Below are 44000 nucleotides of genomic sequence, written 5' to 3'. Positions count from 1 at the left end.
CGCGGAGATAACATTACGCAAAGAAAGAAACACAATTCTCCGTCCCCTCTGCGAAACCTTTGCGTCCTCTGCCTGGAACCACTGATTAGACCCGTGGAGATAACATTACGCAAAGAAAGAAACATGATTCTCCGTCCCCTCTGCGAAACCTTTGCGTCCTCTGCGTGAAACCATTGATTAAACCGGCGGTGGCAGAGAATTTTCAATGTACTCCAGCGTCAGAAATAAACACAAATAGTGAATCATCTGATCCAGGCCGATCATCACAAAGAACCAGTGTTTCGATTCTAACTTATACAATCTGGATGTGGCCTTGCTGGTGAAGAAATCGGTGATGAAATGAAGCCCGCCGTTCATTCCAATAAACAGTAAAATATTCCCCCACCCCGCTGCCTGCATGAATATGGTGGAAGATACTCCCAAAACAGCCGTATACGTTAATACATGCAGGGAAAGCCATTTCAGGGAATGGCTCTTGTTCAGCGCCATCTTATCTGTCTGGCAGAGAAAGTCCGCCACAAAATGTGTGATAACAATAAAAAGAACCGATTCTATCATTATTGTATCCTGTACATAATGGGAATGACATAACGGGTCCGTACTGCAACTCCTCCTTTGAAGCCCGGCTTCCAGTTGGGCATTTCCTTGATGACCGTGATCGCCCGGCTGTGCATTTCTTCCACTGCCACAGTGTACTCTTTTTGTTTGGTTGAATCCTTGGCAGTTGCATTTATCCCTTTAAGCAAAGAAACATTACCAATGGTTCCATCCGGGTTGACAAAAAAACTTATATATACACGCCCCTGAATCCCGAGTGCGCGGGCTTCATTAGGGTATTTTAGCTTTTTCCCAATGTACTGATACATAGCTGTAGTGCCCCCTTCAAATTCCGGATCCTGATCCGTACATTCCATAAGGTAGGCGGTATCTGAGCCGGCTGTTACTATACAAGGATCTTTCACTGGCTTCTTTACAACTATCACTTTCTGGGAATCCGATTGGATACTGTCGGGCTGCACCACATCCTGAGCAAAAAAATCTACACAGAAAAAGATCAGTCCTATAAGAGTTGCTATTTTCATGCTAATCGGGAAACATTTTACCCGGGTTTAAAATATGATTTGGATCAAACACTTTCTTTAACTGCTTCTGCAATTCCAATGCCTTCTCTGAAAAGGCGATATCCATATAATTCTTCTGCACAAGCCCTATGCCATGTTCACCGGAAATAGTGCCTTTTAGTCGAACGCACAGTTCAAATATTTCGCGGATACCTTTCGGAACCTCTGTATTCCATCGTTCATCGCTCATATCCTCTTTCAAGATATTCACATGCATATTTCCGTCACCTGCATGGCCGAAGCACACCGAACGGAACCCATATTTCCTTCCTATCTCCTTCACGCCGGTAAGAAGCGCCGGAAGTTCGGCACGGGGCACCACGGTATCCTCTTCCTTAAAAACGCTGTGAGATTTCACCGCCTCCCCTACCCTTCGCCGGAGTTTCCAGAGGTTGTTTTTCTGCTCCTCCGAATCTGCGAACAAAATCTCCCCGCAATCAAAACGCTGCACAACCATTGCAATCCTTTCCGCTTCTTTCATCAGCACATCATCCGCATTCCCATCCAGCTCTATCAGCAGATGAGCCATTACATTCTTCTCAACAGGCACCTGTACGCCGTCAATGAATTTCATTGTCCAGTCAATCGCATCCCGCTCCATGAATTCCATGCAACTCGGGGTTATCCCCTCCCGGAAAACGGCCGCAACAGCCTCACACGCCCTTTCCGGTGAAGTAAAGGGCACGAGCATTACCACATTTTTCTTGGGCAAAGGAATAAGACGGAATACAATTTTAGTAACAACCCCCAGTGTTCCCTCGCTTCCCACCATCAGCTGAGTAAGGTTGTAGCCGGTGGAATTCTTTAATGTATTGGCCCCGGTCCAGATGATTTCCCCGGTAGGAAGCACTACTTCGAGATTGAGTACATAATCCTTCGTAACCCCGTATTTGACCGCCCTCGGTCCGCCGGAGTTTTCTGCAATATTTCCCCCTATAAAACAACTTCCTCTGCTGGCCGGATCGGGCGGATAGAACAGGCCTTTTGCCGCCACCGTATCCTGGAAAACCTGCGTGATAACACCCGGCTCCACAGTGGCCTGCAGATTGCGCTCATCTATTTCCAGGATGGAATTGAACCGCTCCATTGAAAGCAGAATGCCTCCGTTCACCGGCAGAGCCCCCCCGCTTAATCCTGTGCCCGCTCCGCGAGGGGTTACAGGAATTCTATGATTGTTCGCCAATTTGATTATCCGGGAAACTTCCTCCCGGGTGCGAGGTTTCACCACTACAACCGGCATAAAAGAAAGATCCTCGGTTTCGTCATGTGCGTAATTTTCAAGTACTGCTCTGGCAGTAAACACATGCTCTTTCCCGAGGATCTTCTCTAGTTCTTCGATCACTCGCTACGGGACAGTTGAATCTTTTTCACTTCCCAGTATAAAATAAACCCCCAGCATAAAAGATCCTGATGCCGTATTGGTTTTCTGGTAGGAATCATAATTGTTGAAGAAGAGCGGATTGTTTCCGTAAGGAAAATGATCTTTGGAAAGATCCCTTCCAAAACCATCTACACCTACCAGATCCGATAAGCCATATTCAAAACGGAAGCCGGTCCGGAGTCCGATCCGGTCGGTGAATTTGATCTGGATGCCCAGCCCGAACACCAGCGACAAGTTGGAGGATGAATAACTGGTGTCCACAGCCATTGAAGAATCGCTCTGCAGGATCGTACTGTTCGGCAGGGTCATATTAAAATCATAGCTGTACTTTGCGGAACTGATACTGGAATATTGCACACCAAACTCCAGAAATCCTCCCTGTTCCGTTTTAAGCTTCAGCATTAACGGAATATCAATGGTTTTCAGGCGTACATTGGATGTATAGTCAACCGAATCAAATTCCCCCGAATAAGCACCGGTGTGGGTATTCATAAGAAAATCTATTCCCAGCCCGACCGTTTTGTTAAAATACATGGAAGCGCCCAAACCGTAGTGATTTCCCCATCCTGCGGCATAATCCTGTTCGTTGCCGTCGTCGGACACATTCTTATTCAGAAGCCAGGTGGATTTGTAACCCCCTTTAGCTTCCAGAAAAAGCGTTTGGGAAAAAACCGTTGCCGGAGCAAGCAGAACGGTCAGTATAAATAAGATTCGTTTCATGTCATCAGGTTTTTATCCAACTAAAGGTATAAAAATCATTGCTTATACGGGTTTCGACGAGTGGAGAGTTTTTAAACACCAAGCCTTAAAAAAGTCCGACTGGCAAGCGGCCTTGTAAAATGCCTCCGGCTTTAGTACTTTTAGGTATTCTGCTAAATCGTTCCTCCATGAAACAATTCTACCTCACCGGCCTTTTCCTGATGAATTTAAGCTATCTGGTTCAAGCCCAGCAATGGCAGGATGTGGGAGGCGGCCTGAACAACTCAAGCCATTGCATGACCACCTGGAATGGAATGCTTGTTGACGGTGGAAGTTTTGGTTCGCCCTGCGGAAGAATCGCAGCCTGGAACGGCACCACCTGGAGCTGCTTTAGTACGGGGGTTGGGCTTGTAGCGAGAGACGCGGTGGTATATAATGGTGACCTGATAGTTGTCGGCGACTTCTGGAATGTTCAGCAACCCTGCGTGGGCTGTAATGGTGTTGCGCGTTGGGATGGAAACGCCTGGCAGCCCCTGGGTAGCGGATTTAATAATGATGTTTTATGCCTTACCGTTTGGAATGGTAATCTGATTGCCGGTGGTGATTTCACCACTGCCGACGGAAACACATGTTATCGGGTGGCCATGTGGAATGGAAGCAACTGGTCAGCTATCGGAGGCAGAGATACTGCCTTTAATAATGATGTTCGCGCCATGACGGTTTATAATGGAGAATTGTGGGTAGGAGGTGATTTTTCAAATGTAGACGGCTGCAGCCCCTGCGACCGCGTTGTGAAGTGGGATGGCCTGGCCTGGGTGGGAGGAAACTCCGGAGTAGATATACCGGGCGGGCTCGACAGCACGGTACGTGTACTTTATGTGAATCAATCGCAGAATAAACTATACATGGGGGGGCATTTTTTAGAAGTTGGCGGCGACTTCAATTGTTCCCGTGTGGCCGTGTATGACGGAAACGCATGGGCACCCCTTGGAACAGGAGTTGACGATTACGTTCGGGGAATAATGTTTTACAACGGGAATATGATCATTGGTGGAAATTTCCTGAATGCAGGTGGAAACCCGGCAAGTAAAATTGCCAAATGGAATTATAACACGGGCACCTGGTCTGCCATGGGTTCAGGGATGAACGATTATGTAAAAGCCATGGAAGTGTGGAACGGAACATTTTATGCAGGTGGGCCGTTCACTACGGCAGATGGTTTGCCCCGCAGTTGCATTGCCAGCTGGTACGAAACTCCCAATGTACCACCGGTATCTATGTTTACGATGAGCGCTTCTGCAATATGCCTTGGACAATGCATTTCATTCACGGATCAGAGTTCGAACACACCAACCAGTTGGACATGGACCTTTTCCGGAGGCTCTCCATCTTCCTCCACGTCTCAAACTCCTCCCCAGGTTTGTTACAGCACACCGGGAGTATATACGGTTACTCTTACCGCCTGCAACCCCAGTGGGTGTAATACTTCTACGCAAACGGTCACCGTATCTTCAACTTCTGTACCTACGGTAAATCTCAATGCAAATCCGAACCCGGTTTGCCAGGGCGGGAATACAATTCTCTCTGCTTCAGGTGCAAATGCCTACACCTGGTCGCCCTCTACGTTTCTAAATGCCACCACCGGGTCTTCGGTAACCTGTACGCCTACCGTTTCCACAACGTATACGGTTACCGGAACTACCAACGGATGTACCGGAACCAATACGCTTACTGTTAACATCACTCCAGGACCTACTGTAACCATCAGTCCGCCCAGCAGCACCCTCTGTTCCGGCTCACAGAATCTTACCGCTTCCGGTGCGAATACCTACAGCTGGTCGCCGGCAACATATCTGAATGCTACCACCGGATCTACGGTAGTTTCAACCCCTCTCTCCAGCGTAACCTATACTGTATCAGGTACCGATGTCAACGGCTGTGTATCCACGGGAACCGCCGTGATCACCGTTCCCGGTTTAAATCCACTACCTCTGGTGGAGGGATTTGAAACACCACCCTTCCTGCCGGCAGACTGGGCAATGATCGACGCAGGTTCGGACGGTAATATTTGGCAACTGAATACTTCCGTGGGAGGATTTTCAACCAGCGCACAGTGCATCTGGTACAATAATCATGGTATCAACGCTCCCGGCACACGCGATGAATTTCGTTTGAAATCGTTGGATTTCTCCTCACTCACCGCAGCACAGATGACCTTTGATGTAGCCTATTGCAGAAAAAACAACAGCAGCTTCAGCGATACATTATCCGTTTGGATTTCCACTGATTGTGGACAAACATTTACACAAGTTTACCTGAAAGGAGGAACCACCCTTGCTACCGCTCCGAACTCCAACTCTGCTTTTACTCCCGGCTCCTCCCAGTGGAGAACTGAAACGGTGGGGTTGAATTCTTATATTGGAAACGCACGCGTAATCATTGCGTTCAGAAACCATAACCGGAATGGTAATAATCTTTACATCGATAATATTAACATCACGGGAACGGTGGGAACGCCTCCTGTAACCCAATTTACCCAAAGCCAAAGCACGTTATGCGTAAATGGCTGCATTAATTATACAGACCTCAGCACCGGAACACCAACCACATGGACATGGACCTTCAACGGAGGAAGTCCGTTGTCTTCTTCCCAGCAGAATCCTTCCAACATTTGTTATAACAGCCCGGGCACCTATACCACTACGCTTACTGCATGCAACTCTATCGGGTGCTCCACTGCCACACAAGTGATTACCGTGAATACCTGCGTGGGAATGGATGAATTAAATCAGGGGACACTGGTAGTGGCACCTAATCCCTTTTCAGATCAGACAACATTTCTCTTTAACGGCTTTGTGCCGGAGAAAGGTGTGATTGTGATCCGCGATGCAATAGGGAGAACGATTCGGAGTCTTCCGGTAATAGACGGCAGCCTCGAAATGCATATGGAAAGAGGAAATCTGCCTTCCGGCGTTTATTATTTCTATTACACCGAACCGTCCGGAAAGTGCACTAATGGAAAGCTGCTTATTCAATAGGGCCGAAAAAATCGGGGCTTAAACTTAACGATTGAACCAGTGCAGGTAGATCTTGTTTTCGTTTGAATCCTCTACTAAAAGAATACACCCGGAAGCGGCGCTGGAGATCTCCAGAAGGGAATAATTTTTGAGTTTTTTGGGATCCAGATTTTCGGCAAATCCGTTCAAGCCGGCCGGTGCGCCGGGATTGGCGAACACACAATAAGCTGCTTGCATTTCCTCGTATTTTTTTATATCTGATGTTTTCAGCTTACCCTTGTCTTCCAGCGTCCAGCAGAAAATATCTGTCCCGTACGGAACCTGCAAAGTGTTTGTTCCGTCTCCGTTATCCACCAGATCATAGGAATGCAGTGCCGAAGGCAGATCAGCTTTAAATTCCTTGCTCTCTTTCAGTTTGCCAGTAAAAGCCATCTGATAGTTCCACTCCTTCCTTCCCATATCATCATAGGTGCGCACGAAAAGACCCTCCCAGGTATCCTTCACTCCCTTGCTGGGCTTAGAGGACCAGAAGCCTGAAACCAGAAATTTGCCATTTGAATAGCAAACATCTCCGAATGAGGAAACTGTTTCTGTATAGCTGACCGCCTGGGTATTAGCATCTACCTTTTCCTGAAATTCCTGCACTTCACCAACTGATCCCTTACGGTGTCGGAGCACTTTTCCTGCCTGAATAAACTTCTTACTCTCCGGTGAACCCTCCAGAATAAAAGTCCGGGTAACTTTTCCGTCAGGGCCTACCTCTGCCACTTCATGAGAAGCAGTTCCCAGTTTTTCATCTACCTTAGTTGAATATAAAAACACGCGACCATTCTCACATCCGGCAAAGAGCCATTTAGACTCATTCGCCTTCTTCTGAGGAAGTTCCAGTCGCATTTTCTGATAAGAAAGATCAGAAGCGGAAACAATGACCATATTCGCATATTGCTGACCCTGGATAGGATTGGTTGCCGTGAGAATATAAAATCGCTCGTCATCGCAAAATGCGGCTACCAACTCTTCGTTATAGAGCTGGGAGGAACCGAATTCTTTCATGATAAAATCACCCTGTTCGTTGAAACGAATGAGGTTGAAAGAAGAAAATCCCTTGATGGCATCCCATTCTGTTCCATCCATTACAAAGACCATTTTTCCGCTTGAAGAGGCTACCACCTTAGGCTGAGAATTCGCTTTGTTGGATTTAATATCCTGTATCCAGCGGGTAGAAAAATCGGCGGCTACATTTTTCACGGTGTATGACAGTCCCTGTTTTGTCTTTCCCACGTACGCATGAACCAATACGATGCCTCCATTTCCGATGCACTGATAATCCAGCACACCGGCCTTTTTAGTACGCTCGATCGTTTCGGTTTTGTCCTGTGAAAAAATTAACAACGGTAACAGCAGTAAAACTGCAACAAGTGTCCTGTTCATAACGTGCTTTTGGTATGCAAAGATACAAAAAGCATGCCTTATCAGGAGAGTAGCCTCAAAAGAGTGTTTCGGATTCTGTTTTCCGAGGGTAAAAGCGACACCTGTATTCTGCGTGCATAGCGGATACTTTCCAGTATCTCCTTTTGCTTTTCCTCGAGTTCCCTCTTCTGAACTTCGATTACCCTGCTCTTTCTTTGCGATGCACGTATACTTCGGAATATCAGTACCACGAGCACCAGGGTGACTAACAGACCTGCCGAAGTGATGATCAATATCTTTTGCTGCTTCTCTTTGTCAAGCTCCGCCAGAAAATCACTCTTTTCACGCTCCTGCCTCTCCATCGTTGCCTTCTTATCAAAATCATACTGCAGCTGTGCCTCAATCAGCCTCCGCGTATTTTGTTCATTCAGAACACTGTCGCGCGCAATGGCATATAAATGCATATGCCGCATGGCCAAGCGAAAATCTCCCCGGGCACTGTCGATTCGTGCCAGCAACCGGTACTGCTGGAAAACGATTTCCTTATTGCCTGCCGCGGTGCTGACCTTCAAAGCGCTGTCAGCAAACGTCTGAGCCAGCTCTATCCGTCTTTCCAAAAGATAAACCGTAGCGATATTTCCATAGCAGGCTGCTATCATGTTCTTCTCTCCCAACTTTCTCTTGATCTCGAGCGAAGCTTTGTACGACAACAGCGCCTCTTTGTTCCATCCCAACATTGAATAAACACTTCCCAGATTATTCAGGGCATAGGCCATCCCAAAATCATCCTTCAGTTCTTTTCCCAGCACCAAAGATTTCCCGTACTCCTCCAGGGCAGGCTCATACATTCCCATATCGGCCAGAACCATGCCCCGGTTATTGTGTACAGCAACCAGTCCCTTTTTATCCTGAATCTGGTTTTTTATTGCATAACTGGAGTCCAGGTACCGAAGTGCTTCTCTATATTTCATCATCCCGTGATAGGCCAGCCCTATATTGGTGTAGGCTGCACTTTTACCCTGCAAGTCACCCAGTTCCTCTCTGACTGCGAGTGCTTTCAGCTGCCATTCGAGCGAAGAAGAATAATTCCCCATTTGGAAATCCGCTGTACCTACCGCCCCATAGCCCAACCCAAGCCCTCTTTTCCACCCTATCATTTCCGCTGTTTTCAAGGCCTCCAGCGCCACATCGAATGAGCGTTTTAACTCACCCGATTTCCTCAACTGCGTAGAAATCCTTACCAGCTTATGAACCTTCAGCGTATCGCTTTTCGCTCTCAGCCAGAACTCAAGTGAGTCTAAATCACCGGCAAAAGCCTGCATAACGGCAAGCATCGCTGCGAGAGATATGACCATAAGCTTTCTCACCCCTTATTAAGTCTTTTAAATGAGCGCTCGATGTATTGCATTGCGGGTAATTGTGCCTGCTGTATCCTCCTGGCGTACTGAATACTGCTTACTATATCCGCCTGTTTCTCCTCCAGGGAGATTTTCTGATTTTCGATCAACCGGTTTTTCCTTCTGTTTCGTGCCAGATAAACGAGTAGCAATATGGAAAGCACCAGCGTTAATCCAATACTGGAAGCAATAAATAAAATGATAGTTTCCCGCGTGCGGTGTTCTTGCTGCGCCAATACTTCCTTTCTTTCCTGTTTCGCACGGAGTGCGGCAGCCTTCATTTCAAAATCATATTGCATCTGCTGCTGTATGGACTTTTCCATGTTCTCCTCATTCAGGATACTGTCCTTATACACCAGATATTGTTTAAAATACCCGTACGCTTCGCTGTACAGGCCGGCACTGTCGTAAGCTACAGATGCAGCCTTGTAACATTCCATAAATATTCTCCGGCTGTTTAGTTCTTTTCCTAAAGCCAGCGACTTCCCGGATAGCCCGAGAGCATCCCGAACGCGTCCGGTCATTGAATAAAGTTGAATTAGATTATTCATAGATCCCACAATCCCGGCTTTGTCACCATACTCGTTCCTTAATTCCAGAGCCGCGGTAAAATCCATCAATGCGCTGTCCATGATACCCAGGTTCTGGTAGCAGGATCCCCTGTTGGTAAAAGAGTTGGACAGTCCGAGCTTATCCTTCAGCTTTTGCTTGATCCGTATGGAAACATTGAGATTACCAATCGCCTCCCTCAATTTACCTTGATCATGCAGTACATTTGCGATATTGTTGTAGGTATTGGCAATCCCCCGTTCATCTTTCATCAGCTTTTTCACCATTAGCGACCGGTGCAGGTAATCCAATGCGGTTTCATGGTCTCCCATATACCAATAAATGATCCCGAGTGCATTGGTGGTGGCGCCTAACAGCAGTCGATCACCCAACTTTTCGGCAATACGAAGGGAAAGCAGATAACAATTCTGCGCCTCAGGATTATTGCCTTTCCCCTGATGCACGAGCCCAACAGTATAGAGTGAATGGCCCTCTCCTGAGACATATTTCAGCCTCCTGGACAAATCCAGTCCTGCTCCGGCATAATACATGGCTGTATCGTAGTCTCCCTTGGCACGCAATCGCCTGGAAATCGTATAGCAGGCTATGACTTTGTTTGTATCGTTCGCCGGACCATGAATAACTGCCATCAGGGAATCGTTGCTATTTTGACTACCGGAACCGGCAAACAAGGGGAAGTAGAAGGTGAGGAAAAATATCAGCAGGGCAAAGGCACGGAACATTGCTCTAAAGATACAGAATCCTTACTTTAGCTTCCTTTAACATCACCCTATGAGACACTTTGTTTTTCTATTGCTGCTGATACCTCCTTTTTTACATGCTCAATTTGACAGTAAAGACTTTGAGAATCTGAAATTCCGCAACATTGGCCCGGCCGGGATGAGTGGCCGGATCACAGCCATTGACGCAGACCTGAACAATCCGTCGCGGATATTTGTGGGATCTGCTTCAGGCGGTGTTTGGTATACCGAAAACGGAGGCGCCACCTGGACTCCCGTCTTTGATGAACAAAGTACCCAGGCCATCGGCTCCATCAGGATTCACCCCAACAATCCTTCCGAGATCTGGGTGGGAACAGGAGAAGGAAATCCCCGCAATTCCATGAATATGGGAAACGGCATTTACTGCAGCAAAGACGGGGGGAAAACCTGGAAATGCATGGGACTTGAAAAAACAAAGACCATTCATCGCATTATCATTCACCGTGATGAACCGAACACCATCTTCGCCGCTGTAACAGGATCACCATGGGGCCCGCAGGAAGAAAGAGGAGTTTTCAAGACCACTGACGGGGGAAAAACATGGAGGAAAATCCTGTATGTTAATAACCTTACCGGTGCCGCCGACATGATCAGCGACCCTCAGAATCCGAATAAGCTCATTGTAGCAATGTGGGAACATAAACGTGAACCCTGGTTCTTCCGAAGCGGAGGCAAAGGCTCAGGTATTCATATTTCGTATGATTCCGGCGAATCATGGTCACGAGTGAGTGAGGAAGACGGGCTTCCAAAAGGAGACCTGGGCCGGATAGGGCTTGCCGTAGCGCCCTCAAGTCCGAACATAATTTATGCACTGGTAGAGGCCAAAGAGAATGGCTTATATAAGAGTACTGATGGTGGTAAAAAATGGACACTTGTTTCAACCAAAAACATTGGAAACCGCCCTTTTTATTATGCGGAACTATATGTTGATCCATCCAATGAGAATCGTCTTTATAATGTGTACACTTATTTATCACTTAGTGAAGACGGGGGCAGATCTTTCCGGATTATTCCCGACAACAACACTATTCATCCCGACCATCATGCCCTCTGGATCCACCCCAATGACCCTCAGTATATCATTAACGGAAACGACGGCGGTCTGAATATCTCCCGTGACCGGGGCTTGACCTGGAGTTTTGCCGGAAATATTCCTGTTGGGCAGTTTTACCATGTGAACGTAGATTATGATTTTCCCTATCATGTCTACGGAGGGTTACAGGATAACGGCTCCTGGGTTGGCCCCTCCTCTGTTTTACGTGAGGGAGGCATCAGTAATCATGATTTCTCAGAAGTCTTCTTCGGTGACGGATTTGATGTGGTACCCTATTCCAAGGACAACCGGTACGGTTATGCCATGTCACAGGGAGGCAATCTGGCGTATTACGACCGTAAAACAGGACGGTTTATCGCACTCAAACCTGCAGTTCCTCCCGATAACACCCCCCTTCGCTTCAACTGGAACGCCGGAATTGCAGCTGATCCGTTCAACAGTGAAGGGATTTATTTCGGGTCCCAGTTCCTGCATTATTCTGACAACAAGGGGTTGGGATGGACCATCCTTTCTCCGGATCTTACAACCAATGACACTTCTAAACAAAACGCACATAAGAGCGGTGGATTAACGCTGGATGCCACCAACGCAGAAAACTACTGCACTATATTATGCATCGCGCCAAGTCCTGCCGACAGGAACGTGATCTGGGTGGGAACCGACGACGGAAACCTGCAGCTCACGACCGACAGAGGAAAGACCTGGAAAAATCTTGCGAAGATTCTTCCGGGAGCCCCTCCCGGTGCATGGATCCCTCAGATCGAAGTCTCAGCAAAAAACCCGAATGAAGCATTTGTGGTATTGAACAACTACAGAAAAAACGACTTCTCTGCCTACTGTTACCATACGACCGATCAGGGAAAGACATGGAAACGCATTGCTGACCCGAAAGATATAGGCAGTTTCGTTCTAAGTATTGTGCAGGATCCCGTTGAGCCGAACCTTCTCTTTCTGGGAACCGACTGCGGATTATATGTCTCATTTAACAAGGGTGCTACATGGAAGCACTGGAACAAGGGATTTCCACAGGTGCAGGTGAACGACATGAAGATCCATGCGAGAGAGGGCGATCTGGTGATTGCCACTTTTGGCCGTGCGCTTTGGATACTCGACGACCTTGGTCCGCTGCGAAAAATTGCAGGAGAAGGTGAACAGATTCTGCAAAAGGATATTCTTGTGATGGGATATTCGGATGCGCATCTCGTAAACTATAATGATTTTTCCTTCGGGATCAGATTTACTGCGAACAACAATTTTTCTGGAGAGAACCACCGACTCAACCAGGTGCATGCATTCGTCTGGAAAAAGAAGACTGATCCGAAGAATATGCGGGACAAAAAAAGCCCGGAACAATTAAAGGATGACAAGAATGCGGATAAAAAATTGAAGGTCAACATTTACGACCTGCAGGGAAAGCTGGTTCGTAACTTTTCCAGGGAACTAAAGGACGGAATAAATCAGATCTCCTGGAGTTGCGACATAAATAGTGAGCGGTTCCCTTCGCGCCAGGAATCAAAGCCAGATGAAGATCCGCGGGGTGTATTTTCGGTTCTTCCTGGAAAATACAAAATGGTATTTGTGAAAGATAAATGGAGAGATTCCGTAACGGTTGAGGTAAAAGAGGATCCATTCACCACTGTATCCACCGAAGAGCGAATGAAAACGCAGGAGCTTTTTAAAAAACAGATGTCCTATATTAGGACCGCGGCAGAAAGTTTTTCAAAACTCCGGAAAGCGAGGGAAAGCATTGCGCTTGTAGAAAAACTCCTTTCACAGCGGAAAGACACGTTAGGCAAGGAAGTGGAGAAAATGCACAACGTGCTGACAAAACAGCTGGACAGCCTGGAGGCCCTTTTCCTCCCTAAAGAAGACATCAAGGGCATACAACGCAATCCAAAAGAACTGAATGCCATTCTCGGAACCGCCGGGTATTACCTGGATGCCTCCTGGGGAATTCCGGGCCCCAACGCAATGATTGCTATCGAGAATGCGGGAATTAAAACCACCGAGATTACCGCGAAAGTGGATCTGTGGCTGAAAACCGACTGGCATGCCTACAGAAAAAAGGTAGAGGGTTTGAAGCTAAGCGTATTTTCAGACTGAAATCTATCAGTTGCTGAATTGACTTCAGTCAGCAGACGTGCATTCACAGGGATCTAATTTTGGCACAAAGAAAATGTGCTATGTTCCTTGAAAAGAAATTGGTGTTACTCGTACTGGTGTCGTGTCTGGTTGGGGTAACTCATGCTCAGGTTCCCACCTGCGGAACCAATGTCCCGTTCTATCAGGTAAATCTCACGGGGAATCCTGCGGGAATATGGGAATCTCCCGGACATTCCCGCGACGGCAATTGCTGTGGTACTATAGCACCGGACAGGTGTACCTCTTTCGAGGTTATATTGGATACCGGAGCGGCCATGATTAACCTGACCATTGCTTCCGGCGCTATTCCTACGGGGAGTATGTTCTACCAGATTAGTTGCGGGCCTCTCATTCCTGTTGGCCAGCCTATTTGCGTTACCGGACCCGGCCCACACCATATTACCTTCTGCAAGCCCGGAAATAATCAGAACACGTATCAGATCACGTCAATTCCAAAGCCTACTTTTCCACCCGATCAATATGTGCGTGTGGGATGTACTCAGAATATCACAGTACTGGGATTTGACACAGGTTCTGTAACGTGGAACTCCATCTATCCGGGCAACCCGGGTGATTATAATTCCTATCTAAGTTGTACAAGCGCATGTACTAATCCTGTTTATACTCCTTCATCCAATCCACCTCCTTATATTGATTACAGGGTTTGTGGGTTTCCAACCGCTGACGAGTGCGGGTACATAGCCATGTGCGACACCATCCGTATTTGCAATGTACCCGCCTTAGGCGGATCAGTCACGCCACTCAATGCCACCTTCTGTGCGAACGGTCCCGGCGTGCTTCTCACAGCTAATGCCAGCGGTGGCGATGGGAATTACTCTTTCATTTGGAGAGACCAGAATGGAAATATAGTATCTACAGTTTCTGCCTACCAGGCCAGTACCGCACAGATTTTTACCGTGGAGATCAGGGATGGCTTGTATGACGCGGTGACCTGTCCCGCCCTTTTACTTTCAGTACCTGTCACCGTTACTCTTCCACCCGTGGTCAGTGCCGGAAATGATCAGGTGGTTTGTCGCTCAGCGCCGACTGCCATCATCTCAGGAAGCGTGGTAAATGCAACGGGTGGTATCTGGTCCGGAGGAGGAGGAACCTATAATCCTTCAAATACCAGTCTCATTATTTCTTACACGCCCACAGCAGGTGAGTTAACCGCGGGCTATGCCACATTAATCCTCACATCCACAGGCGCCGGTGGCGGATGCACGAACAGCACCGATACAATTCGTATTTATTATCCCACCTTGCTAACGGCTAACCTGGGCAATGTTAATCTTCCCTGTAATGCATCACAAGTAACACTCACCCCCGGCGTAAATGGTGGTATCACTCCCTATCAGTATCAGTGGAGTACAGGAGCTACTTCAAATTCTATTACAACAGGACAGGGATCCTATTGCGTAACCATTACCGATAACATCGGGTGTACCACCACTGTATGCGCAACGGTGGGGGTTCCTTCCCCTCTGAATTTAACCATGAGTACTACAGATGTTACAACCAACGGCGGTAACGATGGAACCGCTACTGCTACTCCATCCGGCGGAACTTCTCCTTATACCTACGTTTGGTCAAATGCACAAACAACGCAAACTGCCACAGGATTAGTTTACGGCGTTTATACAGTTACCATTACGGATGCCAACGGGTGTACAATTGTTTCATCCGTGGTGGTGAATGAGCCACGCTGTCTTTCGTTCACTGCAAGTGCTACTTCGTCCAGCCTTTCATGCTTTGGCGATGCCAATGGTACGTCCATCGTTATTGCGAGCGGTGGAACAGCCCCCTATACCTATTTGTGGACTCCCGGCGGACAAACTACCGCCACGGCTACCGGCTTATCCGCCGGAGTCTATGTGGTTGCCGTCACCGACGCAGGCGGATGCATTGATTTAACCCCTGTAACGATCACTGAGCCTCCTCAGGTGGTCAACAACGTTACCTCCTCCAACGCCACAACGATTGGTGGCACTGAAGGCAGTGCAACGGCCAATCCTACGGGTGGAACTCCCGGCTACACTTACCTGTGGAGCACAGGCGCCACCACTCAAAGTATCACTGGTCTAAGTACCGGAACGTATACAATTACTGTAACCGATGCCAATGGTTGTACGGTGGTGAACACCCTCTTCATCGCCGAGCCGCCATGCAACAACCTGATTCTTGGCACAGTGAATACCCCGCTCACATGTAACGGATCAGGAAATGGTACTGCTACCGCCTTTGCTGTGTTTGGTAACGCGCCCTATTCGTTCTTATGGAATACCGGTGCCACAACGCTTACAATAACCGGACTTTCCGCCGGAACCTATACAGTGGTTGTCACTGACGCCATCAATTGTACGCAAATGCAAAATGTGACCATTACACAGCCTTCTCCTCTCAGCTTGGCACTAACCCCAACCGATATCAGTTGCTCCGATCTGAACAACGGAAGCATTGAACTCACCGTATCCGGTGGAACGTTTCCGTTTGCCTATGCCTGGTCGAACAACATCTTTGTGGAAGACCAATATAATCTTGGTGATGGAACTTACTCTGTGATTGTGACAGATAATAACGGATGTACGGGTTCGGCCTCTGTAAACATTGACCGGCCAGATACACTTGAAGTGCTCGCCGTTAAAACCGACGTCACCTGTAATGGCGGGACCAACGGAACCATCACCACTACCATAAGCGGAGGACTTGCGCCCTATACTTTTCTTTGGAACAACGGGGCAACAACACAGAACCTGACCGGGATCAGTGCCGGGCAATACATTCTTACTGTAACGGACGCTAACGGCTGCAACAACCTTCAGCAGTTAAGTGTGCTTATAGATGAGCCTCTGCGAGTAACCGTAGACAGCTTCTTTGTTGAATGTCCTGTTCCAGGATCTGGTATCGCCAACCTCATTGTTTGGGTGTCCGGAGGAAACGGAAGTCCTTATACTATATCAACTGATAGTGGAAGCACCTACCTGATGGCCGGTGTGGATACCATCCCACTACCCGTAGACAGCACATATTATTTGTTTGCGATGGATCCTTTGGGCTGCATTACTCCGCTGAGTTTATCAGCCTATATTAACCCCGAGGTGACCGCCTCCGTGAATTATGCGCTTTGTTATCCATTAAACACCAGTTTTACGCCGGTGACTGTTATTCCAGCCGGGGGAGCAGGTGGAAGTTATCAGGTTTCCTTCGATGGTGGGAATACCTATAATTCCTTTGGAGACTACTCGGATAGTTTAACTGTGGGAACAACCCATACAATTGTTGTACGCGACTCACTGGGATGCATCTCGGTCAATTACGCTATTAATCTGCCCGATGTGCTTTTGGCGGGAGCCGGTAACGACTCGGCTATTTGTACCGGCAACAGCATCTTGCTCACCGCTTCAGCAACAGGTGGAGTTGGTACCTACAGCTATCAGTGGAGTCCAGGTGGGCCTGGAATGAGTATCAGCGTTAATCCTACAGTTACAACCCAATATGTGGTTATGGTTACGGATGCCAACGGTTGTACACGCTCTGATAGTGTGATCATAAGCGTTAATCCACTACCATTAGTCACTTTTTCGGTCAGCGACCCGGATGGCTGTGAGCCTCACTGCGTAAGTTTTACCTCCACCACCGTCGGCGTGACTTATTTCTGGGATTTCGGATCCACAACTTCCAGTATGCAGAACCCGGTGATGTGTTACAATCAGGCCGGTTCATACACCGTCATTCACCAGGTTACCGACGCGAACGGATGTACAAACTCTGACACACTTGTGAACCTCATTACGATTTATCCATTGCCGGTAGCGTCCTTTACTGCTTCACCGCAGCCAACGAACATGAACAATCCTACAATCCAGTTCACCAACACATCCTCAGGAGCCGAATTATATCTCTGGAATTTTGGAGACAATTATACAGAGACTATGATGAATCCGTCCCATACATATGGGGCTCCCGGCACCTATCTTGTTTGGCTGGTTGTTGCGAATCAATGGGGTTGCTTGGACAGTATTCAACTAACAGTGGAAATCAGTGACTTTCCTCCCCTTGAGATGCCAGAAGGCATTTCACCGAACGGGGATAACCTTAATGATGCGTTCGTGATCCATGGACTTGGAAAATATCCTGTGAATCACCTGGAGATATTTAATCGCTGGGGAAACCTGATCTACAAGACCGACAACTATAAGAATAATTGGATGGGAGAGAACATGAATGGTGAAAACGTACCTGAAGGAACTTACTTCGTTATCCTCACCATTCCCGACGCGGATATAGTGCGGAAGGGGTACGTGGAGGTCAGGTATGTAAAATGATTTGAGATGAACTGTGCAAAAAAACAAGGAATGAGAAGATTGTTAATAATCGTACTGGCCTCGGTATACGGGTGTTTGTACGGACAGCAAGAAGGACTACTTAGTCAATTCATGTATAATGGTGCTTTACTGAATCCCGCGGCAGCGGGAAGTCAGCCCTATTGGACCGCATCCGCTACTTACCGTAAGCAATGGCTTAATTTCGACGGGACCCCTTCGACCCAATTCCTCAGCGTAGAAGGACCCTGGAAGGGAAAGAAAATTGGGTTAGGCGGATCGGTGATCAATGATGTGATTGGGGTATCCAGGCGTACCGATGTGGATGCATTCTACTCCTATCATCTGCTCATTGGGAAAGGGTATCTCAGTATGGGATTACGCGGCGGGATCAGTCATTACAGCAGTCGCCTGACCGAATTGACCGTCTGGGATGCCGGTGATGCCAACTTCGGTGCTGATGTACGGGGAAAAATCATTCCGAACGCCGGCACCGGGGTTTACTTTTATTTGGACAATTTTACGGCAGGGTTTTCGGTTCCAAACCTGCTCTCGCACAAAAGCGGAACACCCATATCCATTGCATTGAGCAATATTCCCCAATACCAGCGACACTATTATCTCCACAGCACAGGAAAGATTAAAGCAGGGGAGAAATTTTTTGTAAAACCTGCGCTTGTCTTCCGTTATGTAGATGGCGCACCTGCTCAGTGTGAGGTGCATATAGCCGGGTCATACAGAGATCTGGCCGACCTTGGGGTGAGTTACAGGACCGGCGATGGTCTGATTTTCATTACGCAAATGAATATCATGAAAAAACTGAGATTGGGATATTCGTTCGACCTCCCCCTCTCCGGTTTGTCGGGATATACCAACGGAACCCATGAGGTGCGCCTGGCCTGGCTGTTCGGAGAGGCAGCCGACAAGTTGGGGGTGCCGAGTTTTATGGGAAATTAAAAGGCGTTTTTAGGGTGCTCCACGCACAGATTATCTAACTTTTTCTTAGATTTACGAGGTGCGGACCCCTGCCATTGGTTTACTTATTGGAATATGTCTTTATTGTCTGGCCTTGCGTGCGAACGCTCAAGGTTGCAGCGATGGGGGCGTATGCTCCGTTGGCAGCCTGAGTATCCTTGGATTTGATTATCAGGAGATCCCCAGCGATAAAACCACATTGAATAAACTGGAACTCGAAGACGCCTATGTTGGCATTGGCCCCGATGGGAAGCCGGATTCCTCAATGCATGTGCTGACAAAGATTCAGACCGGAACGGGTTATGAGAATGGTCCTTCCGCCGATACGACGAAAATTGTTTACCGTGTGGTGAGCCGGTTTCCCCGGTACCAGCTGGTATTTGGTGTGCACTATGGATCGGGTGAAAGAAACACCTCCATTCTTACTTTTCAACTGGAAGGAACCGTACGTTTATATAAGCAGAAAATGTTCGCTCAGCTCAAAATTCCCTATTCCTTTGTGAATGGTAATTTGGGAAGCCTGCAGGCGCCCGGCGATCTGACACTCAGCCTGAGTTATTACCTGATAGAAAAGCGCAAGAAAAATCTGGTGTTAACCCTTGGAGGCAAGTTTCCGACCAACGATGCTAACCTGTTGGTGAACAACAGACCTCTGCCCATGCCTTACCAGACCAGCCTCGGCAGTTACGACCTTCTGACAGGAATCAAGTTCGCATACAAGAGTTGGGAGATCACGGCGGGTTATCAGCACGCCTTTACAGAAACAAATAACATGTACCTCCACCAGCCCTTTGCGAAAGATGCAGAGGTGTATAACAATTTCTTCGAGTCGAACCAGATGAAGCGGGCAGATGACGCCATTTTTCGAATCAGTCGTTCCTTCAGAATAAAGAAAGCGACGCTTAACGCCGGAGCCCTTGGCATTTATCACCTGCAGGAAGACACGTACATAGACACTTCCGGGATACGAATTTCCGCCACAGGTTCTTCCGGTCTGACATTGAATTTAAATGCCAGCGCGGTGTTCAAATTGAACAAAACCAGCGATCTGACATTTCTTGTTGCTGGTCCTGTGGTTAACCGAAAGACCCGTACCGATGGGCTTACCCGGCAGTTCGTAGTGCAATTAGCCTGGAGGAAGAATATCTATTGATGCACAGCAGCATTATTTAAAACACTCCCATTGAGCCTTCCGTCAGTCAAATGCTGCTAAACGTTCAGCAATAGCTCCGACACACCGCAACGAATGGTGTTTTACTTATGATTTTAATCGCTCCATTGCCCGCTTGATGTACTGCCGTGTGGGCAACAATGTATGCTGGATTCCGCGCGCGTATTGAATACTGTTGAACATTGCTTCCTTTTTATCGCAGACTATGGCAATAATACTAAATCCGGATGAATACTGCCATAAGCAAAAGCGCAGCGCAGCCTGGGATTACATGACCGAAAGTCGGGACAAATCAGTAAGTTTGATTGGTGAAACCTTACCTGCTTCCACTCGTCCCGCTACTGGCCTTGTTCCCCTCTTTCCATGCAAAGGCAGATACCCTCCTTGACTCCCTGCGCAGGGAACTCCGGAATGCACATCACGACACATCAAGGGTTCGGCTATATGTAAGCATGGCCTATCGTTACGGATGGAATTCTTCCGACAGCAGTATCTTTTATGCAAACCGCGCACTGGATCTTTCTAAAAAGCTTAGTTATTCGCATGGTTTGTACCACGGGCATCATCTGTTGGCAAATGCCTGCTTCATTACCGGTGAATTTGCCAAGGGAATGACGGAGGAGAAAAAAGCACTCGCCGTTGCCCGGCTGGTAAAAAATGACGAATGGGAATACCGATCTATCAACAGCCTGGGCCTGCTTTACCTTCAGGCTGACAAATTCAAGGACGCCATTCCGCTTTTTTATGAACTGATCGGAAGGGCGGAGAAAAATTCGGATGGCCGTTCTCTTGGATCCGCATATAACAATCTGGCCAATTGTTATCTTAAGCTCGGGAATTACGATGAGTCGCTCAAATGGCGGAAAAAAGCCATCACCATTCGCCTGAAAAGAAATGTCCCCAATGAACTGGCCGATTCATACAACGATCTTGGGGAAACCTACCTGCAGTTGGATCTTCCGGACAGTGCAGTCTTCTACTTTAAGAAGTGCCTGGAAATAAAAGAAAACATTGGCGATGAAGAAATGTGTGCCCTTTCAACCCTCAATCTGGGTGCAACATATCTGAAACTCGGAGATTACAGGAAAGCAAAAGATTACCTGGCGCGAAGCATGCACTGGACCAACAGGATTAATTCGAACCTTTACCGGATCGAGATCCTCAAATATCAGGCTGAGATTGCAGGAAAAGAAAATGACCATGCGCAGGAAGCAGGAATATTAAAACAACTCCTTCTTTTTAAAGACAGTGTGTACAATGAGGAAAACCGAAGGCAGATGAATCAGCTGCACGCTGAATTTGAATCAGAAAGGAAAGAATTGCAAATCAAAGCCCTGGAAACCGAAAAATATGCGGAGGAAAGCCGTGGAAGGATCATTCTCACCGTTTCTGTAGCCGGCCTGGTGCTGCTGAGTGTGTTTTTACTCATTGTATTTAACCGCTTCCGTGTCACACGAAGGCAAAAATCAGAAATTGAAAATCAAAAAATACTGGTAGAAGAAAAACAAAAAGAGATCCTGGATTCCATTCACTATGCCAAACGCATCCAGAATAGTCTGATGCCAACGGAGAAGTACATCCATTCGAAAATCCCATCAAAAAAATGAAAATAGGCTTGCTTCTTCTCATGCTCACTTCTTACTGTTCCCTGACCAGTGGTCCTGCAGACTCCCTTCTCCGCATCATCAGGGCAGGTAAAAAAGACACCGGAACGGTTATTGCATGCACGCAGTACGCCCGTCATCTGGCCATCAAGGGTAAATTTGATTCTGCGCTTTATTACGGAACCCTTGCCGCGAACCTGTCGAGAAGTCTGAAGTATATGCGGGGGCTTGCCGGTGCTCTGAATAACCGGGGCGTTGTTTACTGGTATAAAGGAGAATATCCTAAGGCACTGAATGAACTAAAAGCTTCGCTCATCATCCGGAAAAAACTCAGAGATCTAAAAAATTGCGGAGCCGTTTATAACAATATTGCTATGGTTATGCAAGACATGGGCAATTATCCTGATGCACTTGAGAATCATTTAATTGGTTTACGCTATCGTGAAAAATGCGCAGATACAGCAGGAATGGCTTTTTCTCATAATAATATCAGCCTGATTTATCAGGCACAGAAAGAATACTCCAATGCGATCGCAGAGCTGGAAAAAGCTGAAAACCTATTCCGGAAGACGAATGACCTGAACGGATTGGCAAATGTATACAACAATCTGGGCGTCATTTACAAAATGCTGGAAAAATATGAAGATGCTCTTCGCATGTATAAACTCTCACTGAAACTGGTAGAGGAGACAGGAAACAGAAAAGAACAGGGAAACACCATGAATAATATCGGAACATTATACATGGGGTGGGCCGGGAAAGACAGCATCCAAAAGAAAATGCACTACACGCTGGCCGAAATGCATCTGAAATCATCTCTGCGTATCCGCGAGGGAACGGGTGACCAAAACGGAATTGCTTCTTCCCATTACAACATCGGCAACCTGCTGATTAAAATGGGTAAGTATGCAGATGCCAGGTCACATATTGAAAAAGGACTTGAAATTGGTCTGAACATCTCCTCCAAAATGGTGATCAGGGAGTCTTACTCAGGTCTGGCGTTTCTGGATAGTCTGCAGGGTAATTACCGCTCTGCACTTCGGAATTATATGCTTTTTATTGCTTTTCGTGACAGCATGAATAATGAAGAAAACACAAGAAAGCAGGTACAGCAGGAGATGCGTTATGATTTTGAAAAAGAACAGCAAGCTGATAGTATACGTCAGGCCGCCGAGGTAGCCAAACGCGAAATGTCGCATCAGCAGGAGCTAAAGCAGCAACGTTGGTACATTTACGGAGGCATTACAGGCTTTCTTCTGATGCTTTCGGTGGCCGCTATTTCCTTCCGGGCTTACCGACAAAAGCAACGCGATAACCGAATTATTGCCAAACAGAAGGAACTGGTAGAAGAAAAACAAAAAGAGATCCTGGATTCCATTCACTATGCGCGGCGTATACAGCGCAGCTTACTTCCGAGTGAAAAATACATTCAGTCACGAATGAAAAAATAAAAGATCAGAAGATTACTAATCTGAGCGGAACTGTACCCCGCGCACCACCCATCCGCAGCAGATAAACGCCCGGACGAATGCCTGAAACCGGAATTTGTATTTTCTGTTCACCGGCTTGAACTTTGGCAAACTCCCTTACACATTGCCCTGTCAGATCAAACAGTTGCGGAATCATTTCCTCATTAAGTCCGTCCGGGTAAATAATCGTTACCCCATCGTGAGCCGGGTTGGGGTACAACTTAAGTAAGGCAGGGTTCCCTTCTGAAGAAGTACCAAGATAGCAACCGTAAGCAGCCAGTTGTGAGGTCAGTGTATCTCTCCTGGCCCCAATAAAAGGCTTCAGCCCGGGGTAATTTTTATTATCAGCAGCCACCACTATCGTACGGTTATCTTCAAACTGCTGATTGGTGTATGTGTAATTCGGATCGGAATATACATCATTACGGATCCGATCCGAAAGACTATCTATCCGCGGATCCAGCGCAGTGTTGCTAAACTGGTCCTCCTGAAGAAATACACAGAACCAGTAGCTCAGCTCCTGCAATGTTAGGGGATCCTGCATCAAACGCCAGGCCAGGGGACGATCCTGCGGCGGAGTGCCCAGATAGGTCATGCTCAATCCTTCCATTTGTGCCACACTCATGCTTTGGTTGAACACCCCGAAACAGGAGTTAATATCCCAGAACACCCATCGAAAACGATCCGTAATTGAATCATGATAGACAAAATAATTATGGCGGCTACCGATATATGAATCCAAGCTAACGAAAATATCACAAAGAGCTTCGTACTTCAAAAATCCGGGAACATCCATGTACCGGTCCAGTGTATCCCGGATACCGCTGAGCGAATAATTATTGATCTTGTCAAGATATTCTACCAAATCTGACCAGTCGTTTTGCGTTTCATTGGTGTGCAGTTCGTACTTGTTGTAGTAAGAAGAAGGACTGCTGTTGATCCATTTGAGATCGCCGCTGGGATCTCCCTTAAACAGATTTCCTCTCTTGTCGTTGAACCAGCCGTCGAGAAAATCCTTATTGACTTCCTCCACCAGTGTGTACAATCCCCAGTAAACATTATTATAATACACCTTGGCATAGGTTACCCTGGGTCCGGGGAGCTGATTCCGGTTGAGAAAATCTGCCATTAGTTTTTCCCGCAGGCAGGTAGGGTCATGATATAGATTATTCAGGTTGAATTTGTTCAAGTCGTCAAGGTCCTGGGAAGGGATAATGTAATCCAGATCCACCTTCATAGACTTTTTCTGACTGAGGATATTAAAGGAGGAATTTCCTTTGAATTTTACTCCTACAGTCGGGAAAGTCACCCCGTCGAATACCATGTCGCACACATAATAGGTGTCGGTGGTATGGGATAGCATAAGAGAATCATAATAAGCAGGATGATAAAAATTAAAGCGAATCTCATGAATAAAGGAAGATGCGAACAATGTGTCGCCGTCGTTATTATAGGGCTGGGAAAAAAGAATTCCCGTTATCAACAGGCCAAAGAACAGGGAGATCGTTTTCATTCTTCAAATTTAGGCAATTAAAGGAATATCCGGAACACAGGGGCGGCATCCGTCTGATGTTCCGCTGAAATCCGTAAATTTGCAATGCAAACGGACCCCCTTGCACACTTCAGACGCTATAAAATCCGGCATACCTGCAGGACATGCCGACACCCCGGCTTCGCCGTTATTACTTTCTCCTGCCGGAAACTTTGAATGCCTGACTGCCGCACTGCAGGCCGGAGCCGACGCTGTCTATTTCGGAGTGGATCAACTCAATATGCGTGCCGGTGCCGTTGATGGTTTTGAGATCAGCGATCTTCCACCTATTGCAGATCAATGCCATAAAAAAAATGTTTCCGCCTGTCTTACACTCAACACCATCATGTATGAGCACGATCTCCGATACATGCGTACGATCGTAGATGCCGCCAAAAGTGCCGGCATTGACGCCGTAATCTGCTCTGATATTGCAGCCATTTCCTATGCGCATCAAAAAGGTCTGCCGGTACATATTTCCACCCAATGCAATATCACGAATCTTGAGACCGTTGCCTTCTACGCGAAATTCGCTGAAGTAATGGTATTATCCAGGGAGCTTACCTTGCAGCAAGTGGAAGCGATTGTAAAGGGGATACATGAAAAAAATATTCTTGCACCGTCGGGAAAACCAGTTCGTATCGAGATTTTTGCACATGGAGCTCTTTGTATGGCTGTTTCCGGAAAATGTCACCTGAGCTTGCACTCGCACAATGCTTCTGCCAACCGCGGCGCCTGTGTTCAAAACTGCCGGAGAGAGTATATAGTAACAGACAAAGAAACGGGAATGGAACTGGAGGTAGACGGAGAATACATTATGTCGGCGAAGGATCTATGCACTCTTCCCTTCCTTGATCAGCTCATGCGCAGCGGTGCGTCCGTTTTTAAAATTGAAGGTCGCGGCCGTTCGGCGGATTATGTATATAAAACTACATTATGTTACCGCGAGGCGATCGACGCCATCCGGCAGGGATGCTTTACTCAGGATAAAAAAGAAGAGTGGATGAAACAGCTCGCTTCTGTTTTCAACCGCGGTTTCTGGGAAGGATATTTCATGGGTAAGGAGATTGGCGAATGGAGTAAAAGCGATGGGTCGCTTGCTACGCAGCGTAAAGTTTATATCGGCAAAGGAAGGAAATATTACCCCGGCATTGGCGTAGGCGAGTTTGTAATAGAAACCCATACACTGCGCGAAAATGATCCGGTAATGATTACCGGACCCACCACGGGCTATATTGAAACTACCGTGAACGGTCTGCGCCTCGATGGGGCAATAGCAACAGAAGCCGGCAAAGGCGGCCTCATCACCTTTAAAGTTCCGGCCCGCATTCGTCCGTCCGACAAATTATACAAGCTGGTTCAGGATCCTTCATGATCAGAGTTTTTCATCAGCGAAACAAATGCATAGGCTGCAATGCCTGTGCTGAGCTGGATCCTGCGAACTGGAAAATGTCGCGTAAGGACGGGAAAGCTACATTGGTTGGAGCAACCGGTAAAAAAGACATCCTTTACAAAAAGCTGGAAGAAGCAGAGAGAGCAAAACAGAAAACCGTGGTCCGGCATTGTCCATCCCGGTGTATCCGTATCGAAGGGTAGCTCAATCCGAAGTTACATACCGCCCCCGCCATCCATCCCATCCGTATTGATCTTCATATTCTTGCGTTTGAAAATGGAAGCATCAAATTTCCCAAAACGGTAGCTGAAAGCCAGCTTGAACACCTGCGCATCGCGGAGCTTCTCCGTTGACTGTTTGAAGTAGGCTGATTCGGACCAGGTGGCATTCACCCGGCTGCGGAAAATATCACTGACGGAAAGGGTCAGGCTGGCCCGCTTCTCTTTCATAAATTCATACCGGACGGATGCTTCAACCTCCCAGCTTGGTTCGGTATATCCTTGAGCCGTTGCCGGATTGCTACCCCACATGATCCCGCTCATTCCTCCGCCCTGACCATATGAGCCACCGCCCCCTCTTCCACTGCTTCCCGTGGATAGTTTTGTTCTTGAGAAATAACGACCCGATAACTGCATACTGAAGTTCTTTGGCAATTTATAATTCGTATTCACTTTCACGAACCAGGAAATCAAATCACCTGTAAGCAAGGAATCAATATTATCCCCTTTAACAAATGAATTGTAAATATTTCCATTGATACTGAAATCCATCCAGGATTTAATGGTTTTCTTGAAATTCATTTCAAGTCCGTATGAATAACTCCAGTCGGCATTGCGATATGTATTAATGATTGCGGACTGCATAAGAACGGAGTCGTATTCATAGGTCTGATACCGCGTCATAAGGTCGTTCGTATGTTTAAAATAAACAGAGGCCATCAGGCTGTTTCCTTTACTGAACTGGTTCATATAATTCAATTCCACGCTTTGGGTAAATTCTGGCAGCAGACCCGGATTGCCCCGGCTGAGGTTCAGGGAATCCGAATAATCTGTGAACGGTATGAGTTGGAAAAATCCCGGGCGCGAGATCTTCCGTGTGTAGCTGAACTGAAGGTCTTGTTTGGAGTTGATCTGATAGGTCAGAAAGGCGGTAGGAAAAACCGAAATTGGATACTCGATATAAAAAGGCGGCAGCGTTGAGTCTACCAACTCCCCTTTGTAATAAGAGGCCTCCGCCCTCAATCCCAGCTGATAACCGACTTTTTTGAGCTGACTGCCATAAGTGACATATGCGCCATAAATCTGATCAAAGAACCGGTAATTCATGCTTTGGGTTCCAAGAAAGGTTTCAGCTCCGGTGGCAACATCCACGTTATAATTCCGGCTATAGTTCCACATTTCCTTAAAAGAGGTCTTCACTCCTGCCTCCAGCTTCCGCTTATCAGAAATGGGGTTCACAAAATCCGTTTGCACTGTAATAAACTCATTTTCCCCTCCACCGTCTGATTTTTGCTGGAGACGGTATAATTCCGTTGCAAACTGATCGAAATACGTAGTGTAATAATCGCCGCCGGACGAAGAAGTACTCCTGTTATAATGCAGATCCGCTGTCAGCTCCTTCCCTGCCTTGGCATAAAGATGCTTGTACTGCAAAGATCCCCCGTAATTCATAAATGCTCTTCGCGTATCGGAGTGGCGGTCATAGGAAGAGGACACAATACCTGACGACAAGAGGGTATCGGTCCGATAGGAAAGTACATCCTCTGGCAGAAAGGAACCGCTGACTATATTGCCTGAAAGGGTTAATGTATTCCGGTTGTTGATGAACCAGTCTATGCCCATCCGGCCCATACCAAAAAAGCCCTTGTTTTCACTCTCACTTTCCTGGTACACGTTCGTAAGTGGAGAACCGATAAGATTGAAACGGTCGGTGCTGCCTGTGCTCAATGAATTGCGCTTATTTCCATGAGTATTAACGAAGAAATTCCATTTCCCTTCACGAATATTCATATCCAGTCCGCCCCCGAACGCTAAGCGGGAATCTACGTTAGACCGCACACTGCCGTTATACCCCGGTTTCCGGTTCTTTTTTAGAATGATATTCAAGATACCGCCTCCGCCGCCTGAAGCATCAAATTTGGCAGAAGGGTTTGTGATTACCTCAATACTGGCAATGGCATCAGCTGGAATCTGGTCAAGGGTGAGTGTGGTCGGTTTGCCGTCTATGAGTATTTCCGGAGTAGAATTGCGCATAGTGACATTCCCATCCATATCCACATTCACGCTCGGTACATTCTTCATCACATCCTCTGCAGTACCACCTGCCGCGCTGAGGTTCTTTTCCACATTATAAACTTTACGGTCTAACTTCAGCTCCACTTCAGGATCAGAGCCGTCTACCACCACCTCCTTAAACTGCTTAACATCCGGACTGATCTTGATATTTCCGAGATCCTTATCCACATTGTTCAGGGCGTTTTGCCAGTTTCCCGATTGAGCATCCTTTCCCATCTGCTGCATGTTTAAGTTGAAGGATACTTTCTGCTCATACGTCTTATAACCCAAGGCGATGATTTTGAGCGTAAATTGTCCGAACGGAGGCAGCCCTTCGATGGAAAAATCACCATTACCTTCCGAAAGTTGCCCCCCGAGGATCGCCGGCTTCATGGATTTGGATGCGGAATCATATTTCATTCCGTGCAACTGAACAACCGCAAATTCCACCGGTTTTCCGGAAAGCGAATCCACTACCCTGCCGTAAAACCTTCCCACGTTCATGTTTTTCCCGCCCATACCTCCCATATTTGGTATTTGCGCTTTTGAGAAAACACCCAACAGGCAGAGAAGTAAAATGGCACCGGATTTTTTCATGGCCACAAAGATAGGTTATCCTGCGGGTAAGCCGGAAACCCATCGGATGAGCGGTCTTAATAAATGTTAAGCAGGCAGGTTCTTCTCAAATTCCTCTGGAAAGGAGAGTTTGAACCGGAACCCCGTTTCTCCGTGAAACTCGGGAGTGCCGCCCAGCTGCTCAGCCAGTGAATAAACAATAGTCATTCCCAGGGTTTCCTGCTCCTTCAGCTTTTGTATGTCTGAAACCCCGTTACCATTATCACTGTACTCAAAAACAATTCGTCCGCTTTCCCGAAACATTCCAATGCTGATCTCCCCCTCTTTCCTCTCACGGAACCCATGTTTGATGGAATTTGTGATAAGTTCGTTCAGAATCAGTCCGCAGGGAATAGCCTGACCCAGCACCAGGCTGATCCCGTCAATCCGGATCTGAGGGCTGATTCGGGTTTTGAGGGACGATCGAATGTACTCCCGGAGCAAGCTGTCGGCATAATCAAAGAAGCCAATAGAGGAAAAAGTTTGGTTTTTGTAGAGCTTTTCATGGATCAGTGCCATGGTATAAATACGGTTACGGCTGTCGTCCAGTGCGCGCTGCACCGCCGCATCCTCTACGGAATTCTTTTGGAGATTAAGCAGAGAAGAGATGATTGCAAGGTTGTTTTTAACTCTATGGTGAACTTCGCTCAGCAGCGTCTGCTTGTCGCTAACCATCACCTGCAGATGCTTTTCTCTCTGGCGTTGCATACGCATAAAAGCCATTACCATGTATCCGGTCATTATGAAACAAAGTGACAGATTAAGGTATGGCGAGGTGTGAGCAATCTCCAGAAACAGCGCATGCGTGAACGGAGGATGTGTAAGTGCGTACCAAACAGTGGCAATGCCCGAGAAGACAGTCATTCCAAAGAGAAAATAAAATATTGACGCCACCCTTTCATTGGAGAACATGAACATCTGGACGAGCATCATAGGAAAAAAATAAAGGTACGCCAGCCCTCTAATTCCCAGGCCAACGGTAAAAACCCCGACTAATACATTCAAACTGACAAAGAGCAACACCATCGCAGCATACAGATAGCCGCTGATATTCAGGGCTGCTACTGCCGCCAGTACGATCAAGGAGGGAATACCGTAGTACAAACTAATAAAAGATGTATCAATGATGGCATTCGTGATCATGGAGGCGGCAATACAAATAAATGCAAGCATCAGAAACTGATTCAGCACGTACACGCTTCTTCGCTCCTCGGAGGTTGAATAAAAAGTCACCCCTTTGCTTAGCACGCTGTTCAGTCTTTCCTTCATGCGGCTTTTCTGCTTTTAAACTCGAATTCCATTACGAAATGCAAGCCATCGTCGTTATAGAAGCGAAAGGTTCCTTCCAGTTGTTCCACAAGAGAAGTAATAATGGTTGTTCCGAGGGATTCTGACTCCGTTATTCCTTCAACATTGGGTGCTCCGGGGCCATTATCTGCATAATGAAAGCTCACATGGTTCCCTGTCTGAAGTATTTCAAGAAAAACTGCCCCTTCAGACTTGCGGAATGCATGTTTGTAGGAGTTTGTAACAAGCTCGTTTAGAATCAGTCCGCAGGGAATGGATGAATTGAGATCCAGGTTTACATTTATAATGCGTAAATCCCGCTTTACTTTCTTGCGCAACCCATACCCTCTTTCGATCTCATCAAGCAAATTCTTTACATAAGAATCAAAATCAATCGAACTGAAAGAGCGGTTCTTATATAATCTGTCATGGATCAGTGCCATGGAGGCGACGCGTGAACGCGAATCCTCCAAAACCTGCTGCATTCCTTTATCTGAAAGCATATTCTTTTGCAGATTCAGCAATCCGGAAATAATAGCCAGATTGTTTTTGACACGGTGGTGTACTTCAGCCAGCAGAAGTTCCCTTTCGCGTATGATTTTCTCCAGTCGTTTCTGAGCTTTTCTGTTAAAATCGAGGTACAGCAACAAAATAGAAATAGTAAGCAAGGAACTGAGTGCCGTGTTTAATATGGCGGCATCCCGGATCATCCGTGCGGACAATTCAATCCCGATATGAATATTTAAATTCAGCAAAAGAATGGAAGACACGGCAGACGTTGCCAGGAATCCAAAATTAAAATACATATACCTGCTTTCACCATCATGATTTAAAAGAAAAACCACGCTCATCACCAGCGGGAAATAATACAGGAATATCATTCCGCCAACATCATACATCAGGTTACCGCAAAGAACTTCCACAGAACACGCAACGATCTGCAGAGAAACAGCGAGGATGGACCGCCCGGCCTTTACGGAGAAAATAGAAACGACGTATAGGATGACAGTTCCTCCCAGGATATACGCCATTGCAAATTGACCCAGGATCAGGCTGAACACGATACCGACAAGATGAAAGCCTGCACCCAGCCAGGTAAACTGATTGATAAGCAGCACACGGCGCATGGTGTCTGCATCCTGATATTTTCTTACCCCAGATAAGGTAATTCTCCGGAAAAGAGCCAGCAACATATCCTTCTATTTCTATCTTTGGTGTTAAAGTTAACCTTTTTCACATCAGACATGAGAAGGCTGCCCGGTAAAATCTGGCGTTTTGCCTGGAAAACGGCAGTAGGTTTTTTCGCTCTCAGCATACTGTCTGTGATCCTGTTCAGGTGGGTGCCTGTACCCCTGACTCCCCTGATGCTCATCCGGTGTATCGAGCAAAAGCAGGAGGGAAAACAAATTCGCCTGGAACACAACTGGGTTTCGCTTGATCAGATCTCCCCTCATCTCCAACTGGCAGTAGTATGTGCCGAGGATCAGAATTTTATATTGCATTTTGGGTTCGACCGTGTGGCGATCGAAAAAGCCATCAAACATAATAAAACACATAAGAAAAAGCGGGGCGCCAGCACTATTTCCCAGCAAACCGCCAAGAATGTATTTCTCTGGCCGGGCAGAGGGTGGATCAGGAAAGGGTTTGAAGTGTATTTCACCTTTTTGATAGAGGTGTTCTGGAGCAAAGAGCGAATCATGGAAGTATATCTCAACTCGATAGAGTTCGGGAACGGCATTTACGGCGCTGAAGCGGCGGCAGGGATCTTTTTTAAAAAAAGCAACCTCGCACTCTCCAGGGAACAAGCCGCTCTTCTGGCTGTTGTGCTTCCCAACCCCCGCCGGTATAATGCCGGAAAACCGGGCGGGTACCTGCGCACAAGACAAGCCTGGTGCCTGAACCAAATGCGGCTGTGGGGTGGTCAACTGGACTATCACCCGGATGAAAAAGAGGAAAAAAAATAAACCCTGCCGCCTTAGCAGCAGGGTGAACCGGACAGGCCAATATTTAAATACCCCAACCCAAACCCACAAAGGGAATACCTATCCTGAATTGTCCGTTTAAATCCGGAAAACCTACGGATGTGGTCTTTTCCGTTTCCTTTTTCTCTTTGTGCTTTTCATCTGTAGAATCCAGCTTCTTGATCCTGATCTCACCATCCTTAATATGGATCTCCTCATTGCCCTTTTTTAGATGAACCTCCCCCTTGCCTACCCGAACCCTCTCTCCGTGTATATCCAGGCCTTCGCAATTCCTGCAATCCAGTCCCTCTGTTGTCATGTTCCACGTATGATTCAACATGTCCTCGTCCCAGAGGTCATGTACATTCGGCACATCATAGAGAAGATGGGAAAGAGTTTTGGACAGGAAGACGGATTTTCCTACCGGTACCCGAACGATGATCTTCACATCCTGTGCACGCAGCTTATTGGAACGGTCAAACTCCGATACAGAATAAAACTCCACAACTGAATCGGTAATGCCAGGCGCTTTGTAGAGAATGTTTCTTGCCCGGTTCAGCGCATCCTTCTTATCTATGCCCCGTGCCGTTCGTATGATTTCAATCTGGAATGAATCGCCATCCGCTTTTTCAACGGTCAGATCGGGAAAACCAAACCGGATTTTTTCCCCGTTCATGTTCATAAAATCCCAGTCTTTATTATTCCCCTTGTGACGTACATCCCTGATCTCACCGTCTATGCCTTCCATCTCATCTTCTGTGGGGAGTATCCCTCTGAGAAAAAGAGTATCCGAGGATGTATTCAGTGTATATACCTCCTTCACCCGCCCGTTCTCCCTGAAATCGGTTCCCAGACTTACTCCGGAATAGATTCCGATTCCTATACCCACCACCCAAAGGATCAGCGCAACCACACTCAGGAGACGGTTTTTCTCCCGGATGCCCAGCAGTAAACGAAACCCACCGTAGATGAGCATCATGAAAGGAATACCCAATGTGAGCAGTGCGGCTACTACTGCCAGCTCATAATCACCTGCAGAGGTAAACACAGACTCGATCCAGCCCGGGGCATTGGACAATCCGAAATTGGAGATCCCGAAAACAGAAGTGAATAAACCGACGGTAAAAAGCACGCCGATAATAATCAGGGCGATTGCGAATACCTTTCCGAATACGGTCAGGAATGATGTTCCTACACTGGCCAAAAATTCCAGGAACTTATCCACCCCGTTCTTCACCTTTTGCCTGTTTTCGGGACCCGAAAAATTTTTCAGGTCCTCCTCCATTTCCTTCCCTTTCTTCTTCAGATGTCCTAATTCTTCCTCTACTGTTTTTTTGATATTATTAATATTCACCTTTTCTCCTTTCATTTCAAGCTTCTCCGCTGTGGTTTTCGCCTCGGGGATTGCAATCCAGAGGATAATATAAACCAATACACCTGCACCTCCGAAAATGGTGAATACTACAAGCGACAAACGCAGCCAGAGCGGATCCATATCGAAATAGTTGGCGATACCTCCGCACACACCCCCCAACACACGACTGTCCGGATCGCGGAATACTCTCCTTCTCCGTTTGCTGAAGTCAATTACTTCCTCCGGCTTTTCCCCCTCGGTATCCTCCTTTTCCCCGCCGGAAGCGTAATCTTCCGGTTTTCCCATCACAGAGATAACATGATCCACGTCCGCGGTTAAAACAACCTGACGGCCGGCACCGATCTTTTCCTTCAGCAGCTCAGCAATGCGTGCCTCTATGTCGGCCATTATTTCATCACGCCCCTCCGAATCCTTGAAATAACTTTTGATTGTGCCAAGGTATTTGCTGAGCTTGTCATAGGCATCTTCCTCTATGTGGAAAACAATGCCGCTTACGTTTATTGTTACAGTTTTATTCATGGTTCCGTTGATTTAGGGTTGAGGATTACTGTTTTGGTCAGTTGCTGTTCCGGTCGCATCTTTACGATTATCTCTCCTGGTGGCGGTGTGTACGGAGTTTACTAACTCGTCCCAGGTCTGCTCCAGTTCTTTGAGAAACTGCCCGCCCAGTTCAGTCAGCCGATAATACTTTCTGGGCGGTCCCGATGAAGATTCCTCCCACCGGTAACTGAGCAGTCCCATGTTTTTAAGCCGAGTGAGCAGGGGATACAAGGTTCCTTCCACTACCACCAGCCGTGCTACCTTCATTCTTTCAATGATCTCTGTCGGATACGCATCGCCGTCTGAGAGTATCGAAAGAATGCAGAACTCCAACACCCCCTTCCGCATCTGCGCCTTTGTGTTCTCTATATTCATGAATCTCGTTTTAGTTCTATGTTAAACACTGTCGAATACAATGCAAAGATATAGCTATTGTATGTTACCATGCAATACATAGTACTAAAATAATTTCTATCTGATTGATAATCAGTTAGAAAAAAATAATCCGGGCTACCGGAGTAAAGTGTAATTTTGTAATCCTGATAAACTATATGGACCAAATAGCGCAAATTTTTACTATCGACGGAATGATCTCCCTCCTCACTCTGGCATTGCTGGAGATCGTTCTGGGAATTGATAATATCATTTTCATTTCCATTATCGCCGGGAGGCTACCGGGTAAGCGGGAACAGAAAAAGGCACGCTTCACCGGCCTGATCCTCGCCCTGTTGATGAGGGTTGGACTGCTCTTTGGGATTACCTGGATTATTTCGATGAAGGATGATCTTTTCACCCTGTTTGATATCGGTTTTTCAGGGAGAGATATTATTCTCTTCTGCGGCGGTATTTTCCTGCTGGCAAAAACGGTGAGTGAGATTCACGAAAAGATTGAATCATCGGATGACACGGAGGAGGAGAAAAAAATCAACATTCCTTCCCTCCTGTCTATTATTCTTCAAATCGTCCTGATTGACATGGTTTTCTCCTTTGATTCCATTCTCACGGCAGTGGGAATTGTTGATAATGTTTACATTATGATAGGGGCTGTGATCATTTCCATGGTGATCATGATGATTTTTGCCGAGTCGGTTTCTGATTTCATCAACAGGCATCCCACGGTGAAGATGCTTGCGCTTGCTTTCCTTCTCATGATCGGCTTCCTGCTGGTACTGGAGTCCTTTGATGTACATGTACCGAAGCCGTACGTTTACTCCTCCATGGCCTTTGCTTTCCTGGTGGAACTGCTGAATATGCGGGTGCGAAGAAAAAAGGTTAAGAAATCAGAGTGATCCTCTTTTTCCCGGAAGTTTAGCTTCATAACCTCGACATACACCTCCAGAGAGGTTAATCGGTACCCGGTTCGTGTCGGAAAAAACCTTTCTCTCCGCCCTGTATTCGACCTGCCTGAAACTAAAATACACAAAACAGGAATGCAGTCCTAAGCCGCTTGCAGCCATTAACAAAATCCTCCTTCATATTTTCGAAAGATGTATGTCATGCGTACAGCTCCAACATAACAAAAACGCAAAAGAGGATAGAGGCCACTCCGTTAGTTGTAAAAAAGGCGATGTTCACTTTGCTCAGGTCATCGGGCTTCACCAGGGTATGCTGGTAAGCCAGAAGCCCGGTGAACACGGCTGTTCCCATCCAATACCACATATCCATGGAAGCAATAACCCCGGCGATGAGCAGCGAGATCACGGAGATCACATGCATCCATACGGACAAGCGAAGCGCACCTTTTTTCCCCAGAGCCGCGGGGATAGAATGCAATCCCTTTCCCTTGTCAAATTCCTCGTCCTGCAGAGCATAAATCATATCAAAACCACTCACCCAGAACAGTACAGTGAAGGAGAACAGCAGTGGAAGAAGATCAAAATATCCGGTTACTGCCAGCCAGGCTCCTATAGGGGCCAATGCCAGACCCAGGCCAAGTACAAAATGACAAAGTGAAGTAAAACGCTTGGTATAGCTGTATCCCAGTACCACTACCAATGCCACCGGCGAGAGGTAAAAGCAAATCGGATTAATAAACCACGTCAGGGCAACAAAACCCGTGGCATTCAAGAGCACGAACCATAATGCACCCCGGGCAGAAATTGCGCCTGAAGGAATTTCGCGGACCATCGTTCGCACATTCTGCGCGTCAATCGCCCGATCGGCATACCGGTTAAATCCCATCGCTGCATTTCTTGCCAGAATCATACATCCGATCACCTTTAAGATAAGCCAGTAACTTACTTCGCCTTCTACGGACTCCCTGGCCAGAAAAAAACCGATGAGTGCAAACGGCATTGCAAATAGGGTATGGGAGAACCTGACCAGAGAGAGGTATCTATGAATCGCTGTCATTGGATGATCTGGTGCGAAGTTACGAATAGAATCTGCGTCCTTTCTTGTACTTTTGCCCGGATGTATATTTCCTCTCCCACGAATCACCGGATCAAAAACCTCCTGCGTCTCTATGAACGCTCCTCTGAACGCCGGGAACAAGGTGCTTTTGTGACGGAAGGGAGAAAAGAGATTGATCTTGCGCTGGAATCAGGTTATGAACTTTTGGAATTCTACCATTGTACAAAATTGGGAAGCCCGGTTCCATCAGTTACGGAAGACCGCTACTTCGAGATCAGTGCTACCGCATTTGAGAAGATCGCCTACCGGGAAAACACCGACGGAGTGATCGCTGTCTTTCGCACTCCTGACCATTCGCTCAGCAACCTGAAGCCGGGCAAATCAGCCCTGGTGATCGTGCTGGAACGCGTTGAAAAGCCGGGGAACCTCGGTGCTGTTTTACGCATTGCTGACGGTTGTAATGCAGATGCACTGTTGATCTGCGACCCGCGGACAGATCTTTATAACCCCAACGTGATACGGTCCAGCGTGGGGTGTGTTTTTACACGCAAAATAGGTGTGGCCGGATTGCATGAAACGCAACAGTGGCTCACCGAAAATAAACTGAACTGCTTTACCGCATCACCCGAAGCTTCTAAGAACTATTTTGAACAGGATCTCACGGCCGCTTCCGCCTTCATATTTGGAACGGAACACGAGGGATTATCGGAAGCCTGGGATGCCATCGGCATTCCCATCCGGATTCCCATGCTGGGAAAGAATGACTCGCTGAATGTGGCCGCCAGCGTTTCTGTGATAACCTACGAAGCAATCCGCCAGCGACTGAAAATAAAATGAAAACGACCCCTCTCCTGCTGCTATTGCTGTTTTCTCTGTGTGTCTCCGCTCAAGGTGACTCTGTAAAATACAGCAAGGAATTTACTTTCAGGGAAGGTGTGTATTTGTCTTTTGAACAATTCCGGAAACAGACCCCCCTTCACACCGACCGCATCGTTAGCGGTTATGAAAAAACAGATCCCGGATTTTTACAAAAAGTACTTCAAAAGACCACGCTTACCTACCGCAATGAAAAAGACTCTGCCATAACAGTAAAAACCGCTGCTGTATGGGGCTATTCCCGCGGAGGCATTGTATTCGTTAACCACGGGCGGGAATTTAACCGCCTGGTGGTCATTGGTTCCTTGTGCCATTTTACGGCCTATGTCAATAACACCACATACCAGCACGACCCATATAACCTTGGGGTAAATACCCAGCCAGGTTATGCACAGGAGCAGTTCATGATAGATATTCTAATGGGAAAAACAATGCCCTTCACTCCGATAGCGATCGAATTCGTTCTCCAGAGAGATGATGCACTGCTGAAGGAATGGCAGGCACTTTCCAAATCCGCGAAAAAGAAATCTGCCTTTCTCTTCTTGAGAAAGTACAACGAAAAGTATCCGCTTTATTTCCCTCAGTAAGCACCTTTTTTTCTTCGTATCTTCGTCGGCCCGATGCGTTAAATTGAGTCGGAATTAGTTGATAATCAATTACTCTACACATGTCAGAAGGAAGGCAGATCATTTTTTCGATGGTGAATGTGTCCAAGACACTCAGCACCGGTAAGACCATACTCAAGGACATCTATCTCTCGTTTTATTACGGAGCCAAAATCGGCATCCTGGGATTGAATGGTTCAGGAAAGTCGACCCTCATGCGGATTATCGCCGGGACAGAGAAAAATTTTCAGGGTGAAGTGCACTTTTCTCCCGGCTATTCCATCGGACTTCTGGAACAGGAACCTGTACTGGATGACAACAAGACGGCGATCGAAATTGTGCGGGAAGGTGCGGCTGAACACGTGAACATTCTGAAAGAATATGAAGAAGTGAACAATAAATTCTCCGAACCGATGAACGATGAGGAGATGGAGAAATTAATCAACCGCCAGGCCAGGCTTACCGAACTCATCGAACAGCATGATCTCTGGAACCTGGACAACCGGCTGGAGATTGCGATGGATGCACTGCGCTGCCCGGAATCAGGTACACCTGTAAAGAATCTTTCCGGAGGAGAGCGACGCCGGCTGGCACTATGCAGGCTGCTGATTCAGGAACCGGACATCTTATTGCTGGATGAACCCACGAACCACCTCGACGCAGAATCGGTAGACTGGCTGGAACAGCATTTAAAGAATTACAAAGGCACGGTGATCGCCATTACACACGACCGGTACTTCCTGGATAATGTTGCCGGGTGGATCCTGGAACTGGACCGCGGGGCAGGTATTCCATGGAAGGGAAATTATTCCTCCTGGCTGGAACAAAAGCAGGAACGTTTGCGGCAGGAAGAGAAAACGGAGAGCAAGCGTCAGAAAACACTTCAGCGGGAGCTGGAATGGGTACGGCAGGGTGCGCGTGGCCGCCAGGCCAAACAAAAAGCACGTTTACAGAACTACGAAAAGATGCTCGGCGAAGATGTCAGGAGCAAGGAAGAAAAACTGGAGATCTTTATTCCAAACGGGCCACGACTTGGTAATGAAGTGATAGAGGCGAAAGGCGTGGCGAAATCATTCGGGGATAAAGTACTTTATGAAGACCTTAGCTTTAAACTCCCACCTGCAGGAATCGTTGGAATTATAGGACCGAATGGAGCAGGAAAAACCACTATTTTCCGTATGATCATGGGACAAGAGAAACCCGACAGAGGCTCTTTCCAAATCGGCCCAACCGTTAAGGTGGGATACGTTGATCAGGCGCACACAGACATAGATCCGGAAAAAACCGTTTATGAAATTCTGAGCGGGGGAACGGAGACCATTCTGGTGGGTGGAAAACCCATCAATTCAAGATCCTATATATCCCGGTTTAATTTTTCAGGTAACGATCAGGGCAAGAAATGCGGTGTACTCTCCGGCGGGGAAAGAAACCGTCTGCACCTGGCACTCACACTTAAAACAGAAGCCAACGTGCTGCTGCTGGACGAACCAACGAACGATCTCGATGTGAATACACTCCGGGCGCTGGAAGAAGCCCTGGAGAATTTTGCCGGTTGTGCAGTCATCATCTCACACGACCGCTGGTTCCTCGACAGGGTATGTACACACATTCTTGCCTTTGAAGGAGAATCCGCTGTATACTGGTATGAGGGATCTTACTCTGAATACGAAGAGAATAAAAAGAAAAGGCTGGGAGATGTGCAGCCAAAACGGATCCGTTATAAGAAACTGGCAGTATAAAATGAAACCAGGCATACCATCGGGAACGCGGGACTTCGGAGCCAGAGAAATGGCGAAGAGGAATTTCATCCTCAGCACCATTCGCGCTATTTACGAGAAATACGGATTCGAACAGATTGAGACTCCCGCAATGGAAAATCTCTCAACACTGGAGGGAAAATATGGCGAAGAAGGGGATAAATTATTGTTCCGGATACTGAACTCAGGACCGGTACTCGAAAAGATCAAAGATTCAAAAGGTGAACTTCAGAGGAAGGAAATCACAGAGAAAGGATTGCGCTATGATTTGACAGTGCCCTTTGCAAGATATGTGGTAATGAACCGGAATGAACTCGCATTTCCATTCAGGAGATTTCAGGTGCAGCCGGTATGGAGAGCCGATCGGCCGCAGAAAGGACGTTACCGTGAATTTTATCAGTTCGATGCAGATGTTATCGGGAGCGATTCGCTCTTAAACGAAATCGAATTGCTTCAAATAATAGATGATGTGTTTTCCGCACTCCGGATTCCGGTAACCATTAAGCTCAATCACCGGAAGATTCTTGCAGGACTGGCGGAATACGCCGGTCTCCGCGATAAATTCATTGAAATAACTGTTATTCTTGATAAACTGGAAAAGATCGGTGCGGATTCCGTACGGAATGAATTGAAATCTATCGGGATGACACCCGAAGGCGTAGAGGCATTGATGAATGTCTGTTCCATCAGCGGAGAAGCCGAAAATTACGTTCTCCGGATAAAAGAGTGTTTAAAAAATGAGAATGGCACAACAGGAGCGGAGGAGTTAAAATACATCCTGGACAACATTCCTACCTCCTTAAGAAATGCCAAACTGACACTTGATGCCACCTTAGCCCGCGGGCTGAATTACTATACAGGCACTATTATCGAAGTAAAATCGGATACCGGAGATCTCAAAGTCAGCATTTGCGGAGGCGGAAGATATGATAACCTCACCGGCGTTTTCGGGTTGCCCGGGGTATCAGGGGTAGGAATTTCCTTCGGCATTGACCGGATCTATGACGTGATGAACGACGCGGGATTATTCGAAGGAAAGATCCACGCATGCAGTTCACGCGTTCTTCTGGCGCATTTTGGGGAACCGGATCGTTCCTACGGATTTTCTCTCGTATCCAAATTGAGGAATCTGGGTATACCCTCCGAAATTTATCCCGATCTCACTAAAAAAATCACAAAACAATTTGAATACGCAAATAAAAAACATATCCCTTACGTGGTGGTCATCGGAGAAGAGGAGAGAAAAACAGGACAGTTAGCATTCAAGAACATGGACAGCGGAACGCAGGAACAGCTGACATTCGAGGAGATAATTACCCGATTAAAATAATTCCGGCATGAGAAAATTCCAGATCACACCTTCCGATATTACGCCTGAGCTTGCCGTTGAACTGGTACGTGATGAGGCACAGCTCTCCCTCTCGGCCGTTTCTGAAAAAAGGATTAAAACATGCCGGGATTATCTCGACCGAAAACTGAAAAACAATCCTGACCCTGTATACGGAATCAATACCGGATTCGGAGCCTTATACAATAAAACCATTTCTCCGGTGGATCTTGAAAAATTACAGGAAAATCTGGTACGCTCCCACGCCTGCGGTACAGGAAACGAAGTGCCCCCGGAGATTGTGCGCCTGATGATGCTCCTGAAGATCCACGCCTTATCCAAAGGGTACTCCGGTGTGCAGCTGTCAACGGTATGGCAACTGATCGAACTTTTCAATGCAGGTGTAACGCCGGTTGTTTACCAACTCGGATCACTGGGTGCTTCCGGCGACCTGGCTCCCCTGGCCCATATGTCGCTTGCACTGATCGGAGAAGGGGAGGTTGTTCAGAAAGGAAAAAGAATCAAAGCGGCTGCCGCACTCAAATCTCTGGGGCTCGCACCACTGAAATTCAAGCCTAAAGAAGCGCTGGCTCTGCTCAACGGAACACAATTCATGAGCGCATACGCCTGTATGTGTGTATATGAAGCAGGAAGAATTGCTGGCCTTGCTGATGAGATCAGTGCTCTTTCCCTCGACGCATTCGACGGCCGTCCTGAACCGTTCTCAGAATTATTGCAGGAAATCAGGCCCCACCCCGGACAAATAAGCGTTGCCGGAAACATGCGCCGCCTTTTAAAAGGCAGCCAGATCACCGGAAAAGAAAAAAAACACGTCCAGGATCCGTATTCCTTCCGCTGCATCCCCCAGGTACACGGCGCAACAAGAGATGTTCTAACGCATTCCGAACACATTCTTCGCACCGAAATTAATTCCGTCACTGACAATCCAACTATTTTTCCGGAAGCAGATAAGATACTTTCCGGTGGCAATTTCCATGGTCAACCGCTGGCGTTAATGCTGGATCACCTGGCAATTGCCGTTGCTGAACTGGGTAGCATTTCTGAAAGAAGAACTTTTTTGCTCATCTCCGGGCAACGCGGCCTCCCTCCATTCCTGGTGCATAATCCCGGACTGAATTCTGGACTTATGATCCCACAATATACAGCCGCCTCCATTGTAAGTAAAAACAAACAACTTTGCACCCCGGCTTCCGTGGATAGTATTACCTCGTCCAACGGGCAGGAAGATCATGTTAGTATGGGAGCAAATGCAGCCACCAAATGCTATGAGGTAGTAAAAAATGTAATGCGGGTTCTTTCCATTGAAATGCTGAGTGCCGCGCAGGCAATTGAGTTCCGCCGGCCCCTGCGCACCTCTACTCTTTTGGAGAATCAACTCAGGGAATTCCGGAAAACTGTACCCTTTATCAAAGAAGATGTTATTGTTGGTGACTGGATGCGCCGCTCAGAAGAGTACCTGCAAAAACGCCTGGCATGATCAGGATATTGCTCTTCCTGAAATTTGTCCTGCTTACTCTTCCCGCCGTCTCTTGCGATTGTCCTACTGAAATACCCTTCCGGAATGCTTTGAATCAGTACGATCTGATCTTCCGGGGCAAAGTAACGGACACCCTGAGCAACGGAACACAAGGAGTAGCAGTTTTTCAGCCGCTGGCTATTTACAAAGGACATCCGGAAGAAAGGATCAGGATTAAATACGATGCTACCTCCTCCTGCCTGATGAGTTTCTCCCCCGGGGAAGAATGGATTATTTACGCCAGCACGGATCCGTATAACAGAAATGCAGTACACTTCTGCGGACACTCAAGGAAATACTTAAGCAGCGCTGTGGCAGAAGATCACTACTTCCCAATACGAAAATGCAGCTTCCGGGAGGAAGATTCCATTCTACTCGCCCTTCTCGGACCACCATCGGTTATTAAAAAAAATGTTGATCCTGTCAAACAAAGGGAACTCCGGCACCCAGGCCGCGGAACAGCCATTTGGTATATCTTAGCTGCCATGCCTGTGCTTATCATAGCCTGGTTCTTGCTTAAAAAACATCTGAGATGAATTCAAACTTTAAAGCACACCCCTGGCATGGGATCTCTCCCGGTAAGGATGCGCCTGAATGCCTCACAGCTTTTATTGAAATCGTTCCTTCCGATACAATGAAGTATGAGATCGATAAGATGAGCGGATACCTGAAAGTCGATCGCCCTCAAAAATTCAGCAACGTAGTACCTTGTTCCTACGGGTTCATTCCCCGTACCTATTGCAACACCGGTATCGCATCCCTGGCAGCCAAAACCGTTCCCGGTGTAAAAGATGGAGATAAGGACCCTCTCGATATATGCGTGTTCAGTGAACGACAAATCGCGCACGGAAATGTGCTGCTCCAGGCAACTCCTATCGGTGGTCTGCGTCTCATAGACAAGGGTGAAGCCGATGATAAGATCATCGCTGTTCTGAAAGGCGATGCAGTGTATCACTGGAATGACCTGAAAGATGTTCCAACTTCGTTGCTCGACCGCCTGGTTCATTACTTCCTGACTTATAAAAATTTACCCGGCGACACTGCTTCCTGCCGAGTGGCTGGTATTTATGGAAAAAAAGAGGCATTAGAGGTGATCCGTACCGCAATGGAAGACTGGAAACAGGTGTTCGCCAAGTGACTTAACCGTTTTAAATTACTATAAATCAATTGTTTATGCTTTTTATTAACAAAAACATTTAACGATAAATACTTTGGATTAGTCGACGATTTCAATATATTTGTTTTCCTAAAACCCAAAAGCCCGAACATGAAAAGATCCCTACTCTTTTCCATTCTCACCGCCGGAATACTCGCACTGATTCCTTTTACTGTAAAGGCTCAGGACAACGTCGGAATAGGAACAACAACTCCTGATGCTTCCGCCATACTCGAAATGATGTCGACCAACAAGGGTCTTCTCATACCTCGTATGACGGCTGTTCAGCGACTTGCACTTACACCGGCCAACTCGCTGATGG

Annotated in this window: 33 protein-coding genes; 19 read left to right on the top strand and 14 right to left on the bottom strand. The window is 47.2% G+C overall.

Annotated elements, in window-relative coordinates; translation table 11 throughout:
- Window positions 1–177 precede the first annotated feature (177 nt).
- Genes IT233_11570 through IT233_11555 form a run of 4 tightly spaced genes read right to left on the bottom strand, consistent with a single transcriptional unit; the run spans window position 178 to window position 3222 of the window.
- On the bottom strand, window positions 178–558 hold the full coding sequence (locus IT233_11570) for a DUF3307 domain-containing protein (protein MCC7303270.1): 381 nt from the start codon (window positions 556–558) through the stop codon (window positions 178–180).
- The gene (locus tag IT233_11565) at window positions 558–1082 is read right to left on the bottom strand and encodes an energy transducer TonB (GenBank protein MCC7303269.1); all 525 of its coding nucleotides are present in this window, start codon (window positions 1080–1082) and stop codon (window positions 558–560) included. The genes IT233_11570 and IT233_11565 overlap by 1 nt, the downstream gene beginning before the upstream one ends.
- Window position 1083: 1 nt before the next feature.
- On the bottom strand, window positions 1084–2463 hold the full coding sequence (locus IT233_11560) for an FAD-binding protein (GenBank protein ID MCC7303268.1): 1380 nt from the start codon (window positions 2461–2463) through the stop codon (window positions 1084–1086).
- Between the two features lie 3 nt (window positions 2464–2466).
- Window positions 2467–3222: a PorT family protein gene (locus tag IT233_11555; protein ID MCC7303267.1), complete on the bottom strand. Its 756-nt coding sequence runs from the start codon at window positions 3220–3222 to the stop codon at window positions 2467–2469.
- 167 nt (window positions 3223–3389) lie between these two features.
- On the opposite strand from IT233_11555, the gene IT233_11550 reads away from it, so the two are divergent.
- Complete coding sequence (locus IT233_11550; protein ID MCC7303266.1) at window positions 3390–6239, top strand: PKD domain-containing protein; 2850 nt, start codon at window positions 3390–3392, stop codon at window positions 6237–6239.
- A 24-nt stretch (window positions 6240–6263) separates the two neighbouring features.
- Here IT233_11550 and IT233_11545 read toward each other — a convergent pair whose 3' ends face one another.
- From IT233_11545 to IT233_11535, 3 genes are read right to left on the bottom strand one after another with little or no spacing between them, the layout of a single operon-like run.
- Window positions 6264–7649, bottom strand: coding sequence for a hypothetical protein (locus IT233_11545; protein ID MCC7303265.1), 1386 nt, complete (start codon window positions 7647–7649; stop codon window positions 6264–6266).
- Window positions 7650–7690: 41 nt separating this feature from the next.
- Complete coding sequence (locus IT233_11540) at window positions 7691–8983, bottom strand: tetratricopeptide repeat protein (GenBank protein MCC7303264.1); 1293 nt, start codon at window positions 8981–8983, stop codon at window positions 7691–7693.
- An 8-nt stretch (window positions 8984–8991) separates the two neighbouring features.
- Complete coding sequence (locus IT233_11535; GenBank protein MCC7303263.1) at window positions 8992–10317, bottom strand: tetratricopeptide repeat protein; 1326 nt, start codon at window positions 10315–10317, stop codon at window positions 8992–8994.
- 49 nt (window positions 10318–10366) lie between these two features.
- Here IT233_11535 and IT233_11530 point away from each other — a divergent pair, with 49 nt between their 5' ends.
- The 6 genes from IT233_11530 to IT233_11505 all read left to right on the top strand — a co-directional run bounded on the left by IT233_11530 (window position 10367) and on the right by IT233_11505 (window position 23075).
- On the top strand, window positions 10367–13513 hold the full coding sequence (locus IT233_11530; GenBank protein ID MCC7303262.1) for a hypothetical protein: 3147 nt from the start codon (window positions 10367–10369) through the stop codon (window positions 13511–13513).
- Window positions 13514–13593: 80 nt separating this feature from the next.
- Window positions 13594–17877 (top strand): gliding motility-associated C-terminal domain-containing protein, encoded by a 4284-nt coding sequence (locus IT233_11525; GenBank protein ID MCC7303261.1) that lies wholly within the window; start codon window positions 13594–13596, stop codon window positions 17875–17877.
- Between the two features lie 30 nt (window positions 17878–17907).
- Entirely contained in the window at window positions 17908–18831 is a 924-nt protein-coding gene (locus IT233_11520; protein MCC7303260.1) for a type IX secretion system membrane protein PorP/SprF, read from the top strand.
- A 58-nt stretch (window positions 18832–18889) separates the two neighbouring features.
- Window positions 18890–20002, top strand: a complete 1113-nt coding sequence (locus tag IT233_11515) for a hypothetical protein (protein MCC7303259.1) — start codon at window positions 18890–18892, stop codon at window positions 20000–20002.
- A 326-nt stretch (window positions 20003–20328) separates the two neighbouring features.
- Entirely contained in the window at window positions 20329–21627 is a 1299-nt protein-coding gene (locus tag IT233_11510; protein ID MCC7303258.1) for a tetratricopeptide repeat protein, read from the top strand.
- The gene (locus IT233_11505; GenBank protein ID MCC7303257.1) at window positions 21624–23075 is read left to right on the top strand and encodes a tetratricopeptide repeat protein; all 1452 of its coding nucleotides are present in this window, start codon (window positions 21624–21626) and stop codon (window positions 23073–23075) included. Before IT233_11510 ends, IT233_11505 begins: the two co-directional genes overlap by 4 nt.
- Window positions 23076–23079: 4 nt before the next feature.
- On the opposite strand, the gene IT233_11500 is transcribed toward IT233_11505, so the two are convergent.
- Window positions 23080–24606 carry a CotH kinase family protein gene (locus IT233_11500; protein MCC7303256.1) on the bottom strand — a complete coding sequence of 509 codons (1527 nt, stop codon included), beginning with the start codon at window positions 24604–24606 and terminating at the stop codon, window positions 23080–23082.
- Window positions 24607–24736: 130 nt separating this feature from the next.
- On the opposite strand from IT233_11500, the gene IT233_11495 reads away from it, so the two are divergent.
- Both IT233_11495 and IT233_11490 read left to right on the top strand, forming a co-directional pair.
- A complete protein-coding gene (locus tag IT233_11495; GenBank protein ID MCC7303255.1) occupies window positions 24737–25999 on the top strand; it encodes a U32 family peptidase in 1263 nt (420 codons plus the stop codon).
- A complete protein-coding gene (locus tag IT233_11490) occupies window positions 25996–26220 on the top strand; it encodes a ferredoxin (protein ID MCC7303254.1) in 225 nt (74 codons plus the stop codon). Before IT233_11495 ends, IT233_11490 begins: the two co-directional genes overlap by 4 nt.
- 12 nt (window positions 26221–26232) lie before the next feature.
- Here IT233_11490 and IT233_11485 read toward each other — a convergent pair whose 3' ends face one another.
- From IT233_11485 to IT233_11475, 3 genes are all read right to left on the bottom strand, one after another.
- Window positions 26233–28887 (bottom strand): TonB-dependent receptor, encoded by a 2655-nt coding sequence (locus IT233_11485; protein ID MCC7303253.1) that lies wholly within the window; start codon window positions 28885–28887, stop codon window positions 26233–26235.
- Between the two features lie 66 nt (window positions 28888–28953).
- Window positions 28954–30174, bottom strand: coding sequence for a sensor histidine kinase (locus tag IT233_11480; protein ID MCC7303252.1), 1221 nt, complete (start codon window positions 30172–30174; stop codon window positions 28954–28956).
- Window positions 30171–31385 (bottom strand): sensor histidine kinase, encoded by a 1215-nt coding sequence (locus IT233_11475; GenBank protein ID MCC7303251.1) that lies wholly within the window; start codon window positions 31383–31385, stop codon window positions 30171–30173. Before IT233_11475 ends, IT233_11480 begins: the two co-directional genes overlap by 4 nt.
- 51 nt (window positions 31386–31436) lie before the next feature.
- Between IT233_11475 and mtgA the strand changes: the two genes are divergently transcribed.
- Window positions 31437–32156 carry a monofunctional biosynthetic peptidoglycan transglycosylase gene (gene mtgA / locus IT233_11470; protein ID MCC7303250.1) on the top strand — a complete coding sequence of 240 codons (720 nt, stop codon included), beginning with the start codon at window positions 31437–31439 and terminating at the stop codon, window positions 32154–32156.
- Between the two features lie 43 nt (window positions 32157–32199).
- Here mtgA and IT233_11465 read toward each other — a convergent pair whose 3' ends face one another.
- Window positions 32200–34047, bottom strand: a complete 1848-nt coding sequence (locus IT233_11465) for a PspC domain-containing protein (GenBank protein MCC7303249.1) — start codon at window positions 34045–34047, stop codon at window positions 32200–32202.
- Window positions 34048–34059: 12 nt separating this feature from the next.
- Complete coding sequence (locus tag IT233_11460) at window positions 34060–34443, bottom strand: PadR family transcriptional regulator (GenBank protein ID MCC7303248.1); 384 nt, start codon at window positions 34441–34443, stop codon at window positions 34060–34062.
- A 176-nt stretch (window positions 34444–34619) separates the two neighbouring features.
- Here IT233_11460 and IT233_11455 point away from each other — a divergent pair, with 176 nt between their 5' ends.
- A complete protein-coding gene (locus tag IT233_11455; protein ID MCC7303247.1) occupies window positions 34620–35357 on the top strand; it encodes a TerC family protein in 738 nt (245 codons plus the stop codon).
- Window positions 35358–35562: 205 nt separating this feature from the next.
- Here IT233_11455 and IT233_11450 read toward each other — a convergent pair whose 3' ends face one another.
- Entirely contained in the window at window positions 35563–36420 is an 858-nt protein-coding gene (locus IT233_11450) for a UbiA family prenyltransferase (protein MCC7303246.1), read from the bottom strand.
- 60 nt (window positions 36421–36480) lie between these two features.
- Between IT233_11450 and IT233_11445 the strand changes: the two genes are divergently transcribed.
- From IT233_11445 to IT233_11410, 8 genes are all read left to right on the top strand, one after another.
- Entirely contained in the window at window positions 36481–37257 is a 777-nt protein-coding gene (locus IT233_11445; protein ID MCC7303245.1) for an RNA methyltransferase, read from the top strand.
- Complete coding sequence (locus IT233_11440; protein ID MCC7303244.1) at window positions 37254–37883, top strand: hypothetical protein; 630 nt, start codon at window positions 37254–37256, stop codon at window positions 37881–37883. Before IT233_11445 ends, IT233_11440 begins: the two co-directional genes overlap by 4 nt.
- A gap of 80 nt (window positions 37884–37963) precedes the next feature.
- Window positions 37964–39640 carry an energy-dependent translational throttle protein EttA gene (gene ettA, locus IT233_11435; GenBank protein ID MCC7303243.1) on the top strand — a complete coding sequence of 559 codons (1677 nt, stop codon included), beginning with the start codon at window positions 37964–37966 and terminating at the stop codon, window positions 39638–39640.
- A gap of 1 nt (window position 39641) precedes the next feature.
- The gene (locus tag IT233_11430; protein ID MCC7303242.1) at window positions 39642–40988 is read left to right on the top strand and encodes a histidine--tRNA ligase; all 1347 of its coding nucleotides are present in this window, start codon (window positions 39642–39644) and stop codon (window positions 40986–40988) included.
- Window positions 40989–40995: 7 nt separating this feature from the next.
- Window positions 40996–42483 carry a histidine ammonia-lyase gene (gene hutH / locus IT233_11425; protein ID MCC7303241.1) on the top strand — a complete coding sequence of 496 codons (1488 nt, stop codon included), beginning with the start codon at window positions 40996–40998 and terminating at the stop codon, window positions 42481–42483.
- Window positions 42480–43058, top strand: a complete 579-nt coding sequence (locus IT233_11420) for a hypothetical protein (protein ID MCC7303240.1) — start codon at window positions 42480–42482, stop codon at window positions 43056–43058. Before hutH ends, IT233_11420 begins: the two co-directional genes overlap by 4 nt.
- Complete coding sequence (locus IT233_11415) at window positions 43055–43660, top strand: inorganic pyrophosphatase (GenBank protein ID MCC7303239.1); 606 nt, start codon at window positions 43055–43057, stop codon at window positions 43658–43660. Before IT233_11420 ends, IT233_11415 begins: the two co-directional genes overlap by 4 nt.
- A 129-nt stretch (window positions 43661–43789) precedes the next feature.
- On the top strand, window positions 43790–44000 hold a 211-nt coding region (locus tag IT233_11410), incomplete at its 3' end, for a hypothetical protein (protein MCC7303238.1).

It is taken from the genome of Bacteroidia bacterium, from assembly GCA_020852255.1.
Classification (GTDB): Bacteria; Bacteroidota; Bacteroidia; order JADZBD01; family JADZBD01; genus JADZBD01.
The sequence above is the reverse complement of the archived record's forward strand: the minus strand, read 5'-3'. Positions and strand labels throughout refer to the sequence as shown.

What these genes read in the sequence shown, in the direction of transcription:
- IT233_11505 (MCC7303257.1), top strand. Translation starts at nt 21,624, where the DNA reads ATGAAAATAGGCTTGCTTCTTCTCATGCTCACTTCTTACTGTTCCCTG.
- IT233_11530 (MCC7303262.1), top strand. Translation starts at nt 10,367, where the DNA reads ATGAGACACTTTGTTTTTCTATTGCTGCTGATACCTCCTTTTTTACAT.
- IT233_11420 (MCC7303240.1), top strand. Translation starts at nt 42,480, where the DNA reads ATGATCAGGATATTGCTCTTCCTGAAATTTGTCCTGCTTACTCTTCCC.
- IT233_11490 (MCC7303254.1), top strand. Translation starts at nt 25,996, where the DNA reads ATGATCAGAGTTTTTCATCAGCGAAACAAATGCATAGGCTGCAATGCC.
- IT233_11485 (MCC7303253.1), bottom strand. Translation starts at nt 28,887, where the DNA reads ATGAAAAAATCCGGTGCCATTTTACTTCTCTGCCTGTTGGGTGTTTTC.
- IT233_11540 (MCC7303264.1), bottom strand. Translation starts at nt 8,983, where the DNA reads ATGGTCATATCTCTCGCAGCGATGCTTGCCGTTATGCAGGCTTTTGCC.
- IT233_11520 (MCC7303260.1), top strand. Translation starts at nt 17,908, where the DNA reads ATGAGAAGATTGTTAATAATCGTACTGGCCTCGGTATACGGGTGTTTG.
- hutH (MCC7303241.1), top strand. Translation starts at nt 40,996, where the DNA reads ATGAGAAAATTCCAGATCACACCTTCCGATATTACGCCTGAGCTTGCC.
- IT233_11525 (MCC7303261.1), top strand. Translation starts at nt 13,594, where the DNA reads ATGTTCCTTGAAAAGAAATTGGTGTTACTCGTACTGGTGTCGTGTCTG.
- IT233_11455 (MCC7303247.1), top strand. Translation starts at nt 34,620, where the DNA reads ATGGACCAAATAGCGCAAATTTTTACTATCGACGGAATGATCTCCCTC.
- IT233_11565 (MCC7303269.1), bottom strand. Translation starts at nt 1,082, where the DNA reads ATGAAAATAGCAACTCTTATAGGACTGATCTTTTTCTGTGTAGATTTT.
- IT233_11415 (MCC7303239.1), top strand. Translation starts at nt 43,055, where the DNA reads ATGAATTCAAACTTTAAAGCACACCCCTGGCATGGGATCTCTCCCGGT.
- ettA (MCC7303243.1), top strand. Translation starts at nt 37,964, where the DNA reads ATGTCAGAAGGAAGGCAGATCATTTTTTCGATGGTGAATGTGTCCAAG.
- IT233_11550 (MCC7303266.1), top strand. Translation starts at nt 3,390, where the DNA reads ATGAAACAATTCTACCTCACCGGCCTTTTCCTGATGAATTTAAGCTAT.
- IT233_11480 (MCC7303252.1), bottom strand. Translation starts at nt 30,174, where the DNA reads ATGAAGGAAAGACTGAACAGCGTGCTAAGCAAAGGGGTGACTTTTTAT.
- IT233_11450 (MCC7303246.1), bottom strand. Translation starts at nt 36,420, where the DNA reads ATGACAGCGATTCATAGATACCTCTCTCTGGTCAGGTTCTCCCATACC.
- IT233_11475 (MCC7303251.1), bottom strand. Translation starts at nt 31,385, where the DNA reads ATGTTGCTGGCTCTTTTCCGGAGAATTACCTTATCTGGGGTAAGAAAA.
- IT233_11440 (MCC7303244.1), top strand. Translation starts at nt 37,254, where the DNA reads ATGAAAACGACCCCTCTCCTGCTGCTATTGCTGTTTTCTCTGTGTGTC.
- IT233_11460 (MCC7303248.1), bottom strand. Translation starts at nt 34,443, where the DNA reads ATGAATATAGAGAACACAAAGGCGCAGATGCGGAAGGGGGTGTTGGAG.
- IT233_11445 (MCC7303245.1), top strand. Translation starts at nt 36,481, where the DNA reads ATGTATATTTCCTCTCCCACGAATCACCGGATCAAAAACCTCCTGCGT.
- IT233_11500 (MCC7303256.1), bottom strand. Translation starts at nt 24,606, where the DNA reads ATGAAAACGATCTCCCTGTTCTTTGGCCTGTTGATAACGGGAATTCTT.
- mtgA (MCC7303250.1), top strand. Translation starts at nt 31,437, where the DNA reads ATGAGAAGGCTGCCCGGTAAAATCTGGCGTTTTGCCTGGAAAACGGCA.
- IT233_11465 (MCC7303249.1), bottom strand. Translation starts at nt 34,047, where the DNA reads ATGAATAAAACTGTAACAATAAACGTAAGCGGCATTGTTTTCCACATA.
- IT233_11570 (MCC7303270.1), bottom strand. Translation starts at nt 558, where the DNA reads ATGATAGAATCGGTTCTTTTTATTGTTATCACACATTTTGTGGCGGAC.
- IT233_11535 (MCC7303263.1), bottom strand. Translation starts at nt 10,317, where the DNA reads ATGTTCCGTGCCTTTGCCCTGCTGATATTTTTCCTCACCTTCTACTTC.
- IT233_11430 (MCC7303242.1), top strand. Translation starts at nt 39,642, where the DNA reads ATGAAACCAGGCATACCATCGGGAACGCGGGACTTCGGAGCCAGAGAA.
- IT233_11545 (MCC7303265.1), bottom strand. Translation starts at nt 7,649, where the DNA reads ATGAACAGGACACTTGTTGCAGTTTTACTGCTGTTACCGTTGTTAATT.
- IT233_11555 (MCC7303267.1), bottom strand. Translation starts at nt 3,222, where the DNA reads ATGAAACGAATCTTATTTATACTGACCGTTCTGCTTGCTCCGGCAACG.